54 protein-coding genes and 1 pseudogene (2 of these 55 running past the window's edge) are annotated in these 57671 nt (G+C 41.2%); 28 read left to right on the top strand and 27 right to left on the bottom strand.

Annotation, left to right across the window (positions count from 1 at the left end):
- A protein-coding gene (locus V7K40_RS21935; protein ID WP_334963380.1) for a DNA cytosine methyltransferase crosses the window boundary here: on the top strand, positions 1-399 show its final stretch. It extends 855 nt beyond the left edge of the window; the window shows 399 of its 1254 coding nt (coding positions 856-1254); the start codon falls outside the window, past its left edge; it ends in the stop codon at positions 397-399.
- A 34-nt stretch (positions 400-433) separates the two neighbouring features.
- Here V7K40_RS21935 and V7K40_RS21930 read toward each other — a convergent pair whose 3' ends face one another.
- The 3 genes from V7K40_RS21930 to V7K40_RS21920 all read right to left on the bottom strand — a co-directional run bounded on the left by V7K40_RS21930 (position 434) and on the right by V7K40_RS21920 (position 3548).
- Positions 434-1399, bottom strand: a complete 966-nt coding sequence (locus V7K40_RS21930) for an aldo/keto reductase (protein WP_334963377.1) — start codon at positions 1397-1399, stop codon at positions 434-436.
- A gap of 256 nt (positions 1400-1655) precedes the next feature.
- Positions 1656-2846, bottom strand: coding sequence for a hypothetical protein (locus tag V7K40_RS21925; protein ID WP_334963375.1), 1191 nt, complete (start codon positions 2844-2846; stop codon positions 1656-1658).
- A 180-nt stretch (positions 2847-3026) separates the two neighbouring features.
- Entirely contained in the window at positions 3027-3548 is a 522-nt protein-coding gene (locus V7K40_RS21920) for a hypothetical protein (RefSeq protein ID WP_334963373.1), read from the bottom strand.
- Positions 3549-3791: 243 nt separating this feature from the next.
- Between V7K40_RS21920 and nfi the strand changes: the two genes are divergently transcribed.
- From nfi to V7K40_RS21905, 3 genes are all read left to right on the top strand, one after another.
- On the top strand, positions 3792-4457 hold the full coding sequence (nfi, locus tag V7K40_RS21915) for a deoxyribonuclease V (RefSeq protein ID WP_334963370.1): 666 nt from the start codon (positions 3792-3794) through the stop codon (positions 4455-4457).
- 107 nt (positions 4458-4564) lie between these two features.
- Complete coding sequence (locus tag V7K40_RS21910) at positions 4565-5113, top strand: FHA domain-containing protein (protein WP_334963368.1); 549 nt, start codon at positions 4565-4567, stop codon at positions 5111-5113.
- 57 nt (positions 5114-5170) lie between these two features.
- Positions 5171-7129, top strand: coding sequence for an FHA domain-containing protein (locus tag V7K40_RS21905; protein ID WP_334963366.1), 1959 nt, complete (start codon positions 5171-5173; stop codon positions 7127-7129).
- Here the strand turns inward: V7K40_RS21905 and V7K40_RS21900 are convergent.
- Both V7K40_RS21900 and V7K40_RS21895 read right to left on the bottom strand, forming a co-directional pair.
- Positions 7121-7522: a hypothetical protein gene (locus V7K40_RS21900; protein ID WP_334963364.1), complete on the bottom strand. Its 402-nt coding sequence runs from the start codon at positions 7520-7522 to the stop codon at positions 7121-7123. The genes V7K40_RS21905 and V7K40_RS21900 overlap by 9 nt on opposite strands.
- A gap of 196 nt (positions 7523-7718) precedes the next feature.
- Entirely contained in the window at positions 7719-7967 is a 249-nt protein-coding gene (locus tag V7K40_RS21895) for a hypothetical protein (protein WP_334963362.1), read from the bottom strand.
- 134 nt (positions 7968-8101) lie between these two features.
- Between V7K40_RS21895 and V7K40_RS21890 the strand changes: the two genes are divergently transcribed.
- The 4 genes from V7K40_RS21890 to V7K40_RS21875 all read left to right on the top strand — a co-directional run bounded on the left by V7K40_RS21890 (position 8102) and on the right by V7K40_RS21875 (position 13943).
- The gene (locus V7K40_RS21890; RefSeq protein ID WP_334963360.1) at positions 8102-10618 is read left to right on the top strand and encodes a tetratricopeptide repeat protein; all 2517 of its coding nucleotides are present in this window, start codon (positions 8102-8104) and stop codon (positions 10616-10618) included.
- Positions 10619-11389: 771 nt separating this feature from the next.
- Positions 11390-13102, top strand: coding sequence for a bifunctional diguanylate cyclase/phosphodiesterase (locus tag V7K40_RS21885; protein ID WP_334963358.1), 1713 nt, complete (start codon positions 11390-11392; stop codon positions 13100-13102).
- Between the two features lie 343 nt (positions 13103-13445).
- Entirely contained in the window at positions 13446-13616 is a 171-nt protein-coding gene (locus tag V7K40_RS21880) for a hypothetical protein (protein ID WP_334963356.1), read from the top strand.
- An 87-nt stretch (positions 13617-13703) separates the two neighbouring features.
- Positions 13704-13943, top strand: a complete 240-nt coding sequence (locus V7K40_RS21875) for a hypothetical protein (RefSeq protein ID WP_334963354.1) — start codon at positions 13704-13706, stop codon at positions 13941-13943.
- A 151-nt stretch (positions 13944-14094) separates the two neighbouring features.
- Here the strand turns inward: V7K40_RS21875 and V7K40_RS21870 are convergent, their stop codons facing one another.
- Entirely contained in the window at positions 14095-14757 is a 663-nt protein-coding gene (locus tag V7K40_RS21870; protein ID WP_334963352.1) for a LuxR C-terminal-related transcriptional regulator, read from the bottom strand.
- A gap of 113 nt (positions 14758-14870) precedes the next feature.
- On the opposite strand from V7K40_RS21870, the gene V7K40_RS21865 reads away from it, so the two are divergent.
- Both V7K40_RS21865 and V7K40_RS21860 read left to right on the top strand, forming a co-directional pair.
- Positions 14871-15284: a DUF6220 domain-containing protein gene (locus V7K40_RS21865; protein WP_334963350.1), complete on the top strand. Its 414-nt coding sequence runs from the start codon at positions 14871-14873 to the stop codon at positions 15282-15284.
- Positions 15285-15326: 42 nt separating this feature from the next.
- Entirely contained in the window at positions 15327-15989 is a 663-nt protein-coding gene (locus tag V7K40_RS21860) for a DJ-1/PfpI family protein (protein WP_334963348.1), read from the top strand.
- Positions 15990-16558: 569 nt separating this feature from the next.
- On the opposite strand, the gene V7K40_RS21855 is transcribed toward V7K40_RS21860, so the two are convergent.
- Positions 16559-17083 (bottom strand): hypothetical protein, encoded by a 525-nt coding sequence (locus V7K40_RS21855; RefSeq protein ID WP_334963346.1) that lies wholly within the window; start codon positions 17081-17083, stop codon positions 16559-16561.
- A gap of 378 nt (positions 17084-17461) precedes the next feature.
- Between V7K40_RS21855 and V7K40_RS21850 the strand changes: the two genes are divergently transcribed.
- Together V7K40_RS21850 and V7K40_RS21845 are read left to right on the top strand one after the other, a co-directional pair.
- Positions 17462-18586, top strand: coding sequence for a site-2 protease family protein (locus tag V7K40_RS21850; RefSeq protein ID WP_334963344.1), 1125 nt, complete (start codon positions 17462-17464; stop codon positions 18584-18586).
- A 372-nt stretch (positions 18587-18958) separates the two neighbouring features.
- Positions 18959-19282 (top strand): hypothetical protein, encoded by a 324-nt coding sequence (locus V7K40_RS21845; RefSeq protein ID WP_334963342.1) that lies wholly within the window; start codon positions 18959-18961, stop codon positions 19280-19282.
- Here V7K40_RS21845 and nagA read toward each other — a convergent pair.
- Positions 19279-20460, bottom strand: a complete 1182-nt coding sequence (gene nagA, locus V7K40_RS21840; RefSeq protein ID WP_334963496.1) for an N-acetylglucosamine-6-phosphate deacetylase — start codon at positions 20458-20460, stop codon at positions 19279-19281. The two genes, V7K40_RS21845 and nagA, sit on opposite strands and share 4 nt — an antisense overlap.
- An 89-nt stretch (positions 20461-20549) precedes the next feature.
- Positions 20550-21089 (bottom strand): hypothetical protein, encoded by a 540-nt coding sequence (locus tag V7K40_RS21835; RefSeq protein ID WP_334963340.1) that lies wholly within the window; start codon positions 21087-21089, stop codon positions 20550-20552.
- Between the two features lie 592 nt (positions 21090-21681).
- On the opposite strand from V7K40_RS21835, the gene purE reads away from it, so the two are divergent.
- From purE to V7K40_RS21820, 3 genes are all read left to right on the top strand, one after another.
- Positions 21682-22200, top strand: a complete 519-nt coding sequence (purE, locus tag V7K40_RS21830) for a 5-(carboxyamino)imidazole ribonucleotide mutase (protein WP_334963338.1) — start codon at positions 21682-21684, stop codon at positions 22198-22200.
- A 202-nt stretch (positions 22201-22402) separates the two neighbouring features.
- Positions 22403-22702: a putative quinol monooxygenase gene (locus tag V7K40_RS21825; RefSeq protein WP_334963336.1), complete on the top strand. Its 300-nt coding sequence runs from the start codon at positions 22403-22405 to the stop codon at positions 22700-22702.
- Between the two features lie 144 nt (positions 22703-22846).
- Positions 22847-23638 (top strand): class II glutamine amidotransferase, encoded by a 792-nt coding sequence (locus V7K40_RS21820; RefSeq protein ID WP_334963334.1) that lies wholly within the window; start codon positions 22847-22849, stop codon positions 23636-23638.
- 184 nt (positions 23639-23822) lie between these two features.
- Here the strand turns inward: V7K40_RS21820 and V7K40_RS21815 are convergent, their stop codons facing one another.
- Positions 23823-24143 (bottom strand): hypothetical protein, encoded by a 321-nt coding sequence (locus V7K40_RS21815; protein WP_334963332.1) that lies wholly within the window; start codon positions 24141-24143, stop codon positions 23823-23825.
- Positions 24144-24792: 649 nt separating this feature from the next.
- Here V7K40_RS21815 and V7K40_RS21810 point away from each other — a divergent pair.
- From V7K40_RS21810 to V7K40_RS21795, 4 genes are all read left to right on the top strand, one after another.
- Entirely contained in the window at positions 24793-25938 is a 1146-nt protein-coding gene (locus V7K40_RS21810) for a sulfate ABC transporter substrate-binding protein (protein ID WP_334963330.1), read from the top strand.
- 92 nt (positions 25939-26030) lie between these two features.
- Positions 26031-26891 carry a sulfate ABC transporter permease subunit CysT gene (cysT, locus tag V7K40_RS21805; RefSeq protein WP_334963328.1) on the top strand — a complete coding sequence of 287 codons (861 nt, stop codon included), beginning with the start codon at positions 26031-26033 and terminating at the stop codon, positions 26889-26891.
- On the top strand, positions 26878-27756 hold the full coding sequence (gene cysW, locus V7K40_RS21800; protein WP_334963326.1) for a sulfate ABC transporter permease subunit CysW: 879 nt from the start codon (positions 26878-26880) through the stop codon (positions 27754-27756). Before cysT ends, cysW begins: the two co-directional genes overlap by 14 nt.
- A 149-nt stretch (positions 27757-27905) precedes the next feature.
- A complete protein-coding gene (locus V7K40_RS21795) occupies positions 27906-28172 on the top strand; it encodes an NIL domain-containing protein (RefSeq protein WP_334963324.1) in 267 nt (88 codons plus the stop codon).
- A gap of 97 nt (positions 28173-28269) precedes the next feature.
- Here V7K40_RS21795 and V7K40_RS21790 read toward each other — a convergent pair whose 3' ends face one another.
- Both V7K40_RS21790 and V7K40_RS21785 read right to left on the bottom strand, forming a co-directional pair.
- Positions 28270-29004 (bottom strand): type I restriction enzyme HsdR N-terminal domain-containing protein, encoded by a 735-nt coding sequence (locus V7K40_RS21790; protein ID WP_334963322.1) that lies wholly within the window; start codon positions 29002-29004, stop codon positions 28270-28272.
- A 102-nt stretch (positions 29005-29106) separates the two neighbouring features.
- Entirely contained in the window at positions 29107-31098 is a 1992-nt protein-coding gene (locus V7K40_RS21785) for a hypothetical protein (protein WP_334963320.1), read from the bottom strand.
- Between the two features lie 970 nt (positions 31099-32068).
- Between V7K40_RS21785 and V7K40_RS21780 the strand changes: the two genes are divergently transcribed.
- From V7K40_RS21780 to V7K40_RS21760, 5 genes are all read left to right on the top strand, one after another.
- Positions 32069-34732, top strand: coding sequence for a TonB-dependent siderophore receptor (locus V7K40_RS21780; RefSeq protein ID WP_334963318.1), 2664 nt, complete (start codon positions 32069-32071; stop codon positions 34730-34732).
- Between the two features lie 92 nt (positions 34733-34824).
- The gene (locus V7K40_RS21775; protein WP_334963316.1) at positions 34825-37500 is read left to right on the top strand and encodes a TonB-dependent siderophore receptor; all 2676 of its coding nucleotides are present in this window, start codon (positions 34825-34827) and stop codon (positions 37498-37500) included.
- Between the two features lie 96 nt (positions 37501-37596).
- Positions 37597-38742, top strand: coding sequence for a PepSY-associated TM helix domain-containing protein (locus V7K40_RS21770; protein ID WP_334963314.1), 1146 nt, complete (start codon positions 37597-37599; stop codon positions 38740-38742).
- On the top strand, positions 38735-38926 hold the full coding sequence (locus V7K40_RS21765; RefSeq protein WP_334963313.1) for a hypothetical protein: 192 nt from the start codon (positions 38735-38737) through the stop codon (positions 38924-38926). Before V7K40_RS21770 ends, V7K40_RS21765 begins: the two co-directional genes overlap by 8 nt.
- A gap of 500 nt (positions 38927-39426) precedes the next feature.
- Positions 39427-40071: an NIL domain-containing protein gene (locus V7K40_RS21760; RefSeq protein WP_334963311.1), complete on the top strand. Its 645-nt coding sequence runs from the start codon at positions 39427-39429 to the stop codon at positions 40069-40071.
- A gap of 419 nt (positions 40072-40490) precedes the next feature.
- On the opposite strand, the gene V7K40_RS21755 is transcribed toward V7K40_RS21760, so the two are convergent.
- Positions 40491-41081 carry a Crp/Fnr family transcriptional regulator gene (locus tag V7K40_RS21755; RefSeq protein WP_334963309.1) on the bottom strand — a complete coding sequence of 197 codons (591 nt, stop codon included), beginning with the start codon at positions 41079-41081 and terminating at the stop codon, positions 40491-40493.
- A gap of 168 nt (positions 41082-41249) precedes the next feature.
- Positions 41250-41978 (bottom strand): serine O-acetyltransferase, encoded by a 729-nt coding sequence (gene cysE / locus V7K40_RS21750; RefSeq protein WP_334963307.1) that lies wholly within the window; start codon positions 41976-41978, stop codon positions 41250-41252.
- Between the two features lie 214 nt (positions 41979-42192).
- Here cysE and V7K40_RS21745 point away from each other — a divergent pair, with 214 nt between their 5' ends.
- Positions 42193-42675, top strand: a complete 483-nt coding sequence (locus V7K40_RS21745; protein ID WP_334963495.1) for an Rrf2 family transcriptional regulator — start codon at positions 42193-42195, stop codon at positions 42673-42675.
- A gap of 18 nt (positions 42676-42693) precedes the next feature.
- Positions 42694-43656 (top strand): cysteine synthase A, encoded by a 963-nt coding sequence (gene cysK / locus V7K40_RS21740; protein ID WP_334963305.1) that lies wholly within the window; start codon positions 42694-42696, stop codon positions 43654-43656.
- A 96-nt stretch (positions 43657-43752) separates the two neighbouring features.
- On the opposite strand, the gene V7K40_RS21735 is transcribed toward cysK, so the two are convergent.
- The 4 genes from V7K40_RS21735 to V7K40_RS21720 form a co-directional block, all read right to left on the bottom strand.
- Positions 43753-44460: a cadmium resistance transporter gene (locus V7K40_RS21735; protein WP_334963303.1), complete on the bottom strand. Its 708-nt coding sequence runs from the start codon at positions 44458-44460 to the stop codon at positions 43753-43755.
- A 174-nt stretch (positions 44461-44634) separates the two neighbouring features.
- On the bottom strand, positions 44635-45117 hold the full coding sequence (locus tag V7K40_RS21730; RefSeq protein ID WP_334963301.1) for a hypothetical protein: 483 nt from the start codon (positions 45115-45117) through the stop codon (positions 44635-44637).
- 299 nt (positions 45118-45416) lie between these two features.
- The gene (locus V7K40_RS21725) at positions 45417-45554 is read right to left on the bottom strand and encodes a hypothetical protein (protein ID WP_334963299.1); all 138 of its coding nucleotides are present in this window, start codon (positions 45552-45554) and stop codon (positions 45417-45419) included.
- Between the two features lie 75 nt (positions 45555-45629).
- Positions 45630-46445, bottom strand: coding sequence for a hypothetical protein (locus tag V7K40_RS21720; protein WP_334963297.1), 816 nt, complete (start codon positions 46443-46445; stop codon positions 45630-45632).
- A gap of 223 nt (positions 46446-46668) precedes the next feature.
- Between V7K40_RS21720 and V7K40_RS21715 the strand changes: the two genes are divergently transcribed.
- Complete coding sequence (locus V7K40_RS21715) at positions 46669-47331, top strand: cadmium resistance transporter (protein ID WP_334963295.1); 663 nt, start codon at positions 46669-46671, stop codon at positions 47329-47331.
- Positions 47332-47380: 49 nt separating this feature from the next.
- Here V7K40_RS21715 and V7K40_RS21710 read toward each other — a convergent pair whose 3' ends face one another.
- The 6 genes from V7K40_RS21710 to V7K40_RS21685 all read right to left on the bottom strand — a co-directional run bounded on the left by V7K40_RS21710 (position 47381) and on the right by V7K40_RS21685 (position 53040).
- Positions 47381-48178 (bottom strand): sulfite exporter TauE/SafE family protein, encoded by a 798-nt coding sequence (locus V7K40_RS21710; RefSeq protein ID WP_334963293.1) that lies wholly within the window; start codon positions 48176-48178, stop codon positions 47381-47383.
- A 1125-nt stretch (positions 48179-49303) separates the two neighbouring features.
- Entirely contained in the window at positions 49304-49759 is a 456-nt protein-coding gene (locus V7K40_RS21705; protein ID WP_334963291.1) for a thioesterase family protein, read from the bottom strand.
- A 386-nt stretch (positions 49760-50145) separates the two neighbouring features.
- Positions 50146-50667 (bottom strand): hypothetical protein, encoded by a 522-nt coding sequence (locus V7K40_RS21700; RefSeq protein ID WP_334963289.1) that lies wholly within the window; start codon positions 50665-50667, stop codon positions 50146-50148.
- A gap of 68 nt (positions 50668-50735) precedes the next feature.
- Positions 50736-51173: a hypothetical protein gene (locus V7K40_RS21695; RefSeq protein ID WP_334963287.1), complete on the bottom strand. Its 438-nt coding sequence runs from the start codon at positions 51171-51173 to the stop codon at positions 50736-50738.
- A gap of 422 nt (positions 51174-51595) precedes the next feature.
- Positions 51596-51805, bottom strand: a complete 210-nt coding sequence (locus V7K40_RS21690; RefSeq protein WP_334963284.1) for an acetyltransferase — start codon at positions 51803-51805, stop codon at positions 51596-51598.
- Between the two features lie 350 nt (positions 51806-52155).
- The gene (locus V7K40_RS21685; protein ID WP_334963283.1) at positions 52156-53040 is read right to left on the bottom strand and encodes a DUF2382 domain-containing protein; all 885 of its coding nucleotides are present in this window, start codon (positions 53038-53040) and stop codon (positions 52156-52158) included.
- Positions 53041-54038: 998 nt separating this feature from the next.
- On the opposite strand from V7K40_RS21685, the gene V7K40_RS21680 reads away from it, so the two are divergent.
- A complete protein-coding gene (locus tag V7K40_RS21680; protein WP_334963281.1) occupies positions 54039-54488 on the top strand; it encodes a CAAD domain-containing protein in 450 nt (149 codons plus the stop codon).
- Between the two features lie 249 nt (positions 54489-54737).
- Here V7K40_RS21680 and V7K40_RS21675 read toward each other — a convergent pair whose 3' ends face one another.
- The 3 genes and pseudogenes from V7K40_RS21675 to V7K40_RS21665 form a co-directional block, all read right to left on the bottom strand.
- Positions 54738-56225, bottom strand: a complete 1488-nt coding sequence (locus tag V7K40_RS21675) for a helix-turn-helix transcriptional regulator (RefSeq protein ID WP_334963279.1) — start codon at positions 56223-56225, stop codon at positions 54738-54740.
- A 715-nt stretch (positions 56226-56940) separates the two neighbouring features.
- Positions 56941-57246, bottom strand: coding sequence for a hypothetical protein (locus tag V7K40_RS21670; protein WP_334963277.1), 306 nt, complete (start codon positions 57244-57246; stop codon positions 56941-56943).
- Positions 57247-57599: 353 nt separating this feature from the next.
- Positions 57600-57671, bottom strand: a pseudogene (locus V7K40_RS21665) (adenylate/guanylate cyclase domain-containing protein); its annotated part runs 331 nt beyond the window's last position; the annotation flags it as partial.

Below are 57671 nucleotides of genomic sequence, written 5' to 3'. Positions count from 1 at the left end.
CAGGAGACTCAACAAGGCGAGAGAGAAAAAATTAGTCGTTTTTATAAGCTGCATCCTGCTGGTGTCTGCAATACTTTAAGAGCCGGAACAGACAAGTATAGGGGTTCTTTCACATCTCCTAGACCGATTCATCCATTTACGCCCCGTTGTATCACAGTCAGAGAAGCAGCAAGATTACATTCTTACCCCGATTGGTTTAGATTTCATGTAACTAAATGGCACGGATTTAGACAAGTCGGTAACTCTGTACCACCCCTACTAGCAAAGGCTGTGGCGGCAGAAATTATTCGCAGTTTGAATATTTCGCCTTTTAAACCGAGTTTGGGATACAAGTTGCCAGAGGAAAAGCTACTACGATTTAATATATCCCAAGCGACACAACATTATCAGTCCCGCTGATAAGAATACACTCTGTAATATGTGCAAGGTTGGGCTAAGTCCAGGCACGGAAGAATGTACTATCTTCCCAGATATTAGCAGTCCGTTGAGCGATCGCTGTTAATTCTTCCTTCTTAAGAGGCACAAAAGCCCGTGCTATCTTGACATTATTCTCTAATTGTGCGACAGTCTCTGCCGCAATTACACAACAATGAACCCCAGGCTGAGACATTGTGTAACCGAAAGCTTGCTGCATACCTGTCAACCCACCTGATTTAAACAGCCGACCATAAGCCGGGACTTTCATCGCAATCACACCGACATTTTTTTCTTGAGCAACTGGTAGAACAACCGGGATGAATGGATGTGGGTGGTGTTTATCGGCGGCATTCACAGGAATTAGTGTAGTGTGGAAAGGATAGCGACGTAACCCTTCGGCAATCACCTCAGGGTCGTGATGTCCGGTGATACCAGCAAAGCGCACCAATTTTTGTTGTCTAGCTTCTTCTAAAGCTTTAATTGCACCAGATGGACTAAAGATAGTGTCGAGTTCTTCGGAAAAAGAAACATGATGCAACTGCCACAAATCGAGATAATCTGTATTGAGACGTTTAAGCGATCGCTCCAATTCTCGCCATGCACCATCCCGATCTCTTTTATCAGTCTTGCTTGCTAGAAACAGCTTTGAGCGATGGGGTGGTAGGACTTTACCTAAATAATCTTCACTCGGCCCATAACTAGGCGCTGTATCAAAGTAGCGAATGCCAAGTTCGAGCGCTCTTTGAATAATTGCCGCAGCATCACCCTCTTTTCCTTCCCAGGATAGCGGCGTTTGTCCTGCTCCTCCTAATCCGAAGATAGGCAGTTTTACTTCAGTGCGTCCCAGCAGCCGTTCTGGCATGGTTGCTGGCGGTGTTGCGGTGTTGCTAGTATTTTGTTGTAAAGCATTAGTTGCCACAATACCTCCTGTCACAGCAAGGCTGGTAATTAGGAAATTACGCCGCGTTTTTCCTTCTGTCATGATTGGCTTCGGGGGCGAAATTAGTTTTATTATATAATTCTAGCTAGCGAAAATTAATCTCAGAAAGCAAAATTACTGATAGATCAAGAACGCTCCGAAAGCGCTGATCATTACCACCAGGTTTGACAATCGCCTGTTGCCTGAATCCATTAAGCATGATAATTAATCCTTATTAGTACCGCAATATCGCATTTGATCAGGATAGGTGAGAATAAAAGCGATGTCTACGACGGGCTATGCCTACGCACTGCTTTTTCTAGTTTAGCTTTGAGGGGCGATCGCTTTCCTTATTACCAATGGAATTTTTCTCAGCGTAGTTGAGATTTTTCTGATATTCTCTAATTTTTTGTTGAGCTACTACATAATTTTGGCTGGAAAATGGCACAGTTTTCATAAGTGTGATTGCAGCTTGCCACTCACTCGTAACTATCTTCCAATCATCTGAAGATTTTGCTAATTGAGTAAGGTTAGCTGCATTAATTGCTTTCCTTACTGCTTCTCGGAATGTATCAGTTTTCAGTAACACAGTCGGCGATTCTGAAGTCACTGGTGAGGGTACAACTAATACAGACCTTGATGGGATTTGTGTTGGAATTTTAGAGGTTAGGGGAAGTATTTCTACGGATTTTGAATAAAAGTATATTCCTACAGCAATTGAAAATATCAAAAATATAAACAGCCAATTTTTATTTAAATTCTGATATTTATGTTGAGTCTTGATGATTGTAGTTTTTTTATCATTTAATAAAATATTTGATTTCATTTTATGTACACCCATTTCGCCGCGCAATCTATTGAGTTTTTTATCTGCCTTTAAATCAGTGTTGGATTTACTTATATCTGTTTTTTTATTCTCAGAATAAGCAGATATAATTCGGTGTTTTACCAAATATTCAATTTGATAAGTTAGTGCCCCACTAGAAATATAGAACAGTACCAATATTAATATTAAATTATTATTAACATTTTGCATTTTTGTGTAGTATTCAATTGGTCTGGCGTAACTAGGATTAAATAATGATAGGAGTATTATAGAAAAAAAAGCTGTTATCAGTGTAGAAATTGCAATTACAAGCCAAGCATATAATCCTTCCCACCAACTCATTATTCCTGGTAATAATCCTTGTGTTCTACCTATTTCGGGTGCCTGAATTTCTGGTATAAACCGACCAATGAGTAAGTGTAGGCAGTGATGAGTAAAAGAAATTATAGGAATTGGAGATAGGAGTAACAATATTGTAAATATAAAAAATAATTCTGGACTGTTTACAAAATAGGCGATACGGTAGCCGAACTTTCCAGTATTATTGACTACAAATATAATAACTCTCAAAAATAGAGTCAAAATCAATGCTTTCAACCAAGAACTAGGATAAGGAAACCATAAAGGCCAGTAAAATTTTTGTAGCTTTTGCTTAGTAACTTCTTGAAAATTTGGCTGTGTCATAACCAATAAATGTGAAAAACTGATAAATTATCGTCTATTTTAGGATTCCCCATTTACAGGCAAAACCAACATTTTCAAAATCTTTAGAGCCATATATTTAAAATTTACCTTCTTATACTTATTGTAAAAACCCTGGTTTTAGACTCTTTTTCTGCACCTCTGCATGAGATAAATTAAGTACTACCGTTCCTTTGTAATCACAGAACTACCATTACTAATACTTACTTTTTGAATAAAAATGTCAGTACAATCTGATAAAATATCAGTGCTTATTTGATTAGCAATAAATTCAAAATCTTGGTTTGTTAATCCTTGTGCAGTATCACCACTCAAGTTAATACAAATAGTTAGGTTTTGAGGGTTACTAGAAGACTGTTGATCATCTCCTACTTCTATTTCAGCTTCTACTATGCCCAAATAAAACTCTTGACTCCAACTTGGAAACTCCTTACCCGTTTGTTGTCCGTAAACTTTCACTCTTTCAACAGATGCAGCCCCTAAACCAGTTAAACCTTTGCGAATAAATGCAACTAAGGTTTGCTGATTTGGTACTTCGGCAGATTCTAGTATTACCTCTAAGCAAGCATCTTTGAGGGCAACTTTTGCAGTGATCCCTTTGGGGTGTAGATGGCGGTTCATCAGAGATGCGATCGCCTGGGTATCTCCCTGTTTTGCAAGTTTTAGAATATTCGGCTGTGTCATAACCACTAAAAGAGAAAATCTAAGAAAATAAACTTATCTTCTCAGGATTCCCTCTTGACAGCTGGAAGTAACATTATGATCCAATATATCGGCTAATCTGGGCTAAAATATATAGTATAAAGATAGTCTTTCACAGACTTTTGTAATAAAGATATTTTTCCTGTATCAACATCAAAAACTATTGTTTTTATACTTGCCAAATTAACAGGATTAAGATTAATCAGTTTAATTCCACTTTTCAATATGAAGATTTATCAAGATCATGCTTGGCCCTCAACGCTGGAAGAAGCCATAGTTATCCAAGAAAAGCTGCGGGATCAAGTAATTACTGAGGATCAACTGCAAGAACCTATCCAGTACGTTGCTGGAGTGGATATGGGTTTTGAAGCTGATGGAACAATTAGTCGAGCAGCTGTCGCAGTCCTGAGTTTTCCTGATTTGCAAGTAATCGAGACAAGCCTAGCACACCGTCCTACGAGCTTTCCTTATATTCCGGGGTTCCTCTCATTTCGGGAAATTCCAGCCGTTCTTGATGCCCTGGAAAAGATTAAAACAATACCAGATATGATCCTGTGTGATGGTCAGGGAATTGCTCATCCCCGCAGATTAGGTATAGCTAGCCATCTAGGGTTACTTATAGATATGCCAACAATTGGTGTAGCCAAGTCGTTGTTGGTAGGCAAGTATGAGGAATTGGCCCAAACAAAAGGCAGCAGGCAACCACTGATATATAAGGGTGAAACGATTGGGGCAGTTTTGCGATCGCGCACCGGAGTAAAACCTCTGTACATCTCCAGTGGTCATCGAATTAGTTTACCAACAGCAATTGACTATGTATTACGCTGCACGCCAAAATATCGGCTGCCAGAAACTACACGCATTGCAGATAAATTAGCGTCGGCGAAATAAAGCTTGTTGAAGTTTTTTCTAAATACTTGCTTGCACGAACTCAATCATGTTAGGAATCGCACAGAAAGAAGTTGAAGTAGCTAAATACGAGTTACGAAGTTAGAACAATGAACGCACTGACTTTACAGTGGCACGATGCAGGTGAAGATAAAACTCAGAACATTTACGAACAACAGTCAAGTCAAAATCCTGGCAGTGTCCGCATCGGTCGCGACCCACTGCGGTGCGATATTGTTCTGAGTCACCCTACTGTCTCTGGTCTGCACGTTGAAATCTTTTTTCATCACCAGCAACAGGGCTTTTATATCAGGAATTTGCGATCGCAAAATCCCCCCATTGTCGATGGACGGCAATTAGTCCAAGGTGAAATGCCTTTAACTGAGGGCACTAGTATCTCTTTGGGACAAATAAAACTCAACGTTACTAGCATTTCCACGGGCAGCATTCCAGCAACAATTTTGCTCTCACCCTATCCACCAGTACACGGACATTACCACTATCCAGCCACACCCCCCGCACCACTGCCAGGAGTTTATGGTTTAGAATGCCCCAAATGTCATAAAGTTTCCCCAGGAGAGAATTTACAAATTGGCTGTCGTTGGTGTGGCACATCTTTGGCTGCGGCTGTGAGTGTGTTAGTAGAACCGAGTAGTTGAGAAGGAGGGCACAAAGGCAGAGGGGCAGAGGGGCAGGAGAGCAGAGGGGAATAACTAATGACAAATGACTTACAAATTAAATTGAGTTGGGAAGATCCGGCGACGGGAGAACGGCGAGAACCAATGTTGAGTATGCCGATCGCTTTTGGTCGAGAATTCGCTCGTTTACCTGCTGAACTCAGGGGACACCGCGTTTCTAGGATGCTGCTTAACAGTAACGAAGTTTCTCGCTACCATGCCCTAATTGACTGGGAACAAAACCATTTGGTGGTGATTGACCAAGGTAGCGTTAACGGTGTGTATGTCAACGGTCAACCACAAACCCGTAGTGTCCTGGTTAATGGCGATACGTTGCAAATTGGCCCCTATGTGATCATGGTGACATTTGCTGCTAGCGCCTCTGCACCAGATACCACCCCCCCTTCAACGATTCACTTCAATGCAAAGACCAATCTCCCAGACCCCAGTTTGCCTGCCGTTCAGCCGCTAAGTCCCTTGGCGAGTAATTTCCCGCCATTAGCGTTTCAGGCAGAAAAAGTCGCTGTGCAAGCACTTCATGCTACGGGTTTACCAGTAGATGAATCTGATTATCTAGCGATCGGGGCGGGACTGGGTAGCTTTTTTTGGGCTGATTTGCTGCGAATTAGTGGTGTGCCTGCTGAGAAAATTGTAGCTTTGGGATTAGAGGCACAGCCTTATGCTCGTTACAAGCGCCTTTGTTTGAATTCGCAAATTCCCTTACATGAAAGACTGCGATCTAATTCTGACTCTTGTCCTGATAATATTTGGGGCTGGCCTAGTTATGCCTTGCGTGAGGCTTGGCACGATTTCACCAAGGGAGAGATGAAGTCAGCATTCAAGTATTTGTGGCAAGTGTTTGCTGAACCAACATTTGCAGAAACTTATACTCCGCGTGCGGGTAATGTTTTTGATTCCATAGATAGGGAGGCCAAGCGGATTGGCTGGAATCAAATTTATCGCTATGGGCGAGTTAGGGTAATTCGCAAAACTGATGATGGCAGGTATTGTCTAGCCTATTCTCGTGGGCCAGGAAATTATGCTTTTTTAGTTACTCGTTATTTACATTTAGCTACTGGGTATCCAGCAATTCAGTTTCTCCCAGATTTGCAAACTTATAGGGAAAAATATCAAGATTTTAAATCTGTCGTCAATGCTTATGAAGCCCATGATCATGTTTATGAGCAACTAGAGCAACGAGGTGGTACAGTATTGATTCGTGGGCGGGGAATTGTGGCTTCGCGGATTATTCAACGGATTTATGAAGCTAGAAAGCGAAATCAGAATATTGCAGTTTTGCATTTAATGCGATCGCCTAAACCCCAAGGCAACAAATTTCAAAATACCCAGCGCCTAGTCAAAAATCATTACGAATTTCAACCCTTTAACTGGCCGAAAGCTTGTTGGGGCGGTGAACTCCGGGCAATGTTAGAAAAAGCTAGTCCTGATGAACGCAAGCGTTTACTAGCAGACTGGGGTGGAACTACCACCGCCGACCGCCACGACTGGCAGCAAATTACTACCCAAGGGATCAGTGAAGGTTGGTATCAAATTACCTTCGGAGAGGTTTTGGATGTAGAACGAGATGCCCAAAACCGGACTATTACCCGTATCCGAGAGCAAAGCTTTGGGGAAATGAAGTTGCTAGCTGACTTTATTGTTGATGCTACTGGGCTAGATGCCAAAGTAGATGCCAATCCCTTGCTAGCAGATTTGGTGAAACATTACAACCTCCCAATGAATCACCTGGGGCGATTGGCTATAGCAAACAATTTTGAATTAGTAGAAATGCGTAGTGATAGAGGTCAAATGTATGCTGCTGGGGCTATTACTTTAGGTGGCCCTTATGCAGCAGTTGATAGTTTCTTGGGCTTGCAATATGCCGCATTAGTCGCCGTTGATGGACTCGCCGCCGCCCGTGCGCCTGGAGTCCATCGTTTGAATACTATAAGTTCCTTTAGGCAATGGTTGAAGTGGGTGTTAAATCAGTCACCTTAGTATTATGAGGCTGGAGGCAGTAGAAATAGAGTATTTATCTGGTTGTTTTGAGTTCCAAATCCCAATTTCGAGGTTCAAAGGTGCAACTTCGAGGCTCAAAGGTGCAACGTTGAGGATAAAAGGCTCAACGTCGAGGTTCAAAGGCTCAACGTTGAGGTTCAAAGGTTCAACGTTGAGGATAAAAGGTGCAACTTCGAGGTTCAAAGGCTCAACGTTGAGGTTCAAAGGTTCAACGTTGAGGATAAAAGGTGCAACTTCGAGGTTCAAAGGTTCAACGTTGAGGATAAAAGGTGCAACTTCGAGGTTCAAAGTCTCAACGCTGAGGTTTAGAGGTTCAACGTTGAGGTTCAAAAGCTCAACGTTCAGGTTCAAAAGCTCAACGTCGAGGTTCAAAAGCTCAAAGTCTCAAGTAACGCGCGATACCTTCAGCCCACCTGCGATTCAAATCGCAGGCTAACAACATAAGTCAGTTAAAACTGACTCAAATTAACTAAAATTTAGTCCGTTTGAACGGACTTAGGCTATTAGTCTCGGAATTGATTCCGAGGCTAATAGCAACAAAGCGAAGAATTTGCCTTTGCCAGTACCCCTACTTTGTTTTTTCGCTTGTTGGGCGTACTAAAATTTTAACTAAAGCCGTAATCGCCACAATCACAGAGGCAATTCCCCCAATCGATAATGAAGTTAAAATTGCCGCCGCCAGAATAATTTCCGTGGGACTGTATCCATCTCGCATCCAGGTAGATGGATTCTCTACCGATGTTGGCGAGGCGGGGATTAATTGCGAAGTTTGGCTGGTTTGATTAGAGTTGACTGGAGTTATTAAGGCAGTTTTCACGGCTGAACCTCTTCTAAATGTTTCTATGCAAATGATATTTCTGCCAGAAGAAGAGGAGATTCCCTAGAAATGGAGACAAAGTGGAATGAAAGTAGAAATTAAGTAGAATCGAGAATAAATCTCACAAGCTGTCTATGCTATCGGCTGATTTTCTAGCCAATGAAGCTGCTACTAATAGCTTATCCCCAGAGCAAACGGCAGCTTTTGTAGAGCGTTTGAAGACTGAAAACTCAGATAAGAGTGAATTGAATCTTGCCATCGAACTAGGCATCGAAGAAAATACTTTCACAAAGCGGATGACTGCCGTTTATAAAAAGTTCGCCCAGAGTTATCCTGAGTTAGCCACCTCTAAAGGTCGGGGTAAGCTGGAAAAGTTACGGGCTTGCCTGACAAGGAAATATAATGGCGGACAAGATGCCCACCCCACAATTAAAGAAATTCATCATAATATTCCCCCTGCTATTCCATTTGAAAAATTTGTGGGACGTGAGGCGGAACTACAAAACCTCCACTCCTCATTACAAACATCTGGGCAAGTTGCGATTGTAGCTGTGGCGGGTATGGGTGGAGTTGGCAAAACTGAACTTGCTAGCCAATACGCCAAACAGCATTTGCAGAATTATCAAGGTGGGGTTTGCTGGTTATCAGCACAGGGTATTGATGTTGCAATTCAGATTCTCAGATTTGCAGAATTGAAATTTAAACTCATTGCACCGGACGACTGGGAATTAGCAGATAGGCTGCGATACTGCTGGCAGAATTGGCAACAAGGTGAAGTGCTGCTGGTGTTTGATAATGTCAGCGACTACAAAAAACAGGTTCAGCCTTATCTACCCCCAGAATCACTCCGGTTTAAAGTATTGCTGACAACGCGCGAGAAATTTGATAGAACTTTGCCGCAATTACCTTTGGGTGTTCTCAAACCATTGGCGGCGATGAAATTATTAAAATTGCTGGTTGATAGAGAACGACTTAAAAGCGAACCTTGGGTTGCTAGAGAAATTTGTAAATTCTTGGGATATTTGCCTTTGGCGTTAGAGTTAGTGGGGCGATATCTGGATACAATGCCAGATTTGTCTCTGGAGACACTGCACAAGCGGCTAGAAAAAAAGCGACTGGAACACGAATCAATAGCCAAGGCTAACCTATTAATGCGTTATGAATACGGCGTTGCTGAAGCTTTTGCATTGAGTTGGGAACAATTGGATGAAAATACACGCTTTGTTGGCTGTTGGTTGAGTTTGTATGCCTTGGCTGATATTCCTTTTTCTGTTAAGGAGATAGAAGATGACGATGAACAAGAACTCTGGGAGAAAGCTATAGCCCAGTTGGAAAAACTGCATTTAATACAACGGCAAAGTCAAGGAATATATCGTCTACATCCACTGATTCGGCAATTTTTCCAAATGAAGTTGGATGAGTCAAGTGAGGCGGATAAGGTGAAAACAAACTTTACAGCACATATGGTAGAGGTGGCAAAGCAAATTCCTCAACAGCCTAACCGTGAAGATATTTTCAACCTCACTCCCTTTATCCCCCACCTTGCAGAAGTTGCAACCTACCTATCCCAATATCTCAGCGACGAAGATTTAATCACACCGTTCACACGCTTAGGCTACTTTTATGACGGTCAAGGACTTTATCAGCAAGCAGAACCTTGGTACAAACTATGTAAAGAGGTAGCTGAAAATCGTCTTGGTTTAGAACATCCCAATGTCGCCGCTACCCTGAACAATCTAGCAGGACTCTACAAATCTACAGGACGCTACAGCGAGGCTGAACCTCTGTATCTGCAAGCTTGGGAATTGACAAAACGCTTACAAGGAGACAACCATCTCGATGTCGCCACTAGCTTGAACAATCTCGCAGGACTCTACGAATCTACAGGACGCTACAGCGAAGCTGAACCTCTGTTTCTGCAAGCTTTGTCACTGACAAAACGCCTACAAGGAGACAACCATCCCGATGTCGCCACTAGCTTAAACAATCTCGCAGGACTCTACGAATCTACAGGACGCTACAGCGAGGCTGAACCTCTGTATCTGCAAGCTTTGGAACTGAGAAAACGTTTACTGGGAGACAACCATTCCACTGTCGCTACTAGCTTGAACAATCTCGCAGCACTCTATTGTTCTACAGAACGCTACAGCGAAGCCGAACCCCTGTATCTCCAAGCTTTGGAACTAATAAAATGCTTACTGGGAGACAACCATCCCCATGTCGCCAATAGCTTCAACAATCTCGCAGTACTCTATTGTTCTACAGGACGCTACAGCGAAGCCGAACCCCTGTATCAGCAAGCTTTGGAACTGAGAAAACGTTTACTGGGAGACAACCATCCCCATATCGCCAATAGCTTCAACAATCTCGCAGCACTTTACGATTCTACAAGACGCTACAGCGAAGCTGAACCCTTGTTTCAGCAAGCTTTGGAACTGAGAAAACGTTTACTGGGAGACAACCATCCCAATGTCGCCGATAGCTTGAACAATCTCGCATTACTCTACGATTCTACAGGACGCTACAGGGAAGCCGAACCCTTGTTTCAGCAAGCTTTGGCAATTTGTGAGCAAGCTTTAGGTGTAGGTCATCCCGATACAATGAGGGTTCGGGGAAATTATGCAATCTTTTTAAGAAAAGCATATCGCTAACGATCGCACTTTTCTCCCAAAATCACACCATAACCCTTCACTTATAAAAATCTTTACCCAACTACAAGCAATAATTGATGCGACACAACAGTTGTAGTTCAAATTTTAGGAGCGATCGCCTACAAATTGTAACTTCAATAGCGATCGCTCCTCTTAATCTCTTTCTCCGTGTCCTCTGCGTCTCTGCGGTTCGATTTTCATGCTAATTGACAACGTGCAATTATCCCCTTATATCTAAAGTACAGTGAAAAATAGAGCGATCGCATAGCCATTTTGAGTACAAAACTCGAAATTTGAGGTTCAAAGGCTCAACGTTGAGGTTTAGAGGCTTTGGAAGTCCCTTAGAGAATGTTTGAAAAGTATTATTACTAACATCAAAACCTCAGAAATCTAACCCACCGAACAAGCTTTCCCTCTCTTAGACCTCTTGCATAAGTCGAAATTAGTGAACTTAAACTACGGGTAAACACTCACACGTATCAGTGTTTATCTGTTGTTAATTTTGCTCTCACATCACATTTAAATCTACTGATAAATACTATTGATGTAACAATAAATACAATAAAATCTTGATTTTGGAATTGTTTGTGGAATAAGCTTTACAGAAATTTTATCTTTCTAGAGATTAAGTAAAAACCTATATTGGGAAGCATAATATATAACCTGATGAGGGTTGGGTTCCATGAGAGCTAATTCCAATGGATTGTGAATCAAAAATACTCTTTTGCCAGGATAGCTCGGAACTAATTCGCCAACTATCAAACAGAATTTATGAAACTCGATCACAAGCTCTACCTGTATTGGTTCTTAGCTCATTTCGGATGGCTCAAGAAAAGTTACACCGCTAAAATCATGTTGGTGGCATTTTTGGGCACTCATGTACCACTTCTGACCTTACTCTTGAGTTTCGTCATCTCAAATTCCTATTCCTTGGAGATGGCGGTGCGAGTTATGATCATTGCTCTGTTGGCTACGTTAGCGGGTACGGCCGCCACCCTCTACGCCCTACACTACCTCCTCAAACCGGTCATTTTGACATCTGCTGCATTGCAAAACTATCTCAATACCAAAACACTACCTGAACTGCCTACAGAATTTGCTGATGAAGCGGGTACCTTGATGGCGGATACTTCACAAACTCTTCACAAATTAGATGAGTTAATTCACTACATCACTAATTATGATGATCTAACTGGATTGCCCAATCGTGATTTATTCCGCGATCGCCTCTATCAAACTCTATCCCAACTTGAAAACAACCAACGCCTTGTAGCTGTCTTTTTCCTAGCTATTGATGATTTCACTGATATTAGTCATGGGTTGGAGCATGAAACAACAAATTTGTTGTTAAGAGCAGTTGCTCAGAGGTTATCAACCTGCATGGCGCAAACAGATATTCTTGCCCATTTGAGTGGAGATGAATTTGCCCTTGCTCGCATGGACATTCATTCTTTTGAAAGTGTGATTAAGTTATCTCAGGTGCTTTTGAGTACCCTGAGCAAACCCTTTTTTCTAAAGGGTAACTCGATTCATCTCACCGCCAGCATCGGCATCACAATTAATCACCTAAATGATCGTAATAGCGTAGATCAACTCTTGCAACAGGCTCACATAGCACTGTACCAGGCGAAGCAGCAAGGGCGTAGCCAATACCAATTCTATTCGCCAGAAATTAATGCTCAGTTGCAGGAGCGACTGACTTTAGAAAATGAATTACATGGAGCGCTGAAACGCAATGAAATGCTGGTTTATTATCAACCTCTAATTGATTTACACAGCGGACAAATTACAGGTATGGAAGCGTTGGTTCGCTGGCAGCATCCTATCTTCGGTTTGGTTTCTCCAGTAAAATTTATTCCCATTGCAGAAGCCAATGGTTTGATCGTACCAATTGGTGAATGGGTCTTACGAACTGCTTGCGCCCAAAACCGTGCTTGGCAGCTTGCTGGATTTACCCCAATTCGGATATCTGTCAATCTGTCAGCTCGACAGTTTGAACAAGCAAATCTAGTTGAGGTCGTCAGCCAAATTCTTGAAGAGACTGGACTCCAAGCATCTTACCTGGAACTGGAAGTGACAGAAAGCTTCTTGATGGGTGACATTGAGCGATCAGTTATAACTTTAAAACAATTACGAGAACTGGGTATATGGTTGGCTCTAGACGACTTTGGCACCGGTTATTCCTCGCTGAACTACTTAAAGCGCTTTCCAATGAACATGCTCAAGATTGATCAGTCATTTGTGCAGGATGTCATATCTAATCCTGATAGCGCCGCCGTCACTGATGCGATCATTGCCCTAGCAAAGAGCCTCCGGTTGAAAATCACGGCAGAGGGTGTGGAAAGCCAAGAACAGCTTGAATACCTGCAAATGCGGGGATGTGATGAAGGTCAGGGTTTCTACTTTAGTCGTCCTGTTCCTGCTGATATAATTGCTGCAATGTTGCATAATAGTTCTCAGCAGATGGAGACAATTGCAGCATAGGTGGATACCTAAGCCATTACAACGTGTTCCATTTTGTACCTATCTAGGCGGGCACCCGAATACTTGTATAACGCCACGCACCTAGATTGAGATTCTTTTTGGGAACTTCCAAAAATTAAATTACTCAATTCCTGTAATCCAATACGACTATCCGATTTCTTCTCCCCTTGCTTCCCCTGCTCCCCCTGCTTACCAAAACGATTGATTATTTTTTTATTTGGAAGTCCCTTGTGTGGTAACAGGGTTTCCACACAAAAAATTGTCCAAGTTTAGCCGCATTAGAATCCATTGGCAAATTCGCAGTAGTAAAAGGCGTGCAGGATAACTACAAATCCAAAAGCATTTGCAAGGAACATCAGGAATTATTCGAGTCTATCCCGGAGACATTGCTCAATTTCTAGTTTGGAATGCCCCTGAATCTGTTCAGCAAAAAATCAGAAGTAAAGTTGAAGTCTCTTACCAAAAGCGGGAGCAATCCAAACAACTGCTAGAAATTGCTAAAACAGGAGTATAACGAGCGATCGCAACAGCTTGGATAAACCAACAACTTGAAACCTTGGGCATTAACCTAACCACGGTCACTTAACATACTGGAGTAGCAATGAAAGCACTTAAAGTTATGGCAACGATCAATGAGGAGGGACAACTAACCTTAGATCATCCTCTCACAACAGATAAAAATAGCCGTGTAGAAGTCATTGTTTTAATCCCAGATGAGGAAGCCCCGGATGAGACATCTCAGACAGAAGTCTTAGCAGATTTCCGGCAAGCTTGGCACAAAGCCATGACTGGTCAAACGATTCCCGTTGCTCAACTTTGGGAAGGTCTTGAAGATGACTGATCAGCGCAGAATATGAGCAACAGACAATCAACGATGAAGAGGATATCTAAACAATTGAATTTTAACCACTTGACAAGATTTTTATTTTCTTAACTTGACATCAATGGCAGGATGCCCACCCTATAAGAATCATCTCTTGATTCAGCAATACCTATTTTGAAAGTGTGGAAAGCTTTGCAACCATCTGAGTCCGTGATGAAACCTCAAGCTTGCGAAACATCCTTTTTAAGGCTTGCTTGACAGAGTTTTCAGTAATCCAAAGTTCAGCACTAATTTCTGCATTGGTTTGTCCTTGAGCCACCAAGGAGGCAATTTGCATTTCACGAGGTGTTAAACGCTTTGTCTGTAATAGTGGTTGTTGTAATCTCACCGTTGCCACCCAAGTCGAAACGTGCAGACAAAGCGCACTCAAATCTATAAGATTTTGTGAGTCGAATGCAGGCATTCCTTGCTTACGGGTAAAACCTACCACGCCCACTAACTGACCATTGCTGACAATCGGCCCTGCCATAACGTGCCAGTGATCAGCACGAGGACAAATCAACTTCCACGTTTTAGGTTCTACTACCAAAGCTTCATGAACAGGGGCATGGTGTTCTAGCAAGTAGCGTGCAAGTGGATTGTGTTGGGGTGATAATGCAATTTGCATTGCTTTTTGGAGCTTGCTGTCAACTAGAGAAATTTGAGCAAAGAAAAATAGCCCACCTCGTGTAGCGGAAAAATACTGACTCATTTCTGCGGATATGTGCGATCGCAACGTCTGTTCATCTTGAGCTTGAGCAATTGCATGAAATAGAGCTTGTAAGGCAATCATGATTGGCAAAGTGTACCCTTTCGAGGTCTAGGCGCATTATAGCAACCAGACCTATCTTAGCTTTAGTCACATCAAGTCAAATCCTTTGTTTGCTTTTTTTGGATTACTTTACCATGACTGTAAATTCTGGCATTGATGACACACAGATATCCGGGCGCTGGATTCAAATTAGTTTTTTGATCGCAGCAGTGTTTTTCAATCTCTGTTTAGCAACCCAAGTATTCAGTGTTGGATTAGCTTACTTTTACAACTCTGATTGGTGGAACCTACATATTTGGCTGGTGCGAGGATACAGCGGACTCTCACTAATTTTGTTGGTATGGGTATTTTTGATTCCCTTTCCCCCAAAAGTCCAGAGCCTTACAGCAAGTATCCCAGTGCTGCTGGGACTGCAATTTCTCACAATTCACTTGAAGACTTCTTTTCCTTTAGCAGTCTTCCACCCACTTATCGGCTTTTCCTTATTCTCTATTTCCACAACCCTAGTTCATCGGACATCACACATCGTATTTCCCAACCACAACTAAGAAGGATAGATTTCATGGCAACTGTCATCAGGAGATTGATTCATGACTGACTCACAAAAACATATTATTGGCTTGGTAGTTTATCCTGGCATGACGGCACTTGATATTGTCGGACCCCAGACAGTTTTTAGTTTGCTTCCTGGTGTCCAAATCCACCGCATCTGGAAAGCGTTAGACCCGATCAAAACCGATGACGGAATGATGATTTTGCCCGATACCACCTTTGAAAATTGCCCGCCCTTGGACGTGATCTGCGTCGGCGGCGGTTTTGGACAGAGTGCAGTAGTAGATGATCCAGAAGTGCTTGAGTTTTTCCAGAAACAGGGGAGCACAGCAAAGTTCATCACCTCTGTGTGCGGCGGGTCTGAGTTTTTAGCGAAGGCAGGACTGCTACAAGGCTATCGAGCGGCGACTCACTGGATGGCGCGTGAACAACTCGCAACGTTGGGCGTTGAGGTCGGAACGGAGCGAGTTGTGATTGACCGAAATCGCATGACTGGTGGGGGGGTTACGGCAGGCATTGATTTTGGTCTAACGATTGCTGAAGTGCTTTGTGGTGAGGAAGCCGCTAAGATCGCTCAACTATTAATGGAGTACGATCCAGCCCCTCCATTCGATGTCGGTTCACCCGAAAAAGCGGGGGCTGAGTTAGTCAACAAAGCGATGTCATATGCTGCGGGGACATTTGGTTTAAAGGTAAAATAGGCAGTCTGACATGACCACAAATTCGGAAATTGAACGTGTTCCCACACGTTGGATACAAATCTGTTTTTATACGACTTGAATCGTCTATTAACCTCTGCTTGATTGCTCAGTTATTAACGATTGGGGTTGCCTAGTGCAACGATCCTGCCTGGTGGACTATTCATGTTTGGCTCGTGCGAGGGTACAGTGGACTGTCCTTTCTATTACTGGGAGGGTCGTTGATCGCCCCATTCTCAGACAGAATCCGATCAGGAACAACCCGATTTTGTAAGGTTGAGCAAACAAGGTGCGTTGGAATGAGTGGAGTCGCCTACCTGATGTAGCGATCGAGAGATAGTGAGAGTTACTTGAAAATATACTTGCTTTTCTCGATAAGGCATCATGTAAAAATAAGTTGTACAAATTTTATCTGAAATAGTTTGTGGATCTAGCTTTCATAAAAAAGTGTTCAAGTTATTTTTACACGAATCCTAAGCTGAAAAACATCTAAATTGCCAATCAAATTAAAGCAAGTTTGTTTCTCTGCCATTTGAGGAGTTACGGATAACTTCCCCAGATTTATTGGGAAGTTACGGTTTTATACGTTGCCCTGTGAAAGTGAACGTCTGCTGTACCGGGGCATAATCTTTGAGCGGATTTGCATTTAGATTAAACGACCTCTGTGTTGCTGTTGCTTGGACTATCCCATCTTTTGGAGTAAATGTCGCACGAAAATCGGTTCTGGTAATTGAGGCAGGTACTTTCGCTGTTGAGTAATTGAAGTCAAGTCCCGTGGCAGTAATCTCTCTGCTTGAGGTACACTTCCAACTGCCCTGCGTATTACTAAAAGGTGGGATCTTGGGAACACCACTTTGGATTGAGGCAGTAGCAACAAAGTTGCCATCTCGATTGAACGTTGTAATTCCACGAGACGTACCGAAGTTAGCAGAGAGTGTCGTGAGGTACGTGCCTGTTACAAGTTTGCGACAATCTCTTATGGATTCAGCTTCGACTATAGATTCAGCTTGGACTTTGTGTAGACTTACGAAGTCCAGAATAGTAAGTGCTGACAATACACAAATTGTTAACGTGGCGAAAGCATTACGAGTTTTCATTTCAATATATCTCTTTAAGAAATACCAAATGCTACGCTTCTACGCAAAACTGTAGAGTGCATCTCATTTTGGTATGTGTATACTTAATCTTCAAACTCAAGTTGCTGCTTTTCGGATTCTTTAAAAGATATTTTTGCAAAACTGAGATGCTTGCAAACTGTACTTACCTATTACTAGAGTTTATCTTGTTTATCTCCTAGTTTTCTAGTAACCGCTTGGAGATGTCATTACCTTTGCTTCCAATATTACCAATAACCGCACCTTTACCGACGGACACCACTACCGTCATCAAGATTAAAATCTCTTAACCTTTCGTTACACTAAAGACATTGAGAAGGATGAAAAAACCTCTCGAAGCTGAAATCAAAGGTGAACGACATGAATGGCACAATTCGCGTTGGTAATCTCTTCGGAATTCCCTTCTATATCCATCCATCGTGGTTTTTAGTTCTGGGTTTGGTAACTTGGAGCTATAGTAGTGGACTGGCGGCGCAATTTCCCCAATTGTCTGCGGGATTAGCTTTACTATTAGGATTGATGACAGCGCTGATGTTATTTGCCTCTGTCGTCGCCCATGAGTTAGGCCACAGTTTTGTTGCAATTGGTCAGGGAATTGATGTAAAATCCATCACACTGTTTATATTTGGCGGTTTGGCTAGCTTAGAAAAAGAGTCGAAAACCCCAGGTGAAGCTTTCTGGGTAGCGATCGCAGGCCCGTTAGTTAGCTTACTACTATGCGGTATCGTTACAGCTATTGGTGTTACTACTGCTGCATCAGGGCCGTTGGCGGCAATTCTTGGTGTGCTGGCTTCTGTTAACTTGGCATTAGCTCTGTTCAATCTTATTCCTGGCTTACCCTTAGATGGCGGAAATATACTGAAAGCTATCGTTTGGAAGATTACAGGTAATTCTTATAAAGGTGTGACCTTTGCTAGTCGAGTTGGGCAAATCTTTGGTTGGGTAGCAGTTCTTTCTGGTGTACTTCCCCTACTATTATTTGGCAGTTTCGGTAACTTCTGGAATTTGTTAGTTGGCTTCTTCTTGTTGCAAAATGCTGGTAATGCGGGTCAATTTGCTAGAGTACAAGAAAAACTCACAGGTTTGACTGCTGAAGATGCTGTAACTCTCGATAGCCCAATTGTATCTGCTAATCTTACCCTGAGAGAGTTTGCCGATGAGCGAGTCATAAGTGGGCAAAACTGGCATCGGTTTTTAGTGACTGATGATCATGGACAATTAGTAGGTGCGATCGCTGTTGATAATTTACGAACCATCCCAACAGCACTGTGGTCAGAAACTCAAGTCAAAGAAGTCATGCGACCAATTACCGAATCTACCACAGTCCAATCCGATCAACCTCTGCTGGAAGCCATGCAGTTACTCGAACAACAAAAGCTATCTGTGCTTCCCGTAATTCGTGAGAATGGCGTTCTAGTTGGAATCTTAGAAAAAGCTGCAATTATTCAACTACTTCAAAACCGAACTCAACCTAGCCCTGCATAGTTTATTGACACTCTCCCACCACAGCGTAGCTTGGTGGGAGATTCTTGTTTCACACAAACAGGAGTAATATCAAGTCCGGGTAATTAGTTATGATTCCCACAATCATTGCACCCCACCCCCAGCCTCTCCCCGCTTGCGAGGAGGAGAGACAAAGCGTAGCTTTGGCGGGATGGGGTTCTTGGGGTTTTATAAGTAATCAAGCGGACATGATATAACAGACGCAAAAGCCAGTGGCTTAAAGGATTTTAAACAAGATTACCCCGTTAATAAACGATGGTGCGATCTCTAAAGTTCAATAAATCAAGTATCATGTTCTTATATTGTTAGTCAACACCTGATCTCTGAGTCACACTAGACATAGGAGGATGATATATGAATTCGACAAATCCCCCTGAAAACGTGATTAATTGTTTGCAGACTATTTTGGATGCCACTGCTGCGGGAAATTACGAACTTTTTCTCACGGTAGGTGATTTAGAGTACAGAAGAGATATTACCAAAGAAATATTTGACCAAGTTAGCTCCCCGCTAATTCCACGCATGTCTGAGGGTTATACAATTACTTATTTCGGTCATCTCAAACAAGGAGAAACTCAGACCTATTTGTGGAAGCTGAGTTTTGCTGATGATGGACATGAATTTATAGTACGTGTGGGGATGAAGGGAGACAAAGTTAATCTGATATGGATTACTTAAAATATACCCATATCTGCGGTGATAACACGTTTCCAAGTTAATTCTTTTGTAGTCTCATCCCAATGCCAGCGTAATAAATTAGCGGGTTGACTCTTGGCAATTCCTGGTAAACCAATCGCTTGTCTAGGTGCATTAGTAGCTAAAGCGATCGCACTTTCTACGTCACAAATTCCCCACTTCATCAAATTCTGCACTCCCACCAATAAGGGTAAAGTCGTGCCCGACAAAGTGCCATCCGCCAGTTGTGCCGTACCGTTTTTAACTTCAATTTGCCGACTATCCCAAGGATACACACCATCGGGTAGCCCCAAAGGTGCAAGTGCATCGCTGACAAGAAATAGCCCTTTTTCTTCATAGCTAGCGCGAAGTAAAATTTGCAGCATCGTCGGTGAAACGTGTTTACCATCAGCAATAAAACTACACATTACATCAGGATGGGTAATTGCTGCCCCTAATAATCCTGGTTCGCGGTGATGTAATGCTGGCATGGTGTTGAAAGCATGGGTTACCATCGTTGCACCCTGATTAAAGGCACGTTGCGCTTGGGCAGCTGTTGCTTGAGAATGCCCTAAACTGACAGTAATCCCCAGAGAACGCAAATATGGAATGACTTCACCAGTCAAATCTAACTCCGGTGCTAAGGTGATCACTTTCACAATATGAGCATAATTACCCAAAACCCGCTTTACGTCGTCAATTGTTAAGGGTAACAGGTATTCTGCCGGGTGTGCGCCACGCTTTTGGAAATTCAAAAATGGGCCTTCTAAATGTACTCCCAGAATCTTGGCACCTGCTTGTTGACTAAGGAGAACCTCAGCAATAATAGCAAGCGATCGCTGAATGTATTCTACCGAGGTAGTTACAAGTGTCGGTAAAAATCCATCTACCCCGACATTCCACAAAAATTGTGAGATTTTCACCAGCAAGTGAGCATTAAGAGCTGTCAATTCGGGAAATGCCAAACCCAACGCACCGTTAATTTGCAAATCGACGCCGCCTAGAGAAATCCAGTCACCTGCTACATCTAGTAGAGGCGCACCGCTGTGTACTCCTACTGTACCCATTGGCAAAATTTGCTCAATTATGCCCTCTTGATTAACCAAGAGCATCTGCAAATCTTTGTACCCTGGTACTCTAGCATTGATAATGTCTACGGCACTTTGTGTTGCTTGGATCATCATACTGGCGAGAAGAGAGCTAAATTTGATTTTAGATGCAACGAATACTCATAATTTCAAGAACCGCGGTTCCTGAATTGGGTAGTGCGTTACTGTCCAGGTGTTATACGCGGTCCCGTGAAAGTTTCAGTCCCTGCTACTGGGGCATCATCTTTGAGCGGATTCGCGTTTAATGAGAATGACCTCAGTGTCGCTGTTGCTTGCACTATCCCAGCTTTCGGATCAAATGTTGCATTAATATCGCTTCTAGTAATTGCGCCAGGTAATGTTGCTGTTGGGTAATTGAAGTTGAGTACCGTGGCAGTAATCTCTCTCTCTGAGGTACACTTCCAACTGCCTTGTACGTTGCTATAGGGCTGGACAGAGGAAATACCACTTTGGTCTAAAGGAGAGGGTGCATCACTTTGGTTTGAACCAGTGACAAAATAGTTACCATCTTGAGTAATCGTTGTAATTAAGCCAAACGAACCGAAGTCACCAGAAACTGTCGTCAGATACGTGCCTGTCACCAATTTGCGACAATCTGTTATGTATTGAGCTGAGGCTTCGTGCAGATTTACAAACGTCGCCATAGTAAGTGCTAAGAATACACAAATCGTTAACGTGGCGAAAGCCTTAAGAGTTTTCATTCCAGAACCTCCACTGACAAGTACATAAACCTATTAACTCAAGGTGAAGTTGACAACTAAGTTTTCTCAGTAACAACTGTTGCACACAAACGGGTTGAGTGTAAATTTCAGAATTAAATTGCCAACCCTTTGTACAAAACCAGAGGCGAACACAGAGATCATGCAATTTTAACCAGCCCCGCCACAGTACCTGGATCCCAATTAGAGTATTACATCGATGTTTCAAGTAACCGCCATATGGAGCGATGTCTACGATGGTCACTGAGCTTTGTCGTACCACTTCGTGGAAGCAAGCTAGCAAGAGCGTCTCCAAGAGTTGTGCGGGCTACGCCTACGCACCCCTATCGCAATTCCCAGTCTGACCCCCGGCTTACCTGAGACTATCCCACTAATGTCAAAATGTAGTAATCTATTTCTCACTTGAGTTTGGTGGATCACTATATGGCTGGGAGTTTTGTTCGCAAAACATTCCGCAGGAAAGGATTGAGCGATTAGTCATTACAGCTGTCAATTTTGCGGAAAGTCTCAGCGGAGATTTCCTGCAATCAGAACTTTCCAAGACGAATTTTGAATGCGTGAATTTTGAATTATTATGACTCCCCTAGTCGGTATTATCATGGGCAGCGATTCTGATTTGCCCACTATGAAAGACGCGATCACAGTTTGTGAAGAATTTGGCGTTGAGAGCGAAGTGGCGATCGTTTCTGCTCATCGGACCCCAGCACGCATGGTGCAATATGCTCAACTTGCACACCAACGTGGTATTAAGGTGATTATTGCTGGCGCCGGTGGTGCTGCCCATCTGCCTGGAATGGTAGCGTCTTTAACTCCACTTCCTGTGATCGGTGTTCCTGTACCCACCCGTAACTTACAAGGTGTTGATTCTTTGTATTCTATTTTACAGATGCCTGCTGGTATTCCTGTGGCAACAGTAGCGATCGGTAATGCCAAAAATGCCGGACTTTTAGCAGTACAAATCCTCGCAACTGGGCAACCAGAATTGCTAGAAAGAGTTCAGCAATATCGCCAAACCCTATCTGAATCAGTAATTGCAAAGCAAGCAAAACTAGAACAACTAGGCTATGAGCAATATTTACAGCAGATGTTTTAATAAATGTTAACAGCAGGTGGTGGATCAGGAGAGCAGCAAGTCTTTCCCCCATGCCCCATGCTTAATGCTCAATACAACTCTTACCAGAGGCTGCGCCCTAAGCGTAGCTATGCCGCAGGCTTTACGACGCCGCTGGTTACTGAGCGTAGCCGAAGTATCAGTACAAGTGCCCAATAGACAAATGACAAATGACAAATGACAAATGACTAAACAAACTATTCGCGTAATTGCCCGTTTTATTGCTTTGCCAAACAAAGTAGAAGAACTAAAAGCTGTACTGTTGGAACTCATTGAGCCAACCCGTCAGGAAGCAGGTGCGATCAAGTATGAACTTTTGCAAAACCAGTCCGACCCAACAGACTTTACTTTTATAGAGGAGTGGACTTCTGATCAAGCCCTAAATACTCATCTAGATTCACCCCATCTTCAAGCGGGAGTAGGCAAACTCGAAGGTTTAGTGACTGCTGCACCAGATGTCCGCCGATACCATCTTTTGGCATAGTCACATATTGCTTTATTGTAGGGGAGCATTTGGAATATTTCAGCTTTAAATTCCAAGATTGAAGCGATCGCTCCAGAATCAATGCAGCATTCTGAAGTATCTTGATCCTGAGGCCTTAGTGAAAAATTGAGAGCTACAACATCCATGTGTCAATTGCTCGGAATGAATTGCAATGTTCCAACGGATATTTGCTTTTCTTTTGAAGGGTTTTCTGCACGGGGAGGAAAAACGGATGATCATCGCGATGGTTGGGGCATTGCTTTCTTTGAAGGAAAGGGATGTCGGATGTTTTTAGATGCCCAACCTTCTGTTGTTTCTCCAGTAGCGGAGTTAGTGCGGAGTTATCCCATCCACTCAACCCATGTCATAGCCCATATCCGCAAAGCCACTCAAGGTGAAGTTGCCTTACACAACTGCCATCCTTTCCGCAGAGAATTGTGGGGTCAGTATTGGGTGTTTGCCCACAACGGTAATTTGCCAGATTTTGATCCGGAAAATTTAGGCTTTTATCAAGCTGTAGGTGACACTGATAGTGAAAAAGCATTCTGTATGATGCTAGAAACATTGCGTCAACGCTTTCCTGAGGGTAAGCCTGACATCAAGGAACTGTACCTTGTACTGAAAGAAATTACAGCTGTAATTGCAAAATTGGGTATATTTAATTATTTATTATCAGATGGAGAACACTTATTTGCTTATTGCTCAACCAAACTCAGTTACATTGTCCGCCAAGCGCCCTTTGCAGCTGCCCATTTAATTGACCAAGACATGACTGTAGATTTTCGGGAGGTGACTACTGAGCGCGATCGCGTTGCTGTCATTGCTACCACACCCCTGACTGACAACGAAGTTTGGACACAAATCCAACCGGGAGAATTACTAGTTTTTCAGGACGGGCTGCCCCTGAAATATGCGTTCAGTTCCGAACAAGTCTAGGTTATGTAAAATGACAATCTTACTCAATAAATGCTTTGGTAGCCAAGGCTCAAATATCTGATATTTTTGACGAATTTCACAATTAACTAGATATTTTTCCCATTTATAAATCATCTAAATGGGTTTTCTTTTTCATGCTTTCTATGATAACCTCTCTTGTCCAATGCTATATTTTTTATGGACTTCATGGACAAGTAGATTTGCAATAAAGCCAACGAGTCGCACATACCCCTTCTTTTTCAACCCATTTGCCAAAAAGAGCCACAGAAATCCCTAAAAAGGCGATCGCACTAGAAAATATCCAGCCGAGAGTTGGCAACTTCCAATCTGTCGAGGCTGATTGGGTGATGCCGATCAGTTTCGTCATTGGCAGATTGAACATGCTAAAGCCATACACTTGTCCTATACACAGGTGAATTGCTAATGCTGCTGGAGGAATCAACCAGCGATTAAATCCAGGCTGTGCAATGGTTTGTTCTTTGTCTAAAACAGAAGTTCGTATCATATTGCAAAATTTTTCCTCTATCTTGGAAAAGTAACTTTGATAATATGCATTCGCCTTTTCTTGACTAAGGAACAAAAAAGAACTCGTTTGATTGAAAATAGGATTTTCCCATTGACAGAAAGACAATTATGTGAAGCTGTAACCCCTTGTTTTACATACTCCTGTGACTGCGAGATTTCTTGTTTACCTAAGAATCAAAAGAATAAGTAAGTGGGCGAGAAAATTTCCGAGTATATAACAAAATGTAAATTCGGCACATACCTTATAAATTCGTTATTTTACCGTTTTTACAAAACTAAACATCTATTTGTTTTCTCATGCCTACCTACTTAAGCTCAAATCAGCTATTGAGGCATCGTCATCAGCAGAAACTACATTTCCAATTTTGGAAATAGCAGTGAGTCTCAAAAATTAGCTATTCACTAGCAATTTGCTTGATACATTAAGTAGCCAATTGTGATGATAACTTAAATAGTAGAAAGTAAAAACATTTATAATTCCTCACAAAACTGGTAGAATCACCATATTCTTGATAAAGAATGTGATGTTTCTTGCTATTTGCAACTAAATAGATGGAATCATCTAGTATGATAAACACTATACAACTGTATTACCATCAGTTATCCGTAGATTTAGTGGAGGAAATAAAATGAGTTTGTGGCAACGCCCACTGAAAAGATTACAAGCGCTCGCTGAACATAGAACCTATCGGTTCCGGCTAAATTCGCTCAAAAGCTTTGTATCGCTCTTTTTAGTAGGTACTTTATTGAGTATGGCGCTTGCCGCCTGCTCTGGTGGAACTGAAAGTAATTCTTCCTCTGAAACCCCTACAGCTAGTCCTGTTGCTGCAAGCAAGGATAATGTTCAACTAACCCTCGTTTCTTTTGCAGTTACCAAAGCAGCTCACGAAGCGATCATTCCTAAGTTTGTAGAACAGTGGAAGAAAGATCATAACCAAACTGTCACCTTCAAACAAAGCTATGGCGGTTCTGGTTCTCAAACTCGCGCCGTCATCGATGGTTTGGAAGCAGATGTCGTTCACTTGGCACTAGCTGGAGACACCACAAAGATTGAGAAGGCTGGATTGATTCAGCCAGGATGGGAGAAAGAAGTTCCCAACAATGGTATTGTCTCCAAATCAGTTGCAGCATTAGTCACTCGTTCCGGCAATCCTAAAGGTATTAAGAACTGGGAAGATTTAACCAAAGACGGTGTGAAATTGATTACTGCTAACCCCAAAACTTCCGGCGGTGCTAAGTGGAATTTCTTAGGACTATGGAATTCTGTGATTAAAGCTGGTGGTGATGAGGCTAAAGCTACTGAATTTGTGACTAAAGTTTACAAAAATGTACCAATCTTGCCTAAAGATGCGCGGGAAGCTACTGATACATTTGCCAAGCAAGGGCAGGGAGATGTTTTAATAAACTACGAAAATGAAGTTATTTTGGCACAGCAAAAGGGCGAGAAGGTTGAGTATGTCGTTCCCGATGTGAATATATCCATCGACAATCCGATCGCTGTGGTAGATAAAAACGTCGATAAGCATGGTACCCGCGAAGTTGCTGAAGGTTTTGTGAAATACCTCTATAGCCCAGAAGCACAGCAAGAGTTTGTCAAATTGGGATTTCGATCGGTGGATGAGACTTTAGCTCAAACGAAGGAAGTCACAGACAAATTTCCCAAGGTGAAAACTCTCGGTACAGTTGCAGACTTCGGTGGTTGGAGTGCAATCGATCAGAAGTTCTTCGCAGATGGCGGTGTGTTTGATAAGATTCAAGCCCAAATTAAACGGTAATTAGTCATTAATCAATGGTCGGTGGTCACTAAAAAAACAACTGACCACTGGCAAAAAACTTTTTTTGAAATTAAAATTTTGAATTTTTGATTATGACGACTGTATCTTCTTCTGTGGAAGTTGAACGCAAAACGCCATTCTGGAAGAGATTGGGGCGGGTTCCGTGGACTTGGCGAATCACCATTGCATACCTGACAGTGATGTTATTTATCCCCATAGCTGCCATGTTCTTGAAAGCGAGTACGGAACCTCCAGCGAGATTTTGGGCGATCGCAACCAGTGATATTGCATTAGCCACTTACAATGTCACTTTTTTTACAGCAATATTTGCTGCCTTGCTGAATGGGATTTTTGGGACTTTGATTGCTTGGGTTCTGGTTCGCTACGACTTTCCCTTAAAACGCTTGATTGATGCCACAGTGGATTTACCCTTTGCCCTGCCAACATCGGTAGCAGGGCTAACCCTGGCAACAGTTTACAGCGATAATGGCTGGATAGGTTCGCTACTAGCACCACTGGGAATTAAGGTGTCTTTTACCCGCACGGGAGTAGCGGTGGCAATGATATTTATCTCACTACCTTTTGTGGTGAGAACTGTGCAACCTGTGCTTCAGGAAATGGAACATGAAATAGAAGAAGCCGCCTGGTGTCTGGGGGCTTCTCAATGGCAGACCTTCTGGAAGGTAATTTTGCCACCTTTATTTCCGACAATTTTGACTGGTGTTGCTTTGGGTTTCTCCCGTGCAGTTGGGGAATATGGGTCAACTGTGATTATCTCTTCCAATACACCATTCCAAGATTTGATTGCACCTGTGCTAATTTTCCAGCGGTTAGAACAGTATGACTATTCTGGTGCAACAGTAATTGGCATAGTTTTACTATCAATTTCGTTGGTATTGCTATTGGCAATTAATTTCTTACAAGCATGGGCAAGGCGATATGACAGTAGATAAGCCAAGTTTTCACTCATCTTCTGCCTCTGATACAGAAATAGCCAAACCTAAAGAGCAGAAGAGTTGGGTACCAATAGTTTTAATTGGGATAGCGATCACCTATTTAGCTCTGGTTCAATACATCCCTGCAATCAACGTTTTTATCCAAGCCTTCAGCAAAGGATTTGGGCCGTTTCTGTCCAACCTGACGCGACCAGCTTTTATCCATGCAGCTTGGCTAACACTGTTGCTAGCTTTGATTTCTCTGCCTATAAATACAGTATTTGGGCTATGTGCAGCTTGGGCGATCGCTCGTCATAAATTTCCCGGACGCGCCGTAGTTTTGAGCATTATTGACCTGCCCTTTTCGATTTCGCCTGTAGTCGCAGGATTAATGATTGTGCTACTTTACGGACGCAATGGGTGGTTTGGGCCTTGGCTCCAGGCTCATGATATCAAGATTATCTTTGCTTTTCCAGGTATGGTGCTGGCTACAGCCTTCGTGAGTATGCCCTTTGTGGCGCGGGAAGTGATTCCTGTTTTAGAGGAATTTGGTAAAGATCAAGAAGAAGCTGCTAGAACTCTAGGTGCAAAAGATTGGCAGATATTTTGGCGCGTCACCTTACCTAGTATCCGCTGGGGCTTACTTTACGGTTTAATTTTGACCAATGCCAGAGCAATGGGTGAATTCGGGGCGGTTTCGGTGGTATCTGGCAACATTGCTGACCAAACCCAAAGCTTACCATTGTTTGTAGAAGATGCTTACAAACAGTACGAAACTGAAGCTGCTTTCTCTGCGGCTGTACTGTTAGCGTTGTTAGCAGTAGTAACCTTAGTGCTGAAGGAGCTTTTAGAACGGAAAACCCGCATTAAAGATGTTGAATAGAAAAATCAAGCGATTATAGTTATCCTTTGAATAGGATACAAGCAAATCAGGGAACCTGGTACGATCTACCTAGTACCTATCAGGAAATTACCATTAGGGTTAAGGGTAGTTCTGTACCAATCCCGATCAGGGATTGAAATAATTCAGATATGGCTAGTGACAATACACTTACCAATAAACGGATTCGACTAAGAATTCCTAAGAATTATCACCAGGAACCTGTCATTTCTCGCCTGGTGTCTGACTATGGACTGACTGTGAATATCACCGCAGCAATTTTGGGAGCCAATGCTGTCGGTGATGGTTGGTTTGACCTTGAACTACAAGGAACAGATGCACAAATTCAGAGTGGGTTAACCTATCTCCACGACTTGGAGTTGCAAGTCTGGGATGACACTCAAGCAAGTGATTGGTAAGGGTTAACCTCTCTCTAAATCTCTCTCCTAAAAGGAGAGAGACTTTGAATTTTCCCCCTTCCCGCGTCGGGAAGGGGGTTAGGGGTTAGGTTTTTCTTTAATAAGCGATAGAAATTAGTTTTTCAAAATCTTGGTAATCAAAATTTTGTTGTTTTTGGGAATATTTACCACAGACATCATAGTAAACTTTATTTTCTTGCATATTAAAGAAATATCCTTCTATTTCGGATTGCTGTTGTTTTACCTTAAAAACTACTTTGTTAGTTGTATATTTACCATATTTGCTAATTAGATAAGCAAAACTCTCAAAATTTCCATTTTGAGCTTTTTTAAATTCTAATAAATCATCATTATTATCATTGCTTTGTAAAATTAATGTCTGTATGTCTCTAATACTTTTGAGACGATTAGTTTCAAACTGATCATCTTTTCTAGTGAAGGTGATAATTTCATGATAATTATACAAAATTCCCATATCGCAACCAGATTTTTTTAGATACCTTTGAATCTGATTATAATGATTTTTTAAATTTACGTCTTCTCGTTTTACTTCCACAATTATTAAAGGAGACTGATATGGCTTAAAATTATCATTTTTCTGCTTTTTGGATATTTCTACATCATGACTATTCACCTCAACTTCGATATTAATGATATCTGGAAATAACTGAGTTTCTTTAATAAGAAAATGAATAAAGATTTGTCTAACCAACTCCTCTGGTCTTCCATTAATTGGAATTTGTATTTCCCTAATCAAACATTTTGTATATTCTTGATAATCTTTTGAATATTTGATGAGTTTTGTGGATATTTCTTGTTGTAAATCAATCATATATCTTTTGAGAGATAGCAATTAATAGTGGATAAAATAGTTTTAGGGACACAATTATATTGCGCCCTAAACTGTGTATTAAATGTGCAATTGAGAAATTGTCTATTTTTCCCCAAAAAAGCCTAGTATTTTAGTAACTAATTTTTCCCAATGATATTCAGCTTTGCTTTTTAAGAATGTATTTAAATTTGTCTCTTTTTCCAGTTCTCGCTGAAATATCAAACATACATTATCGACAAATGTTTCTCTCCTCTTCCTCTCCTTACCTTTTTCATCAAATAGAGCCTTCCAAAAAGCCGAATCTTCGTTTCGAGGTAATAGTTTTCTCGTGATTTCTTCTTCAACTTCTTTACCTACTTCGTATATAAAATCGTCATATAATACGTAAAACTTTTTAACTAATTCAGGGAACAATATCTTTAAAGATTCATTCACAGATATAAGCTCATTGAGGATATTTTCTAATTCCTGTTTTACTTCTTTAGTAAATTTTTTCAGCATTTTATCTTCATCTATTCCCCCAGCAACAACCCTCGCATCGTAATATATATCTATATCTCTTGGCTGATAGTAACCGAAATTTCTATGGATAGCGTGTTTCGTGTTCCATGCTGGATAAACCGTGCGATAGTATTTATTAACATATTCATCAATAAAATCTTCATAAACAAAACCAGGAACTCTTTTACTTAAATCCCGTAAACTCTTTATTTTCTGAATGGCATTTTGAATTGCCTTGATTTCTGATTCCTTTAAAGCATCACTATTTTTGATTTTCGCCGAGCTTTCTTTGATAGCCTTGATTTCATCTAATAAAATATTTCGCCTACGTTCTACTACACCCGCTATAGCTTCGATAAATTCATTTTTATCTTTTTGTACATCTTCTTCATCGTAGTTTTCATTTAGTTTAACTATATCATCACGATAGTATCTCAAAGAATCATAGAACAAGATGTTTTTTTGGAAAAAATCTAAATTTAACTTTTTGAATGTAGCTTGAACTTCGTCTTGTCTGATTCTAATTCCTAAATCTCTATCTTCATCAGAGCCATGAACTTTTTCAGGCTCATTTTTGCGAGGTAATACCAAAGTTACAAATCTATGATGAAAGTCTTTGGATTTAGATGTAAGATGATAGATGATTAATTTACTAATATTAGCTTCAGGAGCATCATTAAAGGGAGTTACGAAAATACAGATGGTATCCTGACTGTCAACATATTTCTGCAAGTCTTTACGAATTGAGTTTTCATCAAGTCCTTTGGTATCAACAACTGAATCGAACTGAGACAAGTTGGAACCAGATAATATATCATCGCTCAGATAAAGATATATTTTCCTTGGAATAGCAAATTCCTTTAACTGGACATTATTGATGGCAGCAAAGGTATTTTTTATCCATTCTTGCTCATTATTCTGGTTGTCAAACTCAATTTTAGTAGTAGTTCTAGCTTCAATATTTGCATTATTCAATGCAGTTTTTTTAAGAAAATCTACTCCTGATTCATTAAGTAACTCCTTCGCTTTATCGTTTCTTAAAATATTCTTTTTATCACCATCATCGATTGTTTTAGAAGTTATTTTAAGTTCTGTAATATTCCTAATAACTCTCTCAATTTCTTGAGAAATGATTATTTTATCCTCTGACTGCGTATTATCTCTATTAACAAGAGAATCGCAGAAATCAAAAATAAGATTTTCCATCTCATCAACTGTATAAGGCTCTATCTCTATGTAAGTTTTTTCAGATGCCTTAATAATTATTTCACATATAGTAGTTCTGCCCGCTCCGGTTGATAGTAACTCTTTCGTTTCGGTTACATTTTTAGTTTTGCCATTAATTGTCTTGGAAACCTTGAAGTCGCTAATTAGGTTAAAAAGATGACAGATGGCTGTAGTTTTTCCTTTACCAATAGTACCTATAAAAACAATTTTATATTTATCTATACTAAGAATTTTCTCGATTTCTTCTAATCTTTCTAGCTTTGATTTCAGGTTGTTGATGCCTGAAGCACCTGATAGTTTGCTGATTTCATGTCTTAATTTTTGCTTCAATGATGTAATTTCTTCTTGTGGCTGCGTCGTCAACATACTATTTTCCCTGTTCTAATGCTACTTACTTGATACTTGCAGTATGCCCACTATGGTATGAAATCTAACAAAATTCTTACAACACCATTTAACCTGACTTCGGGAACTCTTTAATCACTTGCTAATGAGTAAAACGATATCTAAGACGGGCTGTGACACTCGTGACGCTCGTTGCGCTAAAGCGTCTCCCTTTGGGAGATGACTCGCTCTAAGCGTTGGTGCAGCCTCTCGTAAAGAAGCCATGCCGCAGGCTTTACGCTGCGCTATCGCCTTTGGCGTCTCCCCTTCTCCCTGAGAGGCTAGCGCCTGCCGTAGGATGCCCAAAGGGCTGTAAGGAGAAGACTCGCTAACACTTTGCTATCTAACGTCGTCCTCCAGTTTTGATTCCAAGATAATGACGTATATCAGCGAACGGATAGATGTAAGAAATTCTCAATTGGTTTGGCGTCAAAGTATTCCATATAAATTGAGCCTAATTTACGTAAATTTACTTGTTGTTTCTTTGCGGTCTTTGTGAAACTCTTCTTCACATAACAATTAAATTTATTAAATCGATAGAGTTGCCGTAGTTTAATAAGAGCCAAAAAAATGAAAATCTCTATGAGGCTGACATTGTATTTGCCGCTCATAAAGCTAAATCTGGCTATGTTTGGGCAAAGATTGTTTCAAAGTCCCATTAGCCTTTATAGATTTCGTAGATTAAGAATAAATATTATTAATACTTTTACACGTTTAAGATAGTTTTCAATTAACTTAAACAAAAATGTAGCTGAAATCACAGCACTACCCTCGAAAACCTATTATCTGTCAACTCCCCTTGTAAATAAATTCTGATAACTATTTGCAATTGCTTAGTCATATCCTGTAATCTGTATTCTCAAGTAGCTGATTACATATCTCAGTAGCTAGCAGCTATTTGCTAATTTATTGAGAGTTAATCACAGCCGAAGAGTAAGTGTAGGGGTGGAAAATGGTGTTAAGGCAAATATTGAAAGTTCTGTTGGTTACAAGCTCTATTTTGTTCTCCGTTCCAATAAGTGCAATTGCTCAAGAAGTCAACAAACAAGCACAAGGCAAATATGTTACATCGGTACTACGCGATTCTAGGTCGATTGGAAAGATTCTAAGACTCAATGAAGTAGAACTTCCCAATACCAGCGCTCAAATGCTAGTACAGTCACCAACAACACCGAATATCCCAACTACTGAAGTTACGCAAGTGACAGGAGTTAAGGCAAATCCCACCAACAAAGGTGTGGAGGTGATTTTACAGACATCAAGAGGGCAACAGTTGCAACTAGTCAATCGCAGTGCTGGTAGCAATTTTATTACTGACATACCCAATGCTCAACTGCGCCTACCATCAGGCGAAGCATTCACATTCCGCTCAGAAAAGCCAATAGCGGGTGTTACACAGATAACGGTAACAAATCTTGATGCCAATACTATCCGGGTGACAGTGACAGGTGAGATAGGTGTACCAACTGTGGAGTTATTTGATAGTCCAGACGAGGGTGTGATCTTCTCTGTTGCGAGTACCGCACCTTCTACGCCGTCACAGCAGCAACCCCAAACACCACAACAGCCAACGAACCAGACACAACCAAGTCAGCCATCAGCTTCGGGTGATCAGCCAATTGAATTAGTGGTTACAGGTGAGCAAGATGGGTATCGCGTACCAGATGCGTCAACCGCGACTAAGACTGATACACCTCTGCGCGATATTCCCCAATCGATTCAGGTGATTCCTCAACAAGTCATCAAAGATCAGCAAATTACACGGATTAGCGATGCAGCACGCAATGTCAGTGGTGTGACTCTGCAAGGCGGCTATGCCGGAGCTACGGATAATTACAACATTCGGGGATTTACAACCTATGACAACTTGAGAAACGGTTTTTCCGTTCAAGACAACTTTGTGAATCCGACTAACATTGAGCGGATCGAAGTTCTCAAGGGTCCGGCTTCAGTGCTATATGGACAGTTTGAGCCGGGTGGTGTAGTCAATTACATTACTAAACAACCACTCAGTGAGCCTTATTACTCTGCTGAATTTACAGCCGGAAGTTTTAGCACTTATCGTCCCTCCATTGATATTTCTGGGCCCCTGAACTCAGACAAAACGTTGCTGTACCGTTTGAATGCGGCATACGAGAACTTTGGTAGTTTTATCGATTTTAATCATCAGGAAACATTCGCGATCGCACCAGCCTTCACCTACAGAATTGGTGATGCCACAACATTGACACTAGAGTATGAATACCTCAAAGTCGATCGCACCTTTTATGATGGTTTTGTGCCCGATCCAATCGTTTTTAAAGCTCCTATCAGTCGTTTTTTGGGGGAGCCAGGCGATCGTTTTTCCCAAGAAACAAACTCTGTATTTCTTAACGTCAATCATCGCTTCAGTAAAAACATCCAGTTCCGTAGTGGCTTTTCCGTTACGCTTAATGATTCTGAGGAATCAGAGTTTCGACCGGATAGCATTGTAGATGGTCGTACTGTGTTGCGAAGATTTGGTGCTGGTCCTAGTTATTACCAAAACTATTCTCTGCAAAACGATTTAATCAGTAATTTCAAAACTGGTTCTATCCAACATCAAGTTCTTCTAGGGTTGGAGTGGATTAAAAATATCCGTGGCTACGATTATCTCCGAAGTACTTCTTCACTGACTCCCAGTATTGATTTATTCAATCCTGTGTATGGCGCTTCCCCGCCACCAGAGTTTGATGAGGCAGCAGAAGGGGATCGTTTTGATCGCAATACCATCGCCGTTTATCTGCAAGATCAAGTGACATTGCTGCCAAATTTGAAGCTATTAGTAGGCGGCAGGTATGACTTTATTCACCGCAAAAATCGCGCGCAACTGCTGGATTCTTTGGGTAGAGATCCAATTGATGATGCCACTGTTGATCGGTTGTATAATGATGCCTTTTCACCTCGCGTTGGCATTGTTTATCAGCCGATTGAACCGATTTCAATTTACGCCAGCTACACCCGCTCGTTTAATCCCAGTGACTCGCGGACAGTAGATGGAACTCAACTACCACCAGAGCGCGGTACTCAGTATGAAGTCGGAGTCAAAGCCGAGCTGATTAAAGACAGGCTATCTGCCACCTTTGCTGCCTATGATATCACCAAAGAAAATGTCGCTACAACCGATCTAAACAATCTTGACTATTCCATTGCGGCTGGAGAAGTGAAAAGTCGCGGTTTGGAATTTGATGTTTCTGGGCAGATTCTACCAGGCTGGAATGTGATTGCGTCATTATTCCACAACGATGCTTTTGTGAGTAAAGATAATACTTTACCAGTGGGCGACTCCTTGGTAAATGCTCCTGGTGTTGGGGGGAGTCTGTGGACAACTTATGAAATTCAAGACGGGAATTGGAAAGGATTAGGTTTTGGTGGAGGAATATTTTATACTGGCGATCGCGAAGCCACACTTCCCAACACATTTAAAATCCCCTCCTATGTGCGTGCTGATGCCACAATTTTCTACAAACGCGATAACTGGAGGGTTGGGCTGAACTTTAAGAATCTTTTTGATACTACATATTACGATTCTCAAGGCTACATTCTGCGTCCTGGTGCGCCTTTAACAGTGTTGGGAACATTTTCTGTGCAGTTTTGATTCCTGTAATTTCTGAACTGATTAAGTACTGTTTGAACACATGTATAGTTGGTGTTTTTGTCATCTGAAATAATAAGGTGTATGGAGACAAAATGAGTAAGCAAGTAAATAAAATCAGGTATAAGCCAGAGTATTTTTTGATACTTCCTGCGGTTTTCCTGGTTCAGCCTGCAAAAGCGCAAGATATTTCCAAATCTAATAATCGGTTGAGCGATCGCCTCGCGAAAACACTACCACAAGCCAAGCCACCTGAAGCAACTAAAAAGATTAGGCAATTAAGTGAGCTAGAACCCGTTGTTACCACCGCTAAAATGTTGGTGCAGTCGCGAACACCAGCAAACACACCACAAACAGAAGTTGTGCAAGTTACCTCAGTAAAGGCAAGTCCCACTGCTAAAAGTGTGGAGGTGATTTTACAGACATCGAAAGGACAACGATTGCAAATCACGAATCGTAGTGCTGGCAATAATTTTATCGCTGATATTCCCAATGCACAATTGCGTTTACCCAGTGGTGAGGCATTTACATTCCGCTCAGATAAACCAATAGCAGGTGTTAGTGAGATCACAGTTACTAACTTTGATGCCAATACTATCCGGATGAGTGTAACAGGAGAAACAGGTGTTCCAACTGTCGAGTTATTTGACAGTGCAGATGAGGGTTTAATTTTTAGTGTGGCAACTACTGCATCTACAGCGCAACAAACTCAAACCCAACCAACTCCTGAACAGCAGCCAGAAAGTCAAACACAGCCTAGTCAACCATCAACACAAGGTGATGAACCGATTGAGTTGGTAGTCACGGGTGAACAAGACGGATATAGTGTACCAGATAGCACAACTGCAACTAAAACTGATACTCCTCAACGTGACATTCCCCAGTCAATTCAAGTAGTTCCCCAACAAGTCATCAAAGACCAGCAAATCACAAGGATTAGTGATGCTGTACGAAATGTCAGTGGCGTGGCGGTGCAAGGATCGTTTTCTAACCTTACTGATAACTACATCATCCGAGGACTTATTACATACAACAACCTGAGAAATGGTTTTGCAGTTCAAGATAACTATATCAATCCGATCGCTGTTGACCGAATCGAAGTCCTTAAAGGTCCTGCTTCGGTGCTATATGGTCAGTTTGAACCGGGTGGTGTCGTTAATTATATCACCAAACAACCACTCTCCACTCCCTATTATGCAGGTGAATTGACAGTCGCAAATTATGATTTTTATCGTCCCTCAATTGACATTTCCGGGCCACTTACTCCTGACAAAAATGCGTTGTATCGTTTAAATACCGCTTATGAAAATTCCGGTAGCTTTATTGATTTTGTGAATAGTGAAGGTTTCTCAATAGCACCTGTATTATCTTTAAAACTTAGCGATGCTACAACTTTGACTTTGGAATACGAGCATAGTACAATTAACCGGACTTTATATGATGGTTTGCTACCTATTCGTGAATCTTTTCAACTTCCCATCAGTCGTTTTTTAGGAGAACCAAATACCAGCAACTATAACTATAATTCTGATGCAGCTAGCTTTACTTTAGAGCATCGCTTTAGTGATAATCTCCGGTTGCGTAGTGCCTTTTTAACTAACCTATACCATGCTGATTATACAGCCATTCGACCAGATTCATTAGAAGACGATGGTCGGACAATATCGCGAACATTTGCAGGGGGTCTTGATTACTATAAATCATTTACTCTGCAAAATGAGCTAGTCGGGAAGTTCAAAACTGGTTTTATCAATCATCAATTACTGCTAGGTTTAGAGTTGAATTTGAACCTATATGGTAATGATTACATTCGGACTCCTGCTCCCGGCATTGATATTTTCAATCCAGTTTATGGTGCAATATTGCCAACTAGTTACAATCCGAATCGAAACGATGAAGCAAAACAAAATACCGTTGGTATTTACTTACAAGACCAAGTAGCATTACTTCCTAATTTAAAACTGCTATTCGGTGGGAGGTTGGATTTTATCAACTATAAATTTAGAGAATTAGACTATAACAACAATCGGGAATTAACTTCTCAAAGTGAGTTTTATAATGATGCTTTTTCACCCCGTGTGGGACTGGTTTACCAACCTATAGAGCCAATTTCTCTTTACGCTAGTTATAGCCAATCTTTTGTACCCAACAATAGCAGAACAGTTAGCAAAGAGTCGTTAGAACCAAGTCGTGGAACCCAGTATGAAGCAGGGATTAAAAGCGAGTGGTTGGATAATAAGCTTTCAGCAACACTTGCAATGTATGAGATTACAAAAACTAACGTCGCTACAACCGATTTAACTAATACTGATTACTCAATTGCAGCTGGAGAAGTTAAAAGTCGGGGTATTGAATTCGATATCGCTGGGCAAATTTTACCTGGATGGAATGTGATTGCATCTTTTGCCCATAATGATGCCTTTGTTAGCAAAGATAACAGCATACCTGTAGGTGACAGATTAGTTGGTGCGCCACGAAATAGCGCTAGCTTGTGGACAAGCTATGAATTTCAAAGTGGTTCCCTGAAGGGATTTGGATTTTGTGGAGGACTCTTTTTTGTGGGCGATCGCCAAGCTTTACTACCAAATAATGGAGTTGTCCTAGCCTCATACGTGAGAACTGATGCTTCTATTTTCTATAGAAAAGAAAATTGGCGAGTCGGTCTTAACTTTAAAAATCTTTTTGATACCAATTATTACGATTCTCATGGCTACTATCTACTTCCTGGAGCACCACTAACTGTTCTAGGAACGATTTCCGTGCAGTTTTGACCCCATCTCACCTCGATGCAAAGGTGAAGGAACAAGAGAGTTTCTAACCTTGCTTTGGGAGACAAATCAATTCTTCCTCCTTGCATCAGGGAATGAGTGGGTAAAAATCCAACTAGCTTTGTGGCAATTATGAACCGAAAAAAACTACGCTCTATCGTTTTTTACCTGCACCAATATATCGGTCTTTTTGTTGGACTGGTGCTGGTTATCGTTGGCTTGACAGGTAGCTTGTTGGTGTTCGAGCAAGATTTTGACCACTTTATGATTACTCAACAGTATGGACAGATTATTCCCCAACAGGTGCAGTTATCCCCAGAGTCAGTGCTGAATACAATTGAGGCGAAGTATGCCGCGCGAAGCGATCTCCATCTTTTTCGTATTTATTTGCCAGATACTCCTTCTTCTCCCTACGTGGGGCAGTTGTCATCAGCTGATGAGCAAAGGACAGAAGTTTTTGTCAACCCTTATACAGGCAAAATTCTCGGTGAGCGGATATCGAATAAAACTCTAATTGGTGTCATCCTTAGTCTGCACTACAGCCTAATGGCAGGGGAAACCGGAATTATGTTTGTTGGCATTGCTGCCTTTCTAATGTGTATCCTCATCATCACAGGTTTAGTTCTCTGGCCCGGTTGGCGTAAGCTAATTGCAGGCTTCAAAATCAAACTTGATGCTCATCCCAAGCGGGTGAACTTTGACATTCACAAAGTTGCTGGCATTATCACTGTGGTTTTTTTATTCTTTACTGGCTTTACTGGCTTTTGCTGGAGCTTCAGCTTTCCTGAGCCGATTATTTACGCTGTTACATTCACCCCAAAACCATCTGAGCCAGTATCCAAGCCAATTCCTAGTAAATCAACTTTAGGGCTGACAGAACAACTCAAAATTGCCAATGCTGCCTTACCTGGTGCTGTTACCAAAAGCATTTATTTTCCCAGCAAACCAGAAGATGCTCTCCAAATTCGCATGAAGCTGCCGCAGGAAAATGTAGAGTATGGGAATAGTAATGTTTATCTCGATCAGTACACGGGTGAGGTTTTAAGAGTTGATAATGCTTTAAAGATGCGGTTGGGCGATCGCGTCCTCAACTCTTTTATACCCCTGCACTACGGCACATTTGGTGGCTTACCCACCCGTATTCTCTATGTATTTGTTGGACTTGCACCATTGGTTCTTTTTGTTACTAGTTTGATGATGTGGTGGTATCGCTATCGGGCAAAAGCTGTAGTTAGCGATGTCTGACAACAAGCCAAGGCAGCGTCTACGCTTAATAGAAATGTTACAGTCAGGTCGAAAACTGACAACTCTTATTACGATGGGCAAAGCCTCACCGGAGGCGATCGCTCTTTGCATCTGTCTTTTAGGCGATGCCTTTGGTGTACGTACTCCTGATTTATTAGTATTAAAATACACTAAAAACTATTGACTATCACCATTTTTCAGACACTGGCAATACTCAGGAGGTTTTAGTTATTTTCAACTAGCTGGGATGCCTAAGCCAGGAAGTCACCCTTGTGCTCGACGTTGACAAACCGTTCTACATTATTGATGTCAGCAAAGCTATTTTTGATCCATGCTTGCTCATTATCACGATATCAGCTGTAAAAGATTCTTAATGGGTTTGGCCTCAAAGTACTCCACATAAATTGAGCCTAATTTACGTGAATTTACCTATTGTTTCTTTGCGGTCTTTGTGAAAGTATCCTTTACATCACAACTAAATGTATTAAATCGATAGAGTTACCGTAGTTTAATAAAAGCCAGAAATATGAAAATCCCTATGAGGCTGACATTCAACCAGGCACAGTTGAGTTGTAGAGACACGGTATTAGCAAGATTCTCTACCGAAACCAAAAATTGCGTAGGCGCAGCCCGCCTTCTCTACGAGACGCTCCGCCAACAGCATCGCTATTGGAAATTAATCTGATGTCTCTCACAAAATCTGTAGAACCCGCTTCAGTCCACAGCCGAATTCTCGTGCCTCAGCGGTATCACAGGCAACCTGTAATTTCTCGACTGGTGTCTCGTTATGGTTTAACCGTCAATATCAAAGCTGCATCTTTGACATCAGACAGTGACAGCGATGGCTGGTTTGATTTAGAACTTTCAGGAAATCCCCAAAAACTGACAAACAGCCTATCTTACTTGCAAGGATTGGGAGTGAATTTGCTGCAACTAGCGATCGCTAACAACATTCAACCCAACCAGCACTCTCTACCTTTCCCAAATCCACCTAGCAAACTGAGTCCCAAAGACTCTGCATGGCTGACAAATCAATGGCAAGAACAATTCCAGCAATGGATTTCTACAGGTCAAACCAATCGATTGCGCCTGCAACTGTGCGTCTTAAAATCTTACTATGAGGAACCAGTGATTTCCGAGTTAGTTTCTCGTTATGGACTAACAGTCAACATCACCAGTGCTAGACTTCAACCCGATACGCAAGATGACGGCTGGTTTGACTTGGATTTGTGGGGAAGAACAAAGCAACTCTACTCTAGCCTAAGTTATTTGGAAAAACTGGGGCTACCAATTTGGCTGGATTTGTCTAGCGTTTATAGCGATCGCTAACTGAATAATTAAAATTATCGCAATCCTCAGATCGATAACTTGTTAGATAAGTTGAGGATCTCGTTGTTTAGAAACCATTTATAAAGTAAATCAAAAGTTAGGGTGTGTTACAGCTTTAGGGACTGACAAAAAATAAATTGTCCAAAATTATTTGTACATTTGTAGGGGATCTTGGCCTTGCGCCCCTACGTTCGCGGAGCGTCCCGCAGGGATGGGATGTTTTTTTAACTTTGAGATGCTCCCCTGGCTCCCCTACAGTAATTTTATTTTTACTTTATAAATGACCTCTGACGAATGATTCCTGAATTAATTCATGGAAAACAAAAAACTTAGTATCAATATTTTTTGTAACCATCAAATTTATTAGTAAAGTAATTATGAATTATGCTGACGGCGATGGCTGGTTTTGCTGAAATAATCTAAATTTCGTAGTACCAAATTTCTTCTTCTCGCAGCACAATTCGATGTAGGGAAAGACGATCAATCAAGCCTTCTTGCTCAAACTGCCCAAGAACACGAGTGATGGTCACACGAGTTGAACCAAGCATTTCCGCCAGGTCTTCATGAGTCAGACGCATATCTATTAAACGTCCCTTCTCAACTTCCGAACCAAACTTTTTGGATAACCATGCCAACAGCTTGATAAGCATATTATCTACTTTTTTATGGCTACGAATAACCATCAATTCTTGAGCTTGTTGGATATGAGCAAGTAGAGTTTCTGTTAGTTGAGTCCATTCCTCTAAATGTAAGACCGTCGCTTCCACTTTAGTTAAGCATTCCATCTGATAAGGTTCTAATTTTGACAAAGCCTTACCAACGATATCTCCAGGCCCCCACAATCCCAAAGCGACAGTTGTACCATCTTCCAGATAAGTAAAAGTCCTGACAAAACCCGTTTCAATCTTCCAAAGTCCGTTTTGATGCTCTGGCAGGAATGACCGACGGGCAAAAAATTGCTTAGTATTATTACTGTTTAAGCTAGAAAAGCTTGTGTACAAAAACACCATATATAACACTATTTTCCGATAAATTAACCGTAGTATTATATATTTATATCAGGTTCTAAGAGCTTATGAGTATTTTAAAGAGGGGAGTGGGGAAATGAGTGGCAGAGGGGCAAGGGGAGCAGGGAGAGAAAGAATAACTAAATAATGCCCCATGCCCAATGCTTTAAATTAAATTCCCGCACCATCAAGAAAATCTTCAATTATCCCATCAGAATTTTTGCTCTTAGGATTGTCAATTTGTTGGTCGCCAAGCTCAGTTGGGGAGAAACTTGATTGATCTTCTAGCTGCTCGAACTCTTTCTCTAAAGCCTTGACGCGTTCAAATAGAGCGCGGATTACTTCAGCTTCTACGTCACGGACTTTATCATGATCCAGAACATTGGTAGGTAAGTTGTTCTGACGAGTCACACGCCCTGGAATCCCAACTACAGTAGTGTTACTGGGCACATCTCTCAGTACCACAGAACCGGCTCCAATCCGGACGTGATCGCCAATTTGAATATTTCCTAAAACCTTCGCACCCGTTCCCACAACTACATGAGAGCCTAAAGTTGGATGGCGTTTGCCACTTTCTTTCCCCGTCCCGCCAAGGGTGACGCCTTGATAAATTAGGGCATAGTCGCCCACGATCGCTGTCTCACCAATCACTACTCCCATTCCGTGGTCAATAAACACTCCCTGACCAATTAATGCGCCAGGATGGATTTCAATTCCAGTTAAAAACCGACTAATATGAGAGATAAACCGAGGGATGAAGGGAATTCCAAGTTTATGCAGCCAGTGTGCCAATCGATGAAACACTAGGGCATGAAGTCCAGGGTAACAGAACAATACTTCTAGCCAGTTACGGGCTGCTGGATCACGCTCAAAAATGGTTCGCAAATCAGTTAGTAGCATACTCAATTGAGATTTTCGTTAGTAAGTGAGGCTCTGAAAACAGAAACTCAGGATAATTCCCACAAAAAGATCAAGTCATTCATGGGAATTGTGTAAGATAATAATCTACGGTAAGTCGATAGAGTAAAGTGTTTTGTGGGGAGATAAGTGGGATGCTATCACATTCCACACTTTCAGAAAAATTAATTTCGCATAAACTGCGATAAGTCCCTCAATTCACCGTAGTATATTGAGTACAGTCTTGAATAGCCAAAACTACGCTCTCTTGGATCTGTCTTCCAAAGTGGAATACGCGCTGCTGGCACTCTTAGAACTGGCAAGCCACCACGGAAAAAAACTTCCTCTAACCATGAGCGAGATTACTGCCAAGCAACCCATACCTGAACGCTATCTGGAACAAATTTTGACCAACCTCCGGCGTGCTGGTGTGGTGCAAAGTCAACGCGGCTCTAAAGGAGGTTTCGTTTTAGTTCGTGAACCCTGGCAGATTACAATACTTGAAATTGTCACTTTGGTAGAAGGTGAGCGGAAAGAGAAAGATACCTCTGACTCTTCCACTCTGGAAAAGACTCTGGTATATGAAGTTTGGGAGCAAGCTAACGCTGCCTCTATTGAAGTTTTGGGTCGCTATACACTCCAAGACTTATGCGAGCAAAGAGAAACTCGCGCCCAGCAGAGTCCGATGTATTATATTTAGACACGACGGAGTACTCACATGCAGATAGCGAAAGATATCACAGAGTTAATCGGACGAACTCCTTTAGTTCAATTAAACAAGATTCCCCAAGCTTCAGGAGCGGTTGCTCAGATTGTGGTGAAGCTAGAAAGCATGAATCCAGCATCTTCTGTGAAAGACCGGATTGGCGCGAGTATGGTGGAAGCGGCAGAGGAAGCAGGCTTAATTCACCCCGGAAAAACCATTTTAGTAGAGCCGACTTCTGGGAATACAGGAATTGCGCTGGCAATGGTAGCGGCCGCCAAGGGTTACCATCTCATTCTAACGATGCCTGACACAATGAGCCAGGAAAGACGATCCATGCTCAAAGCTTATGGCGCTCAACTAGAGTTAACGTCAGGGGTAGAAGGGATGCGAGGGGCGATTGGTCGTGCAGAGCAGATTTTAGCTCAAACGCCCAATGCTTATATGTTGCAGCAGTTTCGCAACCCCGCTAACACGAAAGTTCACGTCCAAACCACAGCAGAAGAAATTTGGGATGATACCGATGGACAGGTAGATATTCTTGTAGCAGGAGTGGGTACTGGTGGAACGATTACGGGAGTTGCAGAAGTTATTAAAAAACGGAAGCCGAGTTTCCAAGCGATCGCAGTTGAGCCAAGCAACAGCCCAGTATTAGCAGGTGGAAAATCGGGACCTCACAAAATTCAGGGGATCGGCGCGGGATTTGTCCCAGCAATTTACCGTTCAGAACTGGTAGATGAAGTGATTCAGGTCGCGGATGAGGAGGCGATCGCTTACAGCCGTCGTCTAGCAAAAGAAGAAGGATTGCTATCTGGCATTTCTACTGGCGCTGCTTTATACGCGGCTATTCAAGTGGCACAACGACCAGAAAATGTCGGTCGCCTAATCGTCATGATCCAGCCTAGCTTCGGCGAACGCTACCTTAGTACCTCACTGTTCAAAGACCCAGAAGAGAATGAGTGGTTGAGTAAAGTTTGATTCCACATACCAATTTTAGATTTTAGGGACTGACAAAAAATAAATTAACCGATTTCTTAGATTTTGATTTAGATGAAAAATCTAAAATTGGCTTGCTTATCTACTAGAATTTTCGCCAATTTCATCTGCACTTTCATTATTTTTCACCAAAATTATCAAACATAAACAACTAGCAGCTAGCTTGATTAAGCTCAAAGCTTCACTTTTTAATACAATAAAAGCGCCTAATCCTATAAGAACAAAAGGCACAAGATTATTAACGTAGCGAGTCAATACATCAGCTATGACTCTGTTGTTAGTCAATTTGTATGCAGCGTAGCACCAAACTCCTAACAATATAAAAAATAATCCGATAATTATCACAAAACTCTTTAAGTTGCTGCTCGCAAATAAAGGCACGTAAACACTAATATTATCGCTGCCATTGGCAATTGTAACGGCTGCCACACTATAAGCTTGGGGAGAAAAAAAACTAGTAATTGTTGATGCTTCAGTTTCTTCTGTTGCAGCTACAACTTCTTTTGAATCTTCTTCCCGATTCACTAAGCTACTGATACCTATGGACATTGGTAATAAACCAAGTAATCCAATCCAACTTTTTGATAAAACTAATCCACCAAATAAACCAGGAAGACTAAGGATTAACAGAAGCGTAAAACCTAGAAACTGACCAGCAACTATATGCCGGGGGCGAAAGTTAGCATTTATTTGAGAAAAAAACAATAATAGAATGACAATATCATCAATGTTAGTGGCAATGAATGCAATTGCCCCTGTAGTAATAGCAGTAAGTAACTCGTTCATATTTTAAGAGAAATATAGACATGCTTTTACATCTTGGGGAGCATTCTACCCTACGGTCAGCTACTTTCTCTGACGCGATTCGTTCAAAAACTAATTTTCACTAATCATTAAGCAAGGCATCAAAAGCCGAAATTACATTACTTTACTCACAATCGAATTGTGGTAATTCTCATTTCAGTTCAAATTGCTATAAGATAAAGAGCTATCCGCAAAGATAAAATTCTCAAAGCCTGTTGTCGAAAGGGTAATCAGGTTTCCATTGTTGTTGAAGATAATGTTGGCAGGGTTTAGACTATTGCCAGAAATAATACCAGATACACTAACTTCAGAACGTTTGAAAGCGCTCACATCAAGGGTGTCAAAACCATTCCCGCCATCAACAATTGCAGACCCGAATCCTTTGAAGTAGTCATCCCCAGTCCCTAGTTCAAAGCGGATACCGCCACCAATAGTGACTTTCTGTTGAACTTTATCGATATTACTGGTAGCGGTAACTTTGTCATTCCCATCGCCAGTCCTGATGATTCCTTGCCCATAAATACCATAGGCAGTACCACCAATTGTGGTTGTTGCTTGTCCGGTGAGGATGTCATGGCCATTACCAGTATCAATGATGCCATCATTGAAGATGCCATAGGCTAGGGTGTTTGCTTCCAAGCTGTTTGCAGAACCCTTAATCGTGTCGTTGTTCTCACCAGTAGTGATAATAGCTTTTTTAATGTTCTGGATGCCGATGCTGCTTTTGCTCGGTTTTGTAATGATGGTGGCGTCTTCGATGTTCTTGTTGTGGCTATCAATGCTAGTAGTGCTGATGCTCTGTGCGGTGGGGATAGTGTTATCTTGAATGACCTGGATAGATCCAAAATCAATAGGTTTAGGTATAGGGGAAATTATGTTTTTGCCGCTGCTGCCGGCAGTACCAGTGCCGATGAGCGTATCTTCTCCTTTGCCAGTATTTAGTTTCTCACTGTTACTAATGCCGATTCCAGCACCGCCGTTGCCGCTTTCCTTTGTGATCCTGTAATTACTAGTAGTGCCCTCGGCGAAACCTTCGCCACCAGTACCACCAGTACCAGTGCCAGTGATAGTGTCATTTCCGTCCCCTACATCAAAACTGCCACTGTTGCTGATGCCGATTCCAGTACCGCCGTCGCCGCTTTCGCCTCTAGCTATGCCGGGGGGGATGGAATTAGTGTAGGCAAAGATGGTACCTTCACGACCAGTACCACCAGTACCAGTGCCAGTGATACTGTCATTTCCATACCCTGCATCAAAACTGCTACTGTTGCTGATGCCGATTCCAGTACCGCCCTCACCACCTTTAGAATCATCGCCTCCCTCAAAGCCGCCCTGAATGCCAATACCGCCAGTACCAATGCCAGTGATAGTGTCATTTCCATACCCTGCATCAAAACTGCCACTGTTGCTGATGCCGGTTCCAGTATCGCCTTTACGGTCTTTAAGAGCATTGGGTGTACCAAAGACACGGAAGCCAGTACCACCAGTACCAGTGCCAGTAATAGTGTCATTTCCGTTCCCTGCATCAAAACTACCCTGTTGCTGATGCCGATCGGAGTAACGCCAGTACTAGTGCCAGTGATAGTGTCATTTCCGTTTCCAGCTTTTAAACTGCCACTGTTGCTAATGCCAATTCCATTCCCTGTATTGAGACTACTACTGTTGTTGATGCCAGTGCGTATAAATTTCAAACCAGTACCGATGCCAGTGATAATGTCACTTCCATCCCCTGCATTGAGAGTGCCACTGTTATTAATGCCGATGCCAGTAACAGGTTTGTTAGGCTTAGTACCACCTGTGCTAGGCTTACCAGTACCAGTAATACTGTCATTTCCTGAAAACGTATTAATCACACCTCCATTTAAAATATCAATATCAATTGCCACAGATGCATTTGACTCTTCTGCGGCTAAAGTATCGATACCGGAAGTACCGATGAAATTAGGTGGAACCGTAAGTCTAGGCATTGACAAAATCTTCCCTATGAGAATAATTACTTTGTCATTTTAAAGCTTAGTTGTGCCAGAAGGTTAAAATAATTCGTAATTAAATTAGTTGGAAATTTAGATCCCAACTTTCTTATAAACCACCAAAAAATATAATTTAGTGAGGAATTTAAACTCAATAATTACGAATTACGAATTAGTGAATTTGATATGGTGATAAATTGTAGATTCTAAATAATCCAGCATGAGTCAGCTAGGGACAACCTTCAGTGAAGGGATAATTGCTTTCATAGCCACTAACATAGATGACATTATTATCTTGTTAATATTTTTTTCACAGGTAGATGTTAATTTTCGACGACGGCATATCTTTCTCGGTCAATATCTGGGTTTTACAGCCATTATCATCGCTAGCTTACCAGGATTTTTTGGTGGATTGGTTATACAGCGAGAATGGATAGGATTGCTAGGATTGTTACCAATAGCAATTGGGATTCAACAATTAATATATAAAAAAGAAGAAACTGCAACAGTTCAGACAGTCAATAGTGATTTTAGTCAGTCTACACTTACTAACCCTATATTGGCTTTTATTTTGAGTGTTTTGCATCCCCAAACCTATAAAGTGGCAGCAGTAACTATTGCTAATGGTGGTGACAATATTAGTATATATATCCCTTTATTCGCTGGTCATGATCTTGCCAGCTTGGGAGTAATTCTAAGTATATTTTTTGTCATGGTAGGGGTTTGGTGTGCGATCGCCTATTTTTTAAGCCGTCAACCTACTATTGCTTATATTTTAAGTCGCTACGGTAAAGCTGTTGTACCTTTTATATTAATTGGCTTGGGTCTGTTCATTCTCTATGAACGAGGTACATTCACTCTACTACCTTGGTTAAGAAGTTAATCAATGTTGGATGTTGAATGCTGGATTTAGAACCCCAATCTAAAATTTGTCACACCTGATGAACTAATTTCCAACTCACCATCATCAAGATGGTATAAATGATAAACCGTAGTGGGCCTTGTGGAGCTACCTGGCAAATTTTAGCACCTAGTAACACTCCTGGAACAGAGCCTAGCCATATAGGCACTACCAAACTCCAATCAACTGTTCCCAGACTGAGGTGACCGAGGGCTGTAAACAGCAGTAAAATTGCTGCGTGTGAAATATCTGTACCCACTAACTTCCGTGCATCAAGGCGGAAAAACGCAATCAGGACTAGGGCAAACATTGAACCTGAGGAGACACTAGTTAGACCAACCAGACAGCCTAAAATTGCTCCTAAACTGATTGTCAGGATACGACCCAAATTAGTTTCTAAGTCTAACTTTGGCAGTTCGGGTAAATTAAATTTCGGGAAAAAAGTCAATAACAACAATTGTACTAGTGCTAATACTGTGACTAGCAAAATCATCCCGCCAAGCAAACGGAACAAGATGTTATCTAGGTTATACTCACCTGTACGTTTAATGAAGTGCAAAATCCCCACCCCGAACAGTGAGCCTGGAACACTCCCAAATGCGAGCCATTTGACAACTTCTATGTCAAGGGTTTTCTGTTCCCAATGTTTGACGCTACCAACAATCTTCATCAATGTGGCAGCCACAACATCAGAACTCACAGCGATGGAAGGCGGAACCTGAAAAACAAAAATCAACATTGGGGTGATGAGAGAGGCTCCGCCAATTCCCGTCAAACCAACGATGATGCCAACAAAAAAGCTTAAGAACGGTAGTAATAAATAGTGCATATTCTTCTGAGGTTTCAACAATCAGTTATCAGTTATCAGAGTCCTGTTGAGTCTCCCACTTCTATAAAGTGAGCAGCGTAGGTTAGGGTTTAAATCTCCAAACGAAGCCTTGATAAGTGTTCACTGACTTAATTACAATAGCTAGAACTGAAAGTCAGCTAAAGCTTCACTGCTAGAGAGCAGCAACTGTGCCAAACTATAGCCCAGTGGTAGATAGAGCTAGTGATGGCAAGCTATTGTGTTTTTCAAAGGATGAGTGACACAAAGGTTATCCAGCTAAAAGTTAGGGGAGAGAGAGGATTCCTGGACAACTTAAAACCTGTCTGAAAGTTTTTGTCAGCATGACAACTGGCATTTAGCCGAAACAGACTTTGATAACTGCTTAGAGGTCAGTTGCTCTGCTAAACTCAACTTCTAACTGGTTTTTCTGTGGTTTTACATGTAAAACCCCGTAAGGCGATGCACTTACCGTATTTTACTTGTAATCATGATAAAACGTCTAGCGTATTCGCGTTGTATATCGCTAGATTCTCTGGATAATACACAGCAGCCGATTAAACTTCTGAGAACTGGTTGTTAAAAAAAATACTTAAAAGTTAATAACGATAAGGATAACAGGACTTAGGCTTTCAGGAACTAAACCCAACTTAGGGACTGACAAAAAATAAATTATCCAAAATTATTTGTACATTTGTAGAGAATTTTGGTCTTGCGTCCCTACGTTCGCGGAGCGTCCCGCAGGGATGGGATGTTTTTTTAACTGGAAGTCCCTTGGATGGACATTTGTTGGGTTTCACTACCTTGCCTTAAGCCGCCTCCTTTGTCTATGTTCAACCCAACCGACAATTATCTTTAGCTGAACTGTATTGTGTCATAGATAACTTTTTCTAACTACCAGTTATCTGACTGACCTGGGTTTCTTCGCCGCTACTATGCCAAAAGCCCTTTGGCAACTAAATTTAGCGATTTGGAGGGGATAAAAGCGATAATGCGATCGTTTTTTATTAACAGGACTTACGCACGGTTCATGAAAGAACGAACCACAGAGACACAGAGGACACGGAGGAATGAGAGTTTGAGAGGTTTTTTGCGTAAGTCCTAATTAATTTTGGGTAAGTCCTATCCTTAACTGAACTGTATTGTGTTCTGAATCCCTGGTTTATACTCTAAATATTTATTTTGTAATTCCTCTGGAATAGGAATAAGACGATTATTTTGCAAACTGACAAAAGCGCCCTTTTGGGTAGCTACTGCTGCTAACTCATTGTTAGATAAAATTTCAGCTTGCACAGTCCACTTTAACCGTCCTAAATTACTCAGCCATAAACGTCCAATTACTTTATCAATAATCTTTATCGGACGTTTATATTCAATTTCAGTTGCAGCTAGAATAGGTGCATATCCTTTATCAATTTGTTGATTTAGTCGCCAATGTTCATCTAAAAACTTTAAACGTAAATCCTCTAACCATCTAATATACACAATATTACTTACAATTCCCATAAAGTCAATGTCGTATGTTCTTACAGGAATTGCTAATACTACTTCTAATGGTCTATGCAAATTGTTATTCACTAGCATTATTTATCTCAATAAATTATTTTTTAAGATTGCTCGACCTATAAAATAGTAAAAACTTTTCCATCTTCTAAGCATGGGTAATTATTAATTGCCGTTATCCCGGACTGCTAATAATATCAAGTTCGGGTGATTACTTGTAATAAAATCTATCAATGTAGGTTGGGTTTCACTGGCGTACCCCTACGGGGAAGCAAGCTACAACCTAACCTACAGATATTATAAATGTTTAACCGAACCTGATATAAAGAGTCAATGGTTTGGTTTACCTCCTCCTCACTCAAATCTTGCCACGCTTAAGCAGGACAATTCCCCAAAGATAAATTTTTGGGGACTGTCCTTAATCTTTTGAGCATCCATCTCAGGATATATTTACCTAAGACGATCGCTTATTTCCGACCACCAAACCATTTAGCTGCGATCGCTCCTAAAGCTGCTCCTACAACTGGATTACTGAGAAACTTAATCAGCGCTGGTTGTTCAGCCATCACTTCTTGGAAGATATCAGGATGATTGTGATAAGTGAAAGATGCCAGTTTGCTCAGGTCATCTGCATTCATGTGCTTAGGATTATGGGTAGAAAGTCCCAAGTCTTTCTCTAGATGGCGCTCGTCCAAACCTCTTTGCTTTAAGTGCTTGAAAAATGACCGTGCGACATCATCCCGCTCGTTAGGTTTAATCTGAGCGATCGCCTTCTGCAATTCTGGCTCCATTTGAGTAGGAGGAATGCTGTCATGGTTGAAAGACCGACCAAATAATTGACGACGTTCTTCGTGGGATGAGCGTTGAGCAAAATCATCAAAATTTTGGTATTCCTTGGTTGGATCAGATGAAACATCATCCAAAGATTCTGTATTACCATGCGCCAACTCGTTCATGATTTCGCGTTTATATTTGTCACTGCTGCTCATTTTAATTTTCTCCTTTTTTAGTTCAAATCAACGTAAATCAGCTTTTTGACTTCGGAAAATTGAGTTAATTATTTATACTCAATTTGAGATGATTGCACATCATACTGACCTGTCAAAATCAGTTTTTTGTCTGGTGCATACATCAAAACTGTTAAGTCTTGATTAGGGAAGTTTTTGTGGAAACCTTGGAGTAAGGATTTTGCTAATGGTCGCACTTCCGTCGGACGAACTTGAGGCGTAATCACGACACCTAACTTGTTGTTATCACGGACATAAGCATCTTGGACAATTCCCTTTGCTGTACTGATAACCCAGTTACCAAAATCCTGACCTTGTACGCTGTTACCACGCTCTAACAAGGCATAGTCACCACTACGACTGATTCCGGGTGGTAATTGAGTTGGTTGTTTAGCTTGAACCGTACCACTACAAGCGGCAGTTGTTGTTAGTACTAAAGCCAAGACTAAAGCCATTAAAATTTGGCGAAACTGTTGAATCATATTCACACTTGTCTCCTAAAAAAATAAGTTGGAAGTTCCACAATCCCAGGCTATAGCAATCCTATTTGAGTTATGAAAATTATCGTAGACGTGCAGCGGTGAAGCAGCGCGGTCTTCTGCCAAAGGGAGAGGCTAGCGCCTGCCGTAGGATGCCCAAAGGGCTGTAGGGGGTTTCCCCCATGAGCGACTGCTGTTAGCGCAGCGGTAGCGACGTAGGAGCGTCACCCGGAGGGCTTGCCGCAGGCTACCGCCTTCTCTAGATGTAGCTTGCTTCCCCGTAGGGGTACGCAGAGCGTCTTGTAGAGAAGAGAACAGGAGAAACAGAAAAGTTCATAAATCATTTAGAACTGCTATAGAGGTTTAAGTAATTGCTTGAATAAGCTCTAGCCTAAGATGCAACATACATGGCATGAATTTTAAGTAGATGTTCAAGCACTTTTGTAATTTGTATCTATCCAACATTGTGGCAAGCTCTCACCAGAAGGAAAATTTAATTTGCCTTTCTCAAAAAATTCTGGGTCTTGTTCTTCTTCTCCCACCTGATATTGGCCTTTAACTGTAGTTTCTTTCGGGCTAAACAGTGCCTCAATGTCGAGGATTTCTACTAAATTGCCGCTCTCTTTTTCTTGTAGTAACATAGCAAAACTTAAGTTTGAGGTTTGAGGTTTAACTTACTCATGCATTCTTTTTAATAGTGTCAGCCCAACAGCATAAGGTGTACCACCCAAGAGTGCAGCAAGCGTCAGAAAGAACGTGCCGACAAATTCAGCCAACGCAGACTTGACGCTTTCTGGTTTGCAGAAGTCTCTCCTGTGGCTAAATCGGTAGATTAAATCTAATTGGGGATCTCTACAACTTTTGCGAACGCATACAGAAAGCAAATACATTTGCTCGATCGCAAAAATGCCGAAAACCTTTGAAGAGATTCCAGACTCAGCCTGGAATCTTTGTGCTGTCTGACAAGGGATGAAGGCTAAAAGCAGTCTTCTTAAATACGGTCTTTGGGCAACTTACCAGTTTTTTCCTCAATAGTACGACCCTCAGCATCAACGTCTAACTCTTCACGTCGAATGGTCTCTTGAACTTCAACAGTTTCTTGGTCTACAACTTTTTGCACTCTGACTTCTTCGCGCACAAAAGCTTCTTTCTGGACATCAGCAACTTCTTCATAGAGTTCTATCCGTGCTACCTCGCCCTCGCCGAAGTTAGCTGTTTCAGCAGACACAACTTTGCCTGCATCTTGAGGAGTAACTCGCTCAATTACGACTCGCTCTCTTTCCACTGGAACAGAAACTCTTACAGTTTCTGTTTCAACGTGCTTGCCAATTGTCACTTCTCCAGTTTTCCGGCGCTGTTTGTTGGCAACCAGCCTTTCTTCGTAGAGTTTGAAGGTTTGGTCTTCATGAGCGTTGACATCATATAGATCCGCGTCGTATGTGTATGTGTAGTTGTTGCGATCATAAGTGGGAGCAGTGCGACCATCTGTCGATGCTACCGCAGCTGAACTTCCTACAGACGGTGTACGATATCCTCCACGCACCCGTTCTTCATAGTCGTAATCAAGCACTGTATGTTCTTGATATTCAGGCAAATTTTCCGCTTGCTCTTTTGTGATACCAACGGCATATACACGGTTTGCTCTAGAGTCAATACGCGATTTCCCTACTGGTAGTAATACTTTCTTGCCAAAAATCCAAAGCCCTAAGTCAACAATTAAATAGCGGAACGCTCCTTGTTCGTCTACTACAGCATCACTTACCGTGCCAATCTTCTCATCAGTTCCCTGAACATACACATCCATTCCTTTGATGTCGTTACCTTGAATAGTATCCCGGTAGTCTGTATCAAATTCACTTATTTTTTGGAGTGGCATTATTCTATTCCTTAAAAACGTACTATTTCTTTTTTATAATTTAGCACATTCAATTAAGATAAATCTTTTTTCCCAAAATTAAGTTAAATCATGTCCAGCTTTAAGAAAAAGTAGTAATTCAATCTAGTTTTACTTGCATCATGAAGAAGTCTTATTTCAACATCTTAACTTTTGTGACTCTAATGATGTAATCAATTATAACCCAATTTTTCCTGAAGGTAGTCTGGCAGGACTTTTCAGCCGGATATTTAACCCTAGATGAAAATAAGTCACTTAACAAAGTAGGGGTTTAAACCTTGTTCACGACTGTCGCACTAAGAAACTCTATAAGCCAGTATTCATCAACCAGGACACCTCTATTGTTAATATTTTGTGACTAGGTTCTAGCATTTTTGTGACTAGTTTCTAGCCGGAAATGTCAGGTTCTAACTCAGCCACATTCATATATCTTCAGAACTTTTAGCTAGTTAAATTTATTAAAACCTTACATTTTAATCAAATATCCTGATATTTTTTTAGCCCTTATTGTTTGAGTTGAAACCCTGATCTCACTCTAGAGAAAAAAACTTCCCCCAAGAGATTGATGATAAACTAATATAAAAATGCCTTAATATTATCAAAGCCCTAATAAATTAAGCGATCGCTTCAATTGAGATGATTACTTAGTAACAATTAAAGTAAGCCTACTGAGAGTCAGCGTGCGGAAGCAATTCTCAAACAGGGAGGAATTTAAAATTTCATGATTGATGATGCCTCCGCAGGTGACAACTAAGGAGTTCGTCAAACAGTGAGTTTTGATAACAACAGTGAAGACCCTGCTGTTTCATTGTTAATTGCCACCATGAAACTGTTTAACTCACTTTGTAGAGTCAAAAGTTCATAGCTAAGGAAATAAAAGTCCTTAAAAATGTAGTTGTTAAAGCTACCGTTGCCAAAGTTGATAGCAACAAAGCTTAAACTTTAAAACTGTTCTCATTGCAGAAAATTAGGAGAGAATTATGGAAACTGAATTAGAGCAACAGCAATACGTCGATGCTGCCTCCCAAAACCAGATAGAAGCACTTAAAGGTTCAGAGGCTGGAAACTTGCCAATGTTACCACCTGCTTCGGAACCTGAAGAACAATGGCAAAGAATTGGTAGACAGATTTCTACATTTTTGGCACAACTTCCTGAGTATATAAGTAGTTTCTACCAAGAATACAAACTACCAATTATTAGCTTTGCTTTGCTTGTAATAGTGGTTACGACACTAAGAATATTTCTAGCAGTACTGAACGCAATAAATAGTATTCCATTAGTTTCTCCAATTCTACAGTTCATTGGACTGGGTTACACAATTTGGTTTACTTTTCGCTATTTGCTCAAAGATTCTACTCGGCAAGAATTAGCAGGAGAAATTCGTTTGCTTAAAAAACAAATTCTAGGCAGACAAGAATCCCAGACTTAGAGCTTACTACAGTATAGTGGCGAGTGAAAAACTTTTTTTGCCATATGTAGCAATTCTAAATCACTCGTGAAAAGTTAGATTCCCGACAACTTTTACGAAGTCGGGAATCTCGGTTAAATAATTTGATGCTTATGCTCTTGTTGCTGTCTGCATCAATCATTTAGTAAGCAAATATTTATTAATACAACAAATTGGGAAAATAGCCATTGGAAGTATAAAATTCATCCAATTATTCAATTTTAGTTGAAATCAATACCTATTAAGGTGTAATTCCAGTGTGTTGAGTAACTTGGGCAAGTCCTTCTGAGAAACCTTACGTGTACCCGTCTCGACTGCATCAACCCAGGAAACGCTTTTTCCCATCGTTGTAGCGAAAAATGCCCTAGACCAGCCTTTTGCTTTTCTAGCTTTTCTGATCACATTACCTGATAGAGGCTGGATATTGTTTACACTTAGCTGATTTGAGTCCAGAGTCAAGCGTTCCTGTACTTCTACTGGTAGATGAAAACGCCATTTAGAATTCAGTATTTCACTCCAGTAACCTATAGGTCTTTTAGTGCTTTTGCTGCTTGTTAACCAAGCTGGGCCTGTTTCAAGTTCTGCTTGCCATCCTGCTTCTTTCACAACTTTCAAGTCAGTTTCAAAGTCATCAGCCATTTGCCGTCTGAGCTGTCTGTCTTGCTCTGCTGTTGACACTTTGTCTGCACTGTAAGCAATCTCCATCAAAGTCTTGCCCATTACACAATCCTGGAATTCCGGCTGGATTTGAAAGGTTAGCCAAACTAATATTCTAGCCGCGCCAGCATTTTGTTTCCCAATGCTAAATAGTTTCTGTACAGTTTTCTTGGTAATAATTCCAGTCTGGTAGTGATATTTTGATTTATTGAGGAAGTATTTTGTCCATACTCCAGCTTGACCTATCACCTTTAAACCCACTAGCTTGCTATTGCCAGCTTTATCTGTTTCAAAATCTCGTATTATGCTAACGTCCCAAATCTTTAAATCAGCAACAGTAAAAGCTCCTACTTTCCCCTGTTTAGGCCATGCGATACAGGCTAGTACCTGAGCGGGTTGTCGTAACAAGTGGTACAAAATACTCAATTTTTCATGCTTGCATAAGTCCCTGCGTTTAACAAGCCCTGTGTATTCAAGTAGTTGCCTGTCATCTATAATAAAATTGCCTGACCAAGGTTTATCTAAGCTGGCTACTAAAGCACAGTAAATTAGGTGAATTGCACACGCCCTTGGGTCAAATTGATCTATAACAACTAAAGCAGCCTCTTCGGCCAGAGTTTCTGGTTGTGAGGTTTCGGGATTATCTGTTACATAGTAAAAGATTTTTCCTTTTCCACTTTCAACTTCTTTTTCATAGCTGAAAGTACTACTTGTTTCAGTTTTCCATGATAGATTCATTTTTTGAGATAAAACTTCAGCAACTCCATGCAAAACTAACGACAACGCAGCAATACTAGTCTGATCAGGAAATAAGGAAGCTTTTTTGAATTGCCGGGGTTTAGCTGGATACTGCTTATTTAATAGTAACTTTTGCTCATCTTTATTAAAGGATGTCTGAAAAGTAATTTGCTTTTCTAATTTAGCAGTCTGGTCTTCTACAATTTCTTCACCTTCAGCAACATTAGTTTCGTTTGGATTTGGATTACGGGAAAAGGTAATTCCTATTACCTGCTGAATTAGATACGAAAATTTTTTATGTAACGTTTTTGCTAACTGTTTCATTTATCTAAAAATACACTGCTCACGTAGGTAAAAATAGTAGACAATAACTGTGAAAACTGTTGGAATATAACTATTAAATAAGTTTTTACCCGGAAGAATTTATTCTTGGCAAATTTCTAAAATCGATCCAATAATAATATAAAATGCCCAATTTGAGGATGTCCAGTGCTTTTTGGTTTTAGGTAACATGATGCAATGTGTGTAAGTTGCTGGATTCTTCAAGGCTACCGTTTTGAATAGCAAATGAGTAGCAGCCAGTTAAAAATCCACTGATGAGTCGAGTTATATGATGTCCAGTTTGGAGTGGGGACTGAAGTCGCCAAATCCAGGATTAAAGTCCTGACTACGAGCATAAGTCTATTCTCACCTAATACGGCAAAGTGCGTAGGCGTAGCCCGCCGCAGGCATCGCTCAGTTTGGAGTGGGGACTGAAGTTCCTAAATCCAGGATTAAAGTCCTGACTACGAGTACAAATCTATTCTCACCTAATACGGCAAAGTGCGTAGGTGTAGCCCGCCGCAGGCATCGCTCAATAAGCAACCTTGCAGTATAGAAATATTAGACTGCAACTTTTCACCAATAATCTTAGAGAATATTTTATAAATATTTAAAGTTGACATCGAGTGTCAGCAACTCTTACTTTGGGCGCAGTAGTTAAAATGAAAATCCCTGCCACAGTGGACAGGGATAGTAATTTTTAGCTAAAGCTTGTCTGCTAACTAACAAAATCTTTATGGGCAGCGACAAGCATCTGAGCCTGCCTTAAAACGTTTCCGAATAAATAAATAGGAATTTGCCAAGCAGCAACTGTAACTTCTTTGACTATATCCTGTACACTAATTGCTATTAATTCATGCTCTGGTGGCTCTCCTTCAACTGTACCAGACCAAGTAAAAGCTAATAAGAAATTATCGTCTCCAGGCAAGGAGCCAATCAAACATTCTTCTGGTGTGGGCTGGCAAATAATTCCATGATCATTTGCAAGTTCTACTAGTCTTTGAAAGTTGGTTATGTTCTTCATCTGTCTTTTGGATGTAATTTAATCTCAATTTGAGAAGAAATCATATTTTTACCTCCATAACTCAAGTTAGTTGCTCTATCCCATAAATTACGAATTATTAATTATTTGGTCAGAGTTAGGAGTTATTAGAGTTGGATCAGGCTTAAGTTCAAAATCTTACCGCGATCGCCTGGTTTTATCAGCAACAATTGCTACTGTTTTAAAAAAACCTAGACTACCTACTTTTTCAGTTGACCGTATTTACATACACCTCCCTTCGTTACCATTTCAATATTGATGCCTTAATTTCACCCAGGCTGACGGAGTGCATTGAGAAATGCATAGACGCCTAGCGGTGAGGGAGTCGCAGTCTTCTGTCCTCCCACGGTATAAGACTCAATTTGGGCAGCTAAATTAACATGACTGCTAATAACTGTATATTGAGC

The sequence above is a fragment of the Nostoc sp. genome, from assembly GCF_036917195.1.
In the GTDB taxonomy this organism is placed as follows: Bacteria; Cyanobacteriota; Cyanobacteriia; order Cyanobacteriales; family Nostocaceae; genus Nostoc.
Note: the sequence above shows the minus strand (reverse complement) of the source record. Positions and strands in the feature narration are given on the sequence as shown.

Excerpts from the sequence above, each read along its gene's own strand:
- V7K40_RS21930 (WP_334963377.1), bottom strand. The coding sequence starts at position 1,399 with ATGACAGAAGGAAAAACGCGGCGTAATTTCCTAATTACCAGCCTTGCT.
- V7K40_RS21925 (WP_334963375.1), bottom strand. The coding sequence starts at position 2,846 with ATGACACAGCCAAATTTTCAAGAAGTTACTAAGCAAAAGCTACAAAAA.
- V7K40_RS21920 (WP_334963373.1), bottom strand. The coding sequence starts at position 3,548 with ATGACACAGCCGAATATTCTAAAACTTGCAAAACAGGGAGATACCCAG.
- nfi (WP_334963370.1), top strand. The coding sequence starts at position 3,792 with ATGAAGATTTATCAAGATCATGCTTGGCCCTCAACGCTGGAAGAAGCC.
- V7K40_RS21910 (WP_334963368.1), top strand. The coding sequence starts at position 4,565 with ATGAACGCACTGACTTTACAGTGGCACGATGCAGGTGAAGATAAAACT.
- V7K40_RS21905 (WP_334963366.1), top strand. The coding sequence starts at position 5,171 with ATGACAAATGACTTACAAATTAAATTGAGTTGGGAAGATCCGGCGACG.
- V7K40_RS21890 (WP_334963360.1), top strand. The coding sequence starts at position 8,102 with ATGCTATCGGCTGATTTTCTAGCCAATGAAGCTGCTACTAATAGCTTA.
- V7K40_RS21885 (WP_334963358.1), top strand. The coding sequence starts at position 11,390 with ATGAAACTCGATCACAAGCTCTACCTGTATTGGTTCTTAGCTCATTTC.
- V7K40_RS21875 (WP_334963354.1), top strand. The coding sequence starts at position 13,704 with ATGAAAGCACTTAAAGTTATGGCAACGATCAATGAGGAGGGACAACTA.
- V7K40_RS21870 (WP_334963352.1), bottom strand. The coding sequence starts at position 14,757 with ATGATTGCCTTACAAGCTCTATTTCATGCAATTGCTCAAGCTCAAGAT.
- V7K40_RS21865 (WP_334963350.1), top strand. The coding sequence starts at position 14,871 with ATGACTGTAAATTCTGGCATTGATGACACACAGATATCCGGGCGCTGG.
- V7K40_RS21860 (WP_334963348.1), top strand. The coding sequence starts at position 15,327 with ATGACTGACTCACAAAAACATATTATTGGCTTGGTAGTTTATCCTGGC.
- V7K40_RS21855 (WP_334963346.1), bottom strand. The coding sequence starts at position 17,083 with ATGAAAACTCGTAATGCTTTCGCCACGTTAACAATTTGTGTATTGTCA.
- V7K40_RS21850 (WP_334963344.1), top strand. The coding sequence starts at position 17,462 with ATGAATGGCACAATTCGCGTTGGTAATCTCTTCGGAATTCCCTTCTAT.
- V7K40_RS21845 (WP_334963342.1), top strand. The coding sequence starts at position 18,959 with ATGAATTCGACAAATCCCCCTGAAAACGTGATTAATTGTTTGCAGACT.
- nagA (WP_334963496.1), bottom strand. The coding sequence starts at position 20,460 with ATGATCCAAGCAACACAAAGTGCCGTAGACATTATCAATGCTAGAGTA.
- V7K40_RS21835 (WP_334963340.1), bottom strand. The coding sequence starts at position 21,089 with ATGAAAACTCTTAAGGCTTTCGCCACGTTAACGATTTGTGTATTCTTA.
- purE (WP_334963338.1), top strand. The coding sequence starts at position 21,682 with ATGACTCCCCTAGTCGGTATTATCATGGGCAGCGATTCTGATTTGCCC.
- V7K40_RS21825 (WP_334963336.1), top strand. The coding sequence starts at position 22,403 with ATGACTAAACAAACTATTCGCGTAATTGCCCGTTTTATTGCTTTGCCA.
- V7K40_RS21820 (WP_334963334.1), top strand. The coding sequence starts at position 22,847 with ATGTGTCAATTGCTCGGAATGAATTGCAATGTTCCAACGGATATTTGC.
- V7K40_RS21815 (WP_334963332.1), bottom strand. The coding sequence starts at position 24,143 with ATGATACGAACTTCTGTTTTAGACAAAGAACAAACCATTGCACAGCCT.
- V7K40_RS21810 (WP_334963330.1), top strand. The coding sequence starts at position 24,793 with ATGAGTTTGTGGCAACGCCCACTGAAAAGATTACAAGCGCTCGCTGAA.
- cysT (WP_334963328.1), top strand. The coding sequence starts at position 26,031 with ATGACGACTGTATCTTCTTCTGTGGAAGTTGAACGCAAAACGCCATTC.
- cysW (WP_334963326.1), top strand. The coding sequence starts at position 26,878 with ATGACAGTAGATAAGCCAAGTTTTCACTCATCTTCTGCCTCTGATACA.
- V7K40_RS21795 (WP_334963324.1), top strand. The coding sequence starts at position 27,906 with ATGGCTAGTGACAATACACTTACCAATAAACGGATTCGACTAAGAATT.
- V7K40_RS21790 (WP_334963322.1), bottom strand. The coding sequence starts at position 29,004 with ATGATTGATTTACAACAAGAAATATCCACAAAACTCATCAAATATTCA.
- V7K40_RS21785 (WP_334963320.1), bottom strand. The coding sequence starts at position 31,098 with ATGTTGACGACGCAGCCACAAGAAGAAATTACATCATTGAAGCAAAAA.
- V7K40_RS21780 (WP_334963318.1), top strand. The coding sequence starts at position 32,069 with ATGGTGTTAAGGCAAATATTGAAAGTTCTGTTGGTTACAAGCTCTATT.
- V7K40_RS21775 (WP_334963316.1), top strand. The coding sequence starts at position 34,825 with ATGAGTAAGCAAGTAAATAAAATCAGGTATAAGCCAGAGTATTTTTTG.
- V7K40_RS21765 (WP_334963313.1), top strand. The coding sequence starts at position 38,735 with ATGTCTGACAACAAGCCAAGGCAGCGTCTACGCTTAATAGAAATGTTA.
- V7K40_RS21760 (WP_334963311.1), top strand. The coding sequence starts at position 39,427 with ATGTCTCTCACAAAATCTGTAGAACCCGCTTCAGTCCACAGCCGAATT.
- V7K40_RS21755 (WP_334963309.1), bottom strand. The coding sequence starts at position 41,081 with ATGGTGTTTTTGTACACAAGCTTTTCTAGCTTAAACAGTAATAATACT.
- cysE (WP_334963307.1), bottom strand. The coding sequence starts at position 41,978 with ATGCTACTAACTGATTTGCGAACCATTTTTGAGCGTGATCCAGCAGCC.
- cysK (WP_334963305.1), top strand. The coding sequence starts at position 42,694 with ATGCAGATAGCGAAAGATATCACAGAGTTAATCGGACGAACTCCTTTA.
- V7K40_RS21735 (WP_334963303.1), bottom strand. The coding sequence starts at position 44,460 with ATGAACGAGTTACTTACTGCTATTACTACAGGGGCAATTGCATTCATT.
- V7K40_RS21725 (WP_334963299.1), bottom strand. The coding sequence starts at position 45,554 with ATGACACTATCACTGGCACTGGTACTGGTGGTACTGGTGGCGAAGGTT.
- V7K40_RS21720 (WP_334963297.1), bottom strand. The coding sequence starts at position 46,445 with ATGCCTAGACTTACGGTTCCACCTAATTTCATCGGTACTTCCGGTATC.
- V7K40_RS21715 (WP_334963295.1), top strand. The coding sequence starts at position 46,669 with ATGAGTCAGCTAGGGACAACCTTCAGTGAAGGGATAATTGCTTTCATA.
- V7K40_RS21710 (WP_334963293.1), bottom strand. The coding sequence starts at position 48,178 with ATGCACTATTTATTACTACCGTTCTTAAGCTTTTTTGTTGGCATCATC.
- V7K40_RS21705 (WP_334963291.1), bottom strand. The coding sequence starts at position 49,759 with ATGCTAGTGAATAACAATTTGCATAGACCATTAGAAGTAGTATTAGCA.
- V7K40_RS21700 (WP_334963289.1), bottom strand. The coding sequence starts at position 50,667 with ATGAGCAGCAGTGACAAATATAAACGCGAAATCATGAACGAGTTGGCG.
- V7K40_RS21690 (WP_334963284.1), bottom strand. The coding sequence starts at position 51,805 with ATGTTACTACAAGAAAAAGAGAGCGGCAATTTAGTAGAAATCCTCGAC.
- V7K40_RS21685 (WP_334963283.1), bottom strand. The coding sequence starts at position 53,040 with ATGCCACTCCAAAAAATAAGTGAATTTGATACAGACTACCGGGATACT.
- V7K40_RS21680 (WP_334963281.1), top strand. The coding sequence starts at position 54,039 with ATGGAAACTGAATTAGAGCAACAGCAATACGTCGATGCTGCCTCCCAA.
- V7K40_RS21675 (WP_334963279.1), bottom strand. The coding sequence starts at position 56,225 with ATGAAACAGTTAGCAAAAACGTTACATAAAAAATTTTCGTATCTAATT.
- V7K40_RS21670 (WP_334963277.1), bottom strand. The coding sequence starts at position 57,246 with ATGAAGAACATAACCAACTTTCAAAGACTAGTAGAACTTGCAAATGAT.